The 57429-nt window shown below is 61.7% G+C and carries 52 protein-coding genes and 1 tRNA gene (1 of these 53 cut by a window edge); 21 read left to right on the top strand and 32 right to left on the bottom strand.

Annotated elements, in window-relative coordinates:
• Positions 1–57 precede the first annotated feature (57 nt).
• From LF599_RS12435 to LF599_RS12450, 4 genes are all read right to left on the bottom strand, one after another.
• Positions 58–1068, bottom strand: a complete 1011-nt coding sequence (locus LF599_RS12435) for an electron transfer flavoprotein subunit alpha/FixB family protein (protein WP_269942176.1) — start codon at positions 1066–1068, stop codon at positions 58–60.
• An 11-nt stretch (positions 1069–1079) separates the two neighbouring features.
• Positions 1080–1889, bottom strand: coding sequence for an electron transfer flavoprotein subunit beta/FixA family protein (locus tag LF599_RS12440; protein ID WP_279520999.1), 810 nt, complete (start codon positions 1887–1889; stop codon positions 1080–1082).
• 442 nt (positions 1890–2331) lie between these two features.
• The gene (locus tag LF599_RS12445; RefSeq protein WP_279521000.1) at positions 2332–4173 is read right to left on the bottom strand and encodes a 4Fe-4S ferredoxin; all 1842 of its coding nucleotides are present in this window, start codon (positions 4171–4173) and stop codon (positions 2332–2334) included.
• 357 nt (positions 4174–4530) lie between these two features.
• On the bottom strand, positions 4531–6687 hold the full coding sequence (locus LF599_RS12450; protein ID WP_279521001.1) for an acyl-CoA dehydrogenase family protein: 2157 nt from the start codon (positions 6685–6687) through the stop codon (positions 4531–4533).
• A gap of 274 nt (positions 6688–6961) precedes the next feature.
• Between LF599_RS12450 and LF599_RS12455 the strand changes: the two genes are divergently transcribed.
• From LF599_RS12455 to LF599_RS12465, 3 genes are all read left to right on the top strand, one after another.
• Positions 6962–10792, top strand: a complete 3831-nt coding sequence (locus tag LF599_RS12455; protein ID WP_279521002.1) for a class I adenylate cyclase — start codon at positions 6962–6964, stop codon at positions 10790–10792.
• Entirely contained in the window at positions 10768–11088 is a 321-nt protein-coding gene (locus LF599_RS12460) for an antibiotic biosynthesis monooxygenase family protein (RefSeq protein WP_279521003.1), read from the top strand. The genes LF599_RS12455 and LF599_RS12460 overlap by 25 nt, the downstream gene beginning before the upstream one ends.
• A gap of 176 nt (positions 11089–11264) precedes the next feature.
• The gene (locus LF599_RS12465) at positions 11265–12962 is read left to right on the top strand and encodes a Na+/H+ antiporter NhaC family protein (protein WP_279521004.1); all 1698 of its coding nucleotides are present in this window, start codon (positions 11265–11267) and stop codon (positions 12960–12962) included.
• Between the two features lie 77 nt (positions 12963–13039).
• On the opposite strand, the gene LF599_RS12470 is transcribed toward LF599_RS12465, so the two are convergent.
• The 4 genes from LF599_RS12470 to LF599_RS12485 form a co-directional block, all read right to left on the bottom strand.
• Positions 13040–13519 carry a GNAT family N-acetyltransferase gene (locus LF599_RS12470; protein ID WP_279521005.1) on the bottom strand — a complete coding sequence of 160 codons (480 nt, stop codon included), beginning with the start codon at positions 13517–13519 and terminating at the stop codon, positions 13040–13042.
• Positions 13520–13521: 2 nt separating this feature from the next.
• Entirely contained in the window at positions 13522–14361 is an 840-nt protein-coding gene (locus LF599_RS12475; RefSeq protein WP_279521006.1) for a DNA polymerase III subunit delta', read from the bottom strand.
• Positions 14362–14374: 13 nt separating this feature from the next.
• Entirely contained in the window at positions 14375–15637 is a 1263-nt protein-coding gene (locus LF599_RS12480; protein WP_279521007.1) for an adenylosuccinate synthase, read from the bottom strand.
• A gap of 111 nt (positions 15638–15748) precedes the next feature.
• Entirely contained in the window at positions 15749–16141 is a 393-nt protein-coding gene (locus tag LF599_RS12485) for a hypothetical protein (protein ID WP_279521008.1), read from the bottom strand.
• 242 nt (positions 16142–16383) lie between these two features.
• Here LF599_RS12485 and LF599_RS12490 point away from each other — a divergent pair, with 242 nt between their 5' ends.
• On the top strand, positions 16384–17658 hold the full coding sequence (locus tag LF599_RS12490) for an IMP cyclohydrolase (protein ID WP_279521009.1): 1275 nt from the start codon (positions 16384–16386) through the stop codon (positions 17656–17658).
• 57 nt (positions 17659–17715) lie between these two features.
• On the opposite strand, the gene LF599_RS12495 is transcribed toward LF599_RS12490, so the two are convergent.
• Positions 17716–18012: a SemiSWEET family sugar transporter gene (locus LF599_RS12495; protein ID WP_269942171.1), complete on the bottom strand. Its 297-nt coding sequence runs from the start codon at positions 18010–18012 to the stop codon at positions 17716–17718.
• Between the two features lie 90 nt (positions 18013–18102).
• Here LF599_RS12495 and LF599_RS12500 point away from each other — a divergent pair, with 90 nt between their 5' ends.
• From LF599_RS12500 to LF599_RS12510, 3 genes are all read left to right on the top strand, one after another.
• Positions 18103–20157: a ribonuclease catalytic domain-containing protein gene (locus LF599_RS12500; protein ID WP_279521010.1), complete on the top strand. Its 2055-nt coding sequence runs from the start codon at positions 18103–18105 to the stop codon at positions 20155–20157.
• Between the two features lie 70 nt (positions 20158–20227).
• A complete protein-coding gene (plsY, locus tag LF599_RS12505) occupies positions 20228–20815 on the top strand; it encodes a glycerol-3-phosphate 1-O-acyltransferase PlsY (protein ID WP_269942170.1) in 588 nt (195 codons plus the stop codon).
• A 4-nt stretch (positions 20816–20819) separates the two neighbouring features.
• Complete coding sequence (locus LF599_RS12510) at positions 20820–21782, top strand: cation diffusion facilitator family transporter (RefSeq protein ID WP_279521011.1); 963 nt, start codon at positions 20820–20822, stop codon at positions 21780–21782.
• Here the strand turns inward: LF599_RS12510 and hflX are convergent.
• The 3 genes from hflX to LF599_RS12525 form a co-directional block, all read right to left on the bottom strand.
• A complete protein-coding gene (gene hflX / locus LF599_RS12515) occupies positions 21779–23386 on the bottom strand; it encodes a GTPase HflX (protein ID WP_279521012.1) in 1608 nt (535 codons plus the stop codon). The genes LF599_RS12510 and hflX overlap by 4 nt on opposite strands.
• A gap of 235 nt (positions 23387–23621) precedes the next feature.
• Positions 23622–24218: an IMP cyclohydrolase gene (locus tag LF599_RS12520; protein ID WP_269942169.1), complete on the bottom strand. Its 597-nt coding sequence runs from the start codon at positions 24216–24218 to the stop codon at positions 23622–23624.
• Positions 24219–24682: 464 nt separating this feature from the next.
• Positions 24683–25246 (bottom strand): tetratricopeptide repeat protein, encoded by a 564-nt coding sequence (locus LF599_RS12525; RefSeq protein ID WP_279521013.1) that lies wholly within the window; start codon positions 25244–25246, stop codon positions 24683–24685.
• Positions 25247–25678: 432 nt separating this feature from the next.
• Here LF599_RS12525 and flgB point away from each other — a divergent pair, with 432 nt between their 5' ends.
• The 7 genes from flgB to LF599_RS12560 are packed head-to-tail and all read left to right on the top strand — an operon-like array spanning position 25679 to position 31683.
• Positions 25679–26089, top strand: coding sequence for a flagellar basal body rod protein FlgB (flgB, locus tag LF599_RS12530; RefSeq protein WP_269942168.1), 411 nt, complete (start codon positions 25679–25681; stop codon positions 26087–26089).
• On the top strand, positions 26090–26530 hold the full coding sequence (gene flgC / locus LF599_RS12535; RefSeq protein WP_269942167.1) for a flagellar basal body rod protein FlgC: 441 nt from the start codon (positions 26090–26092) through the stop codon (positions 26528–26530).
• Between the two features lie 17 nt (positions 26531–26547).
• The gene (fliE, locus tag LF599_RS12540; protein WP_269942166.1) at positions 26548–26877 is read left to right on the top strand and encodes a flagellar hook-basal body complex protein FliE; all 330 of its coding nucleotides are present in this window, start codon (positions 26548–26550) and stop codon (positions 26875–26877) included.
• Between the two features lie 51 nt (positions 26878–26928).
• Entirely contained in the window at positions 26929–28521 is a 1593-nt protein-coding gene (fliF, locus tag LF599_RS12545; protein ID WP_279521014.1) for a flagellar basal-body MS-ring/collar protein FliF, read from the top strand.
• 3 nt (positions 28522–28524) lie between these two features.
• Complete coding sequence (fliG, locus tag LF599_RS12550; protein ID WP_269942165.1) at positions 28525–29523, top strand: flagellar motor switch protein FliG; 999 nt, start codon at positions 28525–28527, stop codon at positions 29521–29523.
• On the top strand, positions 29510–30259 hold the full coding sequence (locus tag LF599_RS12555) for a FliH/SctL family protein (protein WP_279521015.1): 750 nt from the start codon (positions 29510–29512) through the stop codon (positions 30257–30259). The genes fliG and LF599_RS12555 overlap by 14 nt, the downstream gene beginning before the upstream one ends.
• Positions 30260–30261: 2 nt before the next feature.
• On the top strand, positions 30262–31683 hold the full coding sequence (locus LF599_RS12560; RefSeq protein WP_279521016.1) for a FliI/YscN family ATPase: 1422 nt from the start codon (positions 30262–30264) through the stop codon (positions 31681–31683).
• Here the strand turns inward: LF599_RS12560 and LF599_RS12565 are convergent.
• The 9 genes from LF599_RS12565 to LF599_RS12605 all read right to left on the bottom strand — a co-directional run bounded on the left by LF599_RS12565 (position 31680) and on the right by LF599_RS12605 (position 41638).
• A complete protein-coding gene (locus tag LF599_RS12565; protein WP_279521017.1) occupies positions 31680–33827 on the bottom strand; it encodes an AsmA family protein in 2148 nt (715 codons plus the stop codon). The genes LF599_RS12560 and LF599_RS12565 overlap by 4 nt on opposite strands.
• Before the next feature lie 31 nt (positions 33828–33858).
• Positions 33859–34167, bottom strand: coding sequence for a MerR family transcriptional regulator (locus LF599_RS12570; protein WP_279521018.1), 309 nt, complete (start codon positions 34165–34167; stop codon positions 33859–33861).
• Positions 34168–34410: 243 nt separating this feature from the next.
• A complete protein-coding gene (gene pheT, locus LF599_RS12575) occupies positions 34411–36813 on the bottom strand; it encodes a phenylalanine--tRNA ligase subunit beta (RefSeq protein WP_279521019.1) in 2403 nt (800 codons plus the stop codon).
• Between the two features lie 224 nt (positions 36814–37037).
• Entirely contained in the window at positions 37038–38090 is a 1053-nt protein-coding gene (gene pheS / locus LF599_RS12580) for a phenylalanine--tRNA ligase subunit alpha (protein WP_404823701.1), read from the bottom strand.
• A 3-nt stretch (positions 38091–38093) separates the two neighbouring features.
• Positions 38094–38447 (bottom strand): 50S ribosomal protein L20, encoded by a 354-nt coding sequence (gene rplT / locus LF599_RS12585; RefSeq protein WP_269942161.1) that lies wholly within the window; start codon positions 38445–38447, stop codon positions 38094–38096.
• A gap of 183 nt (positions 38448–38630) precedes the next feature.
• Complete coding sequence (gene rpmI / locus LF599_RS12590) at positions 38631–38828, bottom strand: 50S ribosomal protein L35 (protein WP_015416378.1); 198 nt, start codon at positions 38826–38828, stop codon at positions 38631–38633.
• A 41-nt stretch (positions 38829–38869) separates the two neighbouring features.
• Positions 38870–39400, bottom strand: coding sequence for a translation initiation factor IF-3 (gene infC / locus LF599_RS12595; protein WP_279523100.1), 531 nt, complete (start codon positions 39398–39400; stop codon positions 38870–38872).
• A 1-nt stretch (position 39401) separates the two neighbouring features.
• On the bottom strand, positions 39402–41339 hold the full coding sequence (thrS, locus tag LF599_RS12600; protein WP_279521020.1) for a threonine--tRNA ligase: 1938 nt from the start codon (positions 41337–41339) through the stop codon (positions 39402–39404).
• 224 nt (positions 41340–41563) lie between these two features.
• A tRNA-Val gene (locus LF599_RS12605) sits at positions 41564–41638 on the bottom strand.
• A 196-nt stretch (positions 41639–41834) separates the two neighbouring features.
• Between LF599_RS12605 and LF599_RS12610 the strand changes: the two genes are divergently transcribed.
• A complete protein-coding gene (locus LF599_RS12610; protein WP_279521021.1) occupies positions 41835–42236 on the top strand; it encodes a VOC family protein in 402 nt (133 codons plus the stop codon).
• Between the two features lie 67 nt (positions 42237–42303).
• On the opposite strand, the gene LF599_RS12615 is transcribed toward LF599_RS12610, so the two are convergent.
• The 5 genes from LF599_RS12615 to LF599_RS12635 form a co-directional block, all read right to left on the bottom strand.
• Positions 42304–42993 (bottom strand): DVU0298 family protein, encoded by a 690-nt coding sequence (locus tag LF599_RS12615; protein WP_279521022.1) that lies wholly within the window; start codon positions 42991–42993, stop codon positions 42304–42306.
• 85 nt (positions 42994–43078) lie between these two features.
• A complete protein-coding gene (locus LF599_RS12620; protein ID WP_269942157.1) occupies positions 43079–43705 on the bottom strand; it encodes a tetratricopeptide repeat protein in 627 nt (208 codons plus the stop codon).
• Positions 43706–43720: 15 nt separating this feature from the next.
• Positions 43721–44086, bottom strand: coding sequence for a hypothetical protein (locus LF599_RS12625; RefSeq protein WP_269942156.1), 366 nt, complete (start codon positions 44084–44086; stop codon positions 43721–43723).
• Positions 44087–44089: 3 nt separating this feature from the next.
• Entirely contained in the window at positions 44090–44908 is an 819-nt protein-coding gene (locus tag LF599_RS12630) for a YkgJ family cysteine cluster protein (protein WP_279521023.1), read from the bottom strand.
• Positions 44909–45198: 290 nt separating this feature from the next.
• Positions 45199–45387: a ferredoxin gene (locus LF599_RS12635; RefSeq protein ID WP_066802455.1), complete on the bottom strand. Its 189-nt coding sequence runs from the start codon at positions 45385–45387 to the stop codon at positions 45199–45201.
• Between the two features lie 289 nt (positions 45388–45676).
• Here LF599_RS12635 and LF599_RS12640 point away from each other — a divergent pair, with 289 nt between their 5' ends.
• Together LF599_RS12640 and LF599_RS12645 are read left to right on the top strand one after the other, a co-directional pair.
• Positions 45677–46879, top strand: coding sequence for an aminopeptidase (locus LF599_RS12640; protein WP_279521024.1), 1203 nt, complete (start codon positions 45677–45679; stop codon positions 46877–46879).
• 271 nt (positions 46880–47150) lie between these two features.
• Positions 47151–49112, top strand: coding sequence for a molybdopterin biosynthesis protein (locus tag LF599_RS12645; RefSeq protein ID WP_279521025.1), 1962 nt, complete (start codon positions 47151–47153; stop codon positions 49110–49112).
• On the opposite strand, the gene LF599_RS12650 is transcribed toward LF599_RS12645, so the two are convergent.
• The 4 genes from LF599_RS12650 to LF599_RS12665 all read right to left on the bottom strand — a co-directional run bounded on the left by LF599_RS12650 (position 49109) and on the right by LF599_RS12665 (position 51701).
• A complete protein-coding gene (locus tag LF599_RS12650) occupies positions 49109–49339 on the bottom strand; it encodes a cold-shock protein (RefSeq protein ID WP_269942154.1) in 231 nt (76 codons plus the stop codon). The genes LF599_RS12645 and LF599_RS12650 overlap by 4 nt on opposite strands.
• Positions 49340–49433: 94 nt before the next feature.
• Entirely contained in the window at positions 49434–49592 is a 159-nt protein-coding gene (locus tag LF599_RS12655; protein WP_279521026.1) for a hypothetical protein, read from the bottom strand.
• 100 nt (positions 49593–49692) lie between these two features.
• Positions 49693–49959 (bottom strand): RNA recognition motif domain-containing protein, encoded by a 267-nt coding sequence (locus LF599_RS12660; protein ID WP_071544271.1) that lies wholly within the window; start codon positions 49957–49959, stop codon positions 49693–49695.
• A gap of 245 nt (positions 49960–50204) precedes the next feature.
• Entirely contained in the window at positions 50205–51701 is a 1497-nt protein-coding gene (locus LF599_RS12665) for an ABC transporter ATP-binding protein (protein WP_269942153.1), read from the bottom strand.
• 79 nt (positions 51702–51780) lie between these two features.
• Between LF599_RS12665 and LF599_RS12670 the strand changes: the two genes are divergently transcribed.
• The 4 genes from LF599_RS12670 (at position 51781) to LF599_RS12685 (ending at position 56009) form a co-directional block, all read left to right on the top strand.
• Positions 51781–52704 (top strand): DUF362 domain-containing protein, encoded by a 924-nt coding sequence (locus tag LF599_RS12670; RefSeq protein WP_279521027.1) that lies wholly within the window; start codon positions 51781–51783, stop codon positions 52702–52704.
• A gap of 40 nt (positions 52705–52744) precedes the next feature.
• Positions 52745–55075 carry a carbamoyltransferase HypF gene (gene hypF / locus LF599_RS12675; RefSeq protein ID WP_279521028.1) on the top strand — a complete coding sequence of 777 codons (2331 nt, stop codon included), beginning with the start codon at positions 52745–52747 and terminating at the stop codon, positions 55073–55075.
• Positions 55072–55782 carry a DUF3298 and DUF4163 domain-containing protein gene (locus tag LF599_RS12680; protein WP_279521029.1) on the top strand — a complete coding sequence of 237 codons (711 nt, stop codon included), beginning with the start codon at positions 55072–55074 and terminating at the stop codon, positions 55780–55782. The genes hypF and LF599_RS12680 overlap by 4 nt, the downstream gene beginning before the upstream one ends.
• A gap of 68 nt (positions 55783–55850) precedes the next feature.
• Positions 55851–56009: a YqaE/Pmp3 family membrane protein gene (locus tag LF599_RS12685; RefSeq protein ID WP_269942148.1), complete on the top strand. Its 159-nt coding sequence runs from the start codon at positions 55851–55853 to the stop codon at positions 56007–56009.
• A gap of 167 nt (positions 56010–56176) precedes the next feature.
• Here LF599_RS12685 and LF599_RS12690 read toward each other — a convergent pair whose 3' ends face one another.
• Together LF599_RS12690 and LF599_RS12695 are read right to left on the bottom strand one after the other, a co-directional pair.
• Complete coding sequence (locus tag LF599_RS12690; protein WP_279521030.1) at positions 56177–57361, bottom strand: phosphoglycerate dehydrogenase; 1185 nt, start codon at positions 57359–57361, stop codon at positions 56177–56179.
• Between the two features lie 34 nt (positions 57362–57395).
• Positions 57396–57429: the 3' end of a pyridoxal-phosphate-dependent aminotransferase family protein gene (locus LF599_RS12695; protein ID WP_279521031.1), read on the bottom strand. The gene runs 1109 nt beyond the window's last position; the window shows 34 of its 1143 coding nt (coding positions 1110–1143); the start codon falls outside the window, past its right edge; its stop codon occupies positions 57396–57398.

Raw genomic sequence — 57429 nt, forward strand, 5'->3', positions numbered from 1 at the left:
AAAAAGGCCGCACCCGAAAAACGGGCGCGGCCTGCATAATCATTGTCTCCGGCCGGATCAGCCGAGCAGCTCGTTGACCTTCGCCATGATGGCAAAGGCGTCGCCGACGTAGAGCACATCGCACTTGCCCTGGGCCCAGCCGCAACCGGCGTCCAGGTTGATGGCGCGGCGTTCCTTGATGAAACGCCAGCCGACCACGTGCGGCTCCTCGCCGTGGCAGCAGGAGGACAATCCCTTGGGATGGCGTGGGGTCGCGCCGGTCTGCCCGACCTGATGCATGTGCGTCAAGAACGAGATGACCTTGCCGCCCTCGCCCGAAATGTCCACCAGGGACTTGGACGAGCCAAGGGAGGACTTGGTGGTGTCCAGGAAGGACAGGATGGCCTTCTCGGCTTCCTCCACATGCGTGGCGCCGTCGGCCTGCTTCTTCGTCCAACCCGCGCCCGCCACGAAAAGCAGGTCGGCGTCCGGACGGATGGTCTGGGCATCCTCGGAGGCGCACTCCATGCCCGCCACCTTGGTTCGCACGGCGGAGACGTCCACGTCGAGCATCTCCACGCTCGCCGCGCCCGCGCCCTCGAAAGGCTCGGCGCAGCCGGAATCCAGCGTCACGATCCACGGCCGCTCTTCACGGGTGAGGACGCCTTCCATGCGCTGACGGTAGAACCACCGCTTGGCCACGGGCTTGCCGTCCACGGCCTCGAAGCCGGACAGGTGGGTGTCCACGCGGCCGTCGAGCCGGATGGCCAGACCAGGCAACGCGCGGCTGAAACGGGATGTGGCCGGAGCCACCACCACTTCGGGCGTGCACGCCTTGGCAATGGCCTCGGCGGCGGCAACGTCCGAGGCATAGCGGCCGTCGGCGAAATCGGAACCGGACACTCCATAGAATTTCGCGCCGCAACCGCCAATGGAATCGGCGGCGGCAGCGATATCCCCGCCGATAAGCCCCACGATCAGTTCGCAACCAAGGCCCTCGGCCGCGGTCTTGGCCGCGTTCAGAGCCTCAAGGGCGGACTTGTGCAGGGAATTGTCGCATTCGGTGTGAGCAAGATACAAAACAGTCATGGCTTTTCCCCCTAACCCTTGATCCATTCGACGATTTCCCTGGCCATCTCCTCCACCGGCACGTCCTTGACGATGCGGGTCTCGCGGCGCTGCTGCGGCAGTTCCACCGAGGAGAACTTGAGGGTCGTGCCGGAAAGGTCGGCGGGCTTGGCCTGCATCAGGGCGGGCATGTTCCGCTGCATGTTCTGCATACCGACCTGCGGATTGTTCGGGGGCTCGGGCAGTTCGCCGGTGGCCCAGCCGAACGCGGCGGGCGCGCCGTCCACGACAGACTTCTGGTATGCGCCGCCCTCCACGCGCTCAAGCACCTCCAGGGAGCCGTCGCCGCCCACGGTGAGCTTGTCCACACCCTGGAACTGCTCAGTCACGCCGAGCCTCTCGCCGACCATCTGGATGACCGCGCCAGAGCCGCGCGAAGCGGACTGCCAGCCGCCGAAGAGCAGCAGCTTGGACTTGTCCAGTCCGGCGATGCCCTCAATGGTTCCGGCCAGGGCCTTGGCGGTCTCGTACGCATCAGCGAAACCCGAAGCCGAACCGTCGGCCACGACCAGTTGGAACGGGACCTTCTGGGCCACGGACATCATGACCTGTTGCAGCTTGGCCTTGGGGCCGAGGCTGACCAGCCAGACCTGGCTGCCCGGATTGGCCGCCGCCAGATGCGCGGCTTCAAACAAAGCGTGCCCGGCCCACGGATCGAGCACGGCGGGAAGCATCATTTCATTCTTCAGGGACGGCCCGGCAGGTCCGTCCTGGGGCGCGAGGGTCTGGAGCGGGTCCGGAACGATGGAACCACAGACCACGATGTGGAATTCACTACCCATTCATTGTTCTCCTTAGATTAGCGGCGGCAATCGCATTTCTCATGCCGTCCATTTTCCGCTTTCGGCGATTTTTGCCTCCGGCGGCCAGAGAACCTTTTGAAAAAGGTTCTCTGGACTCTCCAAAACTTTTTTAGCGCCGCTTCGCGGAATGCGTCCGCGAGGAGGCGGCTTATCGACAAATCATTTCGCCAAAGGAGGCGGCGGAGTTCCAAAGGCCGCGGGCAGAATGCCTCCGGCGGCCAAAGAACCTTTTGAAAAAGGTTCTCTGGACTCTCCAAAACTTTTGGTGCCGCTTCGCGGAATACGTTCGCGAGAAGACGGCCTCATCAATGAACCAATTCGACGGAGGCGCCTACGGGGTTCCCAGGGGGCATAGCCCCTTGGACATCGAAAGCGAAATCACCCGACCAGTCCGCCAAAGGCGATCCATTCATTTCCTATCCTAATTCTCCACGGAATGCAGCCCGCCGGAACCGGCCATGAACTTGACGTTGGTCCGTTCACGGTCCTGGGGATCGGACTTGCTGCAATTCCACATGCACGCACCGCAGTGTATGCACTTTTCCCGATCGAAAAGCGGCGCGCCGCCCTCGGGATTGGTGTAAATGGCCTGGCCGGAACACGCTTCCACGCAGACCTGTTCGCGGCAGGCGGCGCAGATGACCGGATCGGCGAAGCGCACGTGGTCGCCGTAGCCGGGGTTGGCCTGAACCTTGCCGCCCATGAGCAAGGCGTCCTGGTGGGAAACCAGAAGCTGCCCGTCCAGCGGAATCTCGGGCCAGCCCGCGCGATTCATGAGCGCGTCGTGCAGGCTCGCGCCCTTTTTGGCGCATTCGGCGCGGATGTCGGAGATCTCGCCCGCCGGGATCACGTCCCGGTAGTAATCCTCGATGCTCGGGATGCGTTCCTGGGGCTTGAGCGCCTGGCCCGGCATGTTCAAAAGCCCGTTGGTAAGGCCGCTCAGTCCCATGCCGAGGAACCCGGACAACACGGATTTGGTGAAGCCGTCGCGCGATTTCTTGGCCACCTCGGCCTCCTTCTCGACCCAGGAAGCGCGGCGGCGGGAAACATAGGTGTTCTCCAGGTTTTCCTTGGTGAACTCGCGGCCGCTCTTGAGCAGCTCCAGCACGGCCTCGCCGAGCTGAACGCCCGTGGCCCACGCCTCGTCGACGCCCGCGCCGATGAGCACGTTGGTGGAGCCGGAGCCTTCGCCGATGCGTGCAAAACCGTCGCCGCAGAGAATAGGCTCGCCGCGCTTGCCCGACTCGTTCAGGGATTTGGCTCCCCAGGAACGCAAGGTGCCGCCCTGAAGCCGCTTCCACAGATACGGGTGCAGCATCCAGTGCTGCATGTAGCGGTAGGCCGTGCGCACGGGGTTGTCGAACCAGGACGGCACGAAGATGCCGAGGCTGGCCACATTGTCGGGGTAAACGTACAGGAAACCGAAAATTTCAGGTTCGGGGTAGCCGATGGTGTGCAGCACGGTGCCGGGTTGCCAGTCGCAGCCCTCGGGCAGGTCCACCACACACTTCATGCCCACGGCCCACTCGCGCTGGTGGTTGTCGCCGGGCATTCCGAGCTTGCGGTTGAGCGCCTGTCCCACCGCGCCCACCGGGCCGTCGGCAACCACGGTCAGGGCGGCCTTCATGTCCATGCCGGGCATGTAGCCCGCGCCCGGAGCGCCGTCCTTGTCCACGCCCTGATCTGCCATGCGCACGCCCTTGACGGCCTGTCCCTCCACGAGGGGCTCGGCCACGGGGCTGGACGGCCATATCTGGGCCATTCCCGTGCCCATCAGGTTCGCGCCCACCCACTGGTTGAACTGGCCGATGGAAAAGGCCAGCCCCGGATGCTTCTCCAGAAATGCGGGAATGTACGGCAGCTCATATGCGCCGTCCTTCATCCACCGGCCGAGCGCCTTGTCCGCCAGCTCGAACAGCTTCGGCCTGCGGCTCGCGCCAACGGGATCTCCGAGGTACAGAATTTTCTCTTCCCTGACCTCGCAGGCCATGGGAATCTGAGACAAATCAAGATCGGGGAAGCTCGCCTTGATGGCGCGGCCCTTGGTCACCACGCCCGAAACGCCGAAGCCGATGTCGTCGGCACGCTCGTAGCAGATGACCTGCGGCGGCATTCCCGGCATGACCTTGCTCTCGGCCGCGGGCGTGCCGTCCTCGTTCATCAGGCCGCGCGTCAGGGTTGTCAGAAACCCGCCCGCGGCAGGGCCGAAGCCCACACATACAATGTCCGTTTCCATCTCGACACGCGGCGTCTCGTCGCTCATTGGGTGCCTCCGGCGGCCGGGAGAAGGGGAAAGGGAACCCTTGAAAAAGGCTTCGCTCTCCCCTTGCCCCGGCCTCCCATCCCCTTTTTTCTCCCTGAACTTTTTGGGCCGCCATGCGGGATATGTCGGGAGGTGAGTCAGGCGTGCCCCTTCCCGGCGCGCCTGTGGGGTGGGTTTGGGTTGAAGTTTGAATCGTTCCGGGTGCGGGAATCAGCTCCGCGCTCCCCGCGCCGCCGTTATCATATATGACTGTCCTCTTCTCTTCCAGGCGGCGCACCGAAAAATATATATTGAAAGAAAGAACGCGAGAGGGAAACCTTTTTTAGAAGGCTTCCCTCTCGCTTTTTGCTATTTTGCTTACCCCTGCGGGTAATCGAGGGCTTCAGGAATCATCACTTCGGTCAGGGCGTTGCCCGCGCGGTCCTTGGCCAGACGGGAGCCGGCCAGGCACATGTCCACGGTCGCCTTGAGTTCGCGGAAGCGGACGAGGTCCGGACGAGCGCACTTGGACTGATCGCCCAGGGTGCCGTCCTCGGCGCATTCGCCCTTGGGCTCGCACTTCTCGGCGATACCGCCGTCCGGGGTCGGGCAATGGTTCCAGTTGAAACCGTAAACCAGCTCGGAACAGATGCGGGCGACCTCTCCGGCGGCGCGCGCCGCCTGGACGTGGCACAGGTCCTTGTAGAACCCGGTCAGATCGTCGAGGCCATCGGCCAGAATCGGGGACATGGGGCCTTTCTCGATAAGCTCCATGACGTCGCGGGCCAGGAAGTAGGGGCCAAGAATCCAGCCCAACGCATCGGCCATGGCGAAAGTAACGCCCTGCCGCTTGTTGTGATACAGCTTCCTGCCGTTCTCGTCCTTGCTCTCCTGCAGGTGGGCCAGGGTCCACTGCCACAGCTCCATGGCCGAAGCCAGCACGTAGCCGCCCAGACCGGGAACGTCCCTGCCCGCGCGGCGCATTTGCGCGATCCAGTTTTCCATGATGCAGCCGAAGATGTCGGAGGTCATGGTCATGGTCAGGTGGCGGCGCTGCACGGCCTCGGGGCCTTCGTAGGTGGCTTCGAGCTGGCAGTCGGTCCACTTCTGCATGAGGAAGCCGGGGCAGTCCTCGGTGATGCCGTAACCGCCGACCAACGCCACGGCCTCGCGCATCTTGTTGGCGCCTTCGCCAGTGTTCCAGAGCTTCACGCCGGGATTGAGGATGCCGGCCAGGGCCTCCATGTAGGCGTACTGGACCAGAGTGTCGTTCGAAAGCTCGTTGTAGCGGGCTTCGTCGCGCTCTTCGGCCGGGCCGTATTCCATGGCGATGAATTCTCGGACCTGATCGTGGAGCTGGCGCAGGGCGGACATCTGCTTGCGGATGCTCGTCACGCCTTCGGCCTCGAAATGGGCCTCCTTGGCCTTCTCGATGGGGTCGAAGCGATCGGCCAGCCGCGCGGCGGCAAAGGCCAGGGAGCAGCCCGCTTCGCCGGAAGCCCAGACATCGACGAGCCGCTGCAGGGCGTCCTCGTTGTTCTGGATGCCCTTGTCGAAGCGCGGGGAGCCTTCATGGCAGGCGTCACCGCCCCGGAACCGGTTGCGATGATAGCGGATGACCGGCTCGATGGCGGAAAGGAGCTTGGCCGAGGTCATCAGGCCCACGGGAATGCGGGTGCGGTGGAAGACCGCGCCGATGATCTCGGAGTGGTTGTACTTGGGCACGATCACGCCGTCGACCACGTCGTAGCCGCCAATGATGCGGGAGGCGGGAACCTTGAGGTTCAAAACGGGGTCGCGGGTGGAGGAAAGCTGATGGACCATCTTGAGGGTCGGCGCGCCGCGATCGAACACGCCTTCGTCGCCCTCTTCGAGGATGACCATGAAGGAGCCCTTGATTCGCTCGTCCTTGGACTCCACGGCAGCGGTGACGAAGTTGGCGAAGTCCATGTTGGTGATGAACCGGCCGCGCTTGTCGATCCGGAGCATGGGCTCCTCGCCGTCATTCCACTCTTCAACGGAAGCCTTGCCGCAAAGCACGCCGGTATCCACGCCCACGTAGGGAAGCGGCTCGGTCAAAGCAAACGCGCCGCGCCAGATTTCCCGGTCCTCGCCCGGCTGGGGCGGAACACAGGCGGACATGTACTTGTCGCGCTGTTCGGGGGTGCCCTTCTCGTGAATGGGAGCCAAAGCCAGGCAGGAGGCCAGCGAAGAGGTGGCCGCGCCCGCGTCGACCCAGGCCAGCTCGTAGGCGACCAGAGCGAGCGCGAGGTTCTTGGGACCTTCGATGTATCCGCCCTGATGGGGGTCCATGAACAGAGAGGTCAGACCGGATTGGTCGAAGGCGGTCAGGAGCTCGCCCTTCTGCTCGGTCCACTCATGGGTGTTGCGCGCCCCCTCGGCGACCAGCTTGGCCACGGTGGAGCGGGCGATGGACCGGGCGCTCTGCACGGACATCTGGATATCGAACCGCTCGGCGAAACGCCACATAATCTGACGGACGTCGTCTCCCGGAAGGGTACGAAGTGTATACATAGGTGTCATCCCTGAAATGTTGATTTGTACCGGATTTTTCAGAATCAATAATAGGTGGGGACGATAGGCCATTGTCATGGGTGAGTCAAAATGTTTTTATTCCTTAAACAAGTGTTTCAGCGGCTTCCCGAGCTTTTCAGGCCGTGTTTTCAACCCCTTGAAACACCCCGCTCCGCTCCCCCGTAAATCCGATGCGAAAAGGGGCCAACTGGGCTTTGACTTCGCCCCGGTTTCCCTGCACTATCGCGCCATCTTACCCAGGCAGCAAATGGTGATGAGCCACGACAATCCGAACATACGCACCCTGGCCTCGGCCATAGGCGTCCTGGCCGACGGCCCATCCTTGAATGACGGCCCCGGCATAGGACGGCTGGCCGAATCGTTCATGAGGTGGTGCGACCTGACCCCCCGTCCGTCACAGGCCGAAGCCGTGCCCCTTGGCGAGGCTGTTCTGGCCCTCTATCGACTGGCCTCGGGCTCCAGCGACATCCACACGATCCAGACTTGCCTCCGCGCCATGACGCGGTCAGGACGGTTCGGGCGGACTCTCTGCTCGCGCTTCATCGAGGGCCGCGACGCGCCGCTGCCCCAGCTCGCGCCCAAGGTCGCGTCCTGGCCCGCCACCGAGCGGCTGGCCTTGGCGCACGAGATGCTCAAGGACTTTCCCGGCAGAAAAAACAGGGACACCCTGACCTGGCTGGAAGAGCTGCTCAAGCCGCTCATGGGCACCGATCCCGAGGAGCTGGCCCCGTTCGTGGCCCGGCTCGGCGAACAGGGCGACACCCTGGCCTTCCCCGTCAAGCAGGCCATCATGAGCGGGCTGTTCGGCCGCTGGATCAACTCCCGGCTGACCAACGGCGTCGAGGGTCGGGAGCTGGAACAATTGTGCCTGGTCATCCGGGGAATGGGCGATGCGGCTTACGCCGAAGCCCTGGCCAAGGCCGTGGACCTGGGCCGCATCAAGGCGAACGTCGCGGCCCTGCGGACCATCGCGGCCGTGGCCGAAGCGGGCAACAAGACCATTCTCGGCGCACTCCTCAAAATTCTGCCCGCCGCCGACGTCCCCCTGGCCGGAGCCTGCCTCGACGCGCTCATAGCTCAGGACCATCCGGGAATCGGCAAGTTGCTGGCCTCGGTCCGCACCCGTATGCCGGGCATCCGCGCGGCTGCCGTCTCCCGCGCCCCGCTGCTCGGCGACATCGGTTTCTTCCAGTATATCGCCTCACTGTCCGAGGACAAGCGGACCAATGCGCAGCTCGAAATGCTCGGCGCGCTCAAGGCCATCGCCCCGGACTTTGTCCGCAGCGTCTCGGATGACTGTCCGCCCAAGGGTATTTTTTCCCCGGACAGGGCCGGGGCCGGACCGCCCGCCGCGCCGCGCCGCGACGCCTTCGAACCTCCCAAGACCGGCCTTCTCAAACGACTCTTCCAGCCCAAGCCCAAAACCCTCCAAGCCCTTCTGGCCCGATCGCGCAACGTCCGAGACATGGAGCTCGATCCTTCAACCGTGGACGGCGAACGGCTGGAGAATCGCGAACTGACCGGGCTTGGACTCGCCGGCTCGGCCTTTGTCCGCGCCGGTTTCTCCAACATCAGGGTGGAGCGCGTCGACCTGGCGGACGGGCTGTTCCGAGGTTGCGACATCGTAGGCGCCAAATTCCGGGAAGTCCGCTTCACGGGAACCGAATTCGCCGACACCCGGTTCGAGGACTGCGTGTTCATGGACTGCGTCTTCTCGGACGCCTTCTTCTCGAACTGCACCTTCGAACGATGCCGCTTCCGGGCCTCCATCTTCAGCGAAACAGTCTTCCGCGACACCCGGATGACCCGCGCCGACTTCACCCTGTGCGGCCTGGCCGGAAGCGCCCTGCACGGCTGTACCCTGCACACGTCCAGATTCGAGGCGTGCGACTTTTCCTTCACCGAGCTTGTGGGCGACGATTTCCAGGGCGTTGAGTTGAGCCGATGCTGCCTGCACGCCATGTATGTCCGGGACTGCATCCTGGCGTCCATGGAACTGCCCGGCTCGCCGGTCACCAGGTCCATCATCAAGAACTCGGACGCTGGCCATCCCCAATTCCTGGCCAACCGCATCCGCCAAATGACCCTGTTCGCCCGCGAAGTGGAACGAAACGGCACCCCCTCGGCCGGTGAAACCGATCCGTTCGCGGTCCAGAGGGTGCTGATCGCCTGGTCCAGAGAGCTGACCTTCATGCGCCGGGAGCGGCGTATGCTCGACAACAACCGCCAGCGTATGCACAGGGCGATAGGGACCCTGTCTCACGATCAGCAGACGTTCCTGCGGATGCTCCCGTTGCTCCTCGACAGCGACGTCTTCGAACGGCGCTACAACTTCGGCAAGATTCCCTCCTGCCGCGTGTGGGGCTACCATCCCGGCCTGACCGACCTGGAGGTGGTCCGCGAACGGCTGGGCGTCGTCCCGGGACGCCGCACCGGACCGGAAATCCGCATCCAGGCCGTCTACGCCATGGGCAGCCTGGGCACCGTGGCCCAGACCTCGCGCTCCGATCTGGACTGTTGGATCTGCTACGACGGCGACGTGACCATGGCCATGGAACACGGACTTAAACGCAAGCTCGACGCCATGGCCCTGTGGGCCCACAGCGAATACGACCTGGAGGTCCACTTCTACCCCATGCGCATGGACGATGTGCGCGAAAACCGCTTCCTCTCCGGCGACGAGGAAAGCTCGGGCTCGGCCCAGGTCCTGTTGCTGAAGGAGGAGTTCTACCGCACCGCGCTCAAATTGGCGGGCAAGAACATCGCCTGGTGGGTCACCCCGGCGGGAGCGAGCCGCAAGACCTATGAAGCCTGTATCCGCGCGGCCCGGCGCTACCCCCTGTGCGGCAAGCCCCGGTTGGAGGACTTCGGCTACCTTGCCGAAGTGCCGCCGGACGAATATTTCGGCGGTTCCCTCTGGCAGATGGTCAAGGCCGTGCACTCGCCCTTCAAGTCCGTGCTCAAGCTCGGCCTGCTCGAAACCTATTCCTCGCCCGGCGCGTCCGGCCTGCCCCTGTGCGACCGCATCAAGCGCAACCTCATCCGCAACCGCCAGGGCAAGATGGACACCGACCCGTACACCGCCCTTTTCTCCACCCTGCACGCCTACTACTCGGAACGCGGCGAGAACAACGCGGCCGCCCTGCTCAAGGAATCCTTTCGGCTCAAGGCCAACCTCCCGGACATCCCTCTGTTCATGAACCTGCCTGCCCGGCCCGAGGACGAAAGCCTCATCTCGGTCCTGTTCGGCTCGGGCTACGTGGAACCCGGCAGGCTGGCCGAGTCGCACCGGGCCTGGCCCTTCGAAAAATCCTTGCGCATGGGCTCGCACGTGCGCCGGTACATGGTCGACACCTACCGCCGAATCCAAGAAGGTCTCTCGCCCAAGGGACGGCCCAAAGCTCTGGTCAGCCCCGAAGATCTGACCCGCATGGGCCGCCGCATCGCGGCCAACTTCGCGAACAAAAGCAACAAGATCATGCGCGTTCCGTTCATGGACGTCAGGGAAAACGGCTTCTCCATCCTGCACTTCGCGGCAGGCAAGGCCCAAGGCAAGCCGACCGAATGGACCGTGCGCGGCGGCGAGCGGATGGACGCCAAGCAGTCCGCCGAAAATCTTCAGATTCTGCACCGCAACCAGGACCCGATCCATCTGCTGGCCTGGCTTCTGGCCAACCGGATCTACCATCCCGACAGCCTGTTGCAGGCCGACCGCTCCATCGCGCCCATGGCGTTGACGGACCTCCAGCACCTCATGGCCGCCCTGCATGAGTTCTTCCCCTTCGCCGAGACTTTCGAACCGGACATCAACGAGGGACTGCGCTCCGAAGAGGTGAACCGGGCCTTCTTCATCCTCAACCTGACCGACCCGCCCGAAACCGGACGCATCGAACATGTGGCGGTGATCTATGCCACCAACTGGGGCGAAATGTTCTGCCGCACTTTCCCCCGGCCGGGTCAGCTCCTGGAACACAATCCGACCGTATTCCTGTCCGAAAAGATCGACCAGCCCATCGCCCTGTCGCCTAAACTGGAAATTTTCACACCCAAGGGGGCTCAATGCAAACGAATCAGCCTGGCCTGACGAGCCCCTGCTACGCGGTGATCTTCACTTCCACGCGCACCGACACGGACGACGGCTACGCCGAAACCGCCGCGCTGATGCTCGAACTGGCACGGTCCATGCCCGGCTTCCTAGGGGTTGATTCCGCCCGCGAAGAGATCGGCCTGACCGTTTCCTATTGGGAAAGCCTGGAGGCCATCCGCGCCTGGAAGGAACACCCGAAGCATCGCGCCGCCCAAGAGCACGGGCGGCGGAAGTGGTATTCGTCGTTCACGACCCGCGTCTGCCGGGTGGAACGGGTTGAAATGTTCCCCTGATACCTCCCCCATATTCAATTTTTCTACAATTCATCCGGTTGTCGATACGTTAACCCATCGACAAAACCTGGTGAATGATATATGCCTCCACACCGTCGTCACCGCATAGTATTTTGTTTTTTGTACCAATTTTGGTTTTTTTCGCACTTCAATGAGCTATTTTCAAAGGGAAGTTCATGCGCACACCACTCACTCTCGCGGCCGTCTGCATGGCGGCCGCATTCATGCCGGACCAGGCTTTGGCCGCCGATGCCGCCACAGCCGCTGACAACGCCCTCCAATGGGGCGCACTGACCCTTATTCCGCCCCTGTTGGCCATTATCCTGGCTTTCGCGAGTAAGAACGTCGTCCTGTCGCTGTTCATCGGCGTGTTCTCGGGCTGCTTCATGCTGGAACTGAAAGGCTTCGACGTCTACCACGCCACTATCGGCGGCTTCCTGCACCTTTCCGGCCAGGTCCTGTCCTCCCTGGCCGACCCGTGGGACGCAGGCATCGTGCTCCAGGTCCTGGCCATCGGCGGACTCATCGCGCTCATCTCCAAAATGGGCGGAGCGCAGGCCATCGCCGAAGCCATCTCCAAGTGGGCCAGGACGCCCCGCTCCTCCCAGTTGGCCGCCTGGTTCATGGGACTTTTCATCTTTTTCGACGACTACGCGAACTCCCTGACCGTCGGCCCGATCATGCGCCCCGTCACGGACCGCCTGCGCATCTCCCGCGAAAAACTGGCCTTCATCATCGACGCCACCGCCGCCCCTATCGCGGGCATCGCGCTGATCTCCACCTGGGTGGCCTACGAAGTCGGCCTGATCCGGGACGGCTACCAGGCCATCGGCCTCGGCGGCAACGCCTACGGCATCTTCGTCCAGACCATCCCCTACCGCTTCTACAACATCTACATCCTGCTTTTCATTCTCCTGGCCGTATGGCTCAAACGCGACTTCGGCCCCATGTACAAGGCTGAAATCCGCGCCAGGAAGGAAGGCAAGGTCATCGCCGACAACTCCGTGCCCATGGCTTCCGACGAAGCCACCACTCTTGAACCGGCCTCCCACGTGAAGCCGTCCGTCTGGAGCGCCATCCTGCCCATCGGCACCCTCATGGTCGCCGCGTTCCTCGGCTTCTACTTCAACGGCTACAACGCCATCGACGATCCTGCCGTTCTGGCCACGGTGAACGCCTCGCCCCTGAGCTTCACGGCCATGCGCACCTGCTTCGGCGCGTCCGACGCCTCGGTGGTTCTGTTCCAGGCCGCTCTGCTCGCCTCCCTGGTGGCCATCGCCATGGCCATAAGCAAAAAGATCATGCCGCTGAAGGACGCCATCGAAACCTTCGTCACCGGCATCAAGTCCATGAACATCACGGCCGTCATCCTGCTCCTGGCCTGGTCCCTGTCCGGCGTCATGAAAGAGTTGGGCACCGCCACCTATCTGGTCGGCGCACTGTCCGACACCCTGCCCGCCTTCATGCTGCCGTCCATCATCTTCATCCTGGGGTCGATCATCTCGTTCGCCACGGGCACGTCCTACGGAACCATGGGCATTCTCATGCCCCTGACCATTCCCCTGGCCTTCGCCCTGAACCCGTCCCCGGAATTCGTGATCCTTTCCGTGGGTTCGGTCCTGACCGGAGCCATCTTCGGCGACCACTGCTCGCCCATCTCGGACACCACCATCCTGTCCTCCATGGGAGCGGGCTGCGATCACATCGACCACGTGCGGACCCAGTTGACCTACGCCGTGACCGTGGCCACCCTGGCCATCCTCACCGGCTATCTCCCTGCCGGTCTCGGCCTGCCCGTCACCCTGACCCTGCCGCTGGGCATCCTAGCCACGGCTCTGGTCATTCGCTTCGTGGGACGCAAGGTGGACGCCTAGTCCCCATCATAAACACAAACAAAAACGCCCGGATCGGTTCACCGATCCGGGCGTTTTCCGTTGCGCAACCAAACGCGCTAAAAACGATGGCGATAGTATTTCACATCCACATCCATGAGCGGGACCGAATCCGGCACATCCTCCCTGGAGACCTCGGTAAAGCCGGACTTTTCGTAGAAACGATGGGCCGCATGGTACACGTCCACGGTGCCGAGATATATCTCGCGAACGCCCTTCTCCCGCGCATGGTCGAGCAGGGTCCGCATGAGCGCCGCGGCAATGCCGCGCTCCCGGCCCCTATAGGCCTGCTTCACGAACATCTTCCGCAGGGCGCAAACGCCGTCCCCCACATCCTTGAGGGCAAGGGTCCCGACAAGCTCGTCGTCTTCGAAGGCGAGCCAGAAATTTCCCGCGCCGCACTGGTAGTATTCAGGGATGCGCCGTAAATCCGGCTGACATTCAGCCGAAGTGGCCACGCCGAACTCGGCTATCTGGATGGTGGTGATAAGCTCGATGATCTCGTCGGCGTCGTGCCCGTGAAAAGGAACGATGCGCACAGCTACACCATACGGGTCGCGACCCAGTCCAAAACCATGGTTGGATTGACCGGAACCTGAGTGTTCAGGGCATCCTGGGCCTGCTCCAGAACCAGCCCGATACGCCGCAGGTCCGCCGGACCATATGCCCGGGCCATGCCCGCCGAGAGCGGCGTGCCGCATGAGCCGGACAGCGCCTCGCGCAGCTCGCGCTGCATTCCGAGCACCACGGCCATGGCCAGCCTGCGGTCAACCGCGCCGCGCACCTGCGTCCGTTCGAACCAGCCCCGGCGCGTCTGCCAGAAATTCACCAGTGCGGTGGTCCACTCCGTCACTTCGGGTGTATTCTCGCGCACATCGGGCCAAGCCAGGGTAACCACCCAGGAACGGGAAACCAGAGTTTCCAGGAGCCGCTCGCGCTGGGGCGCGGCCAGGACGAACACGTTGCCCGGCCTGGGCTCCTCCAACGACTTGAGCAGGGCGTTGGCCGCCTCGGTCATGAACATCTGGGCTTCGGCAAAAATGCTCACGCGGTAGCCGTCGCCGTTTGGCGGCTGGCCCCAGGTGGAACGCTTCTCGCGCACGGACTCCACTTTGATGAGCCCTTCGCGACCGTCGAAAAAAAGGAGATCGTTGAAGGCCAGGTCGGCGATCTGCCGACACGCGGCGCACCGGCCGCACGGCTCCGCCCCGGACTCGCAATTGAGCCGCATGGCCCAATACAGGGCGAGGGCGACGCGGGATTCCGCGTCGCCCCCCTCGATAACTATGGATTGGGGCGGATCATGAGCAATGGCGTTAAGCCGCCTGACCGCGTGCTCCTGCCCCTCAAGGCGGGCCAGCAGGTCGTCGCACAGCGTCATGCCCTGCGCCCTCCTAGAAGGTCTGAACTCTGTCCGGGCCGACCGAAACGATGCCGATCTTGACGCCGGTGATTTCCTCGATCCGCCGCAGATACTTGACCGCGTTCTCCGGCAGGTCGTCCCAGCCGCGCGCGCCCGAGATATCCTCGTCCCAGCCGGGCAGGGTCTCGAAGACAGGAGTGACGTGCGCCATGCCGTTCTGCTCCTGGGGCGGATAGGCGATGGTCTCGCCGTTATACTCGTAGGCCACGCAGAGCTTGACTTCCTTCATGCCGGACAGGACGTCCAGCTTGGTGATGGCCAGCTCGGTGGGACCGTTCAGGCGGGCGGATTCCTTGAGCACGACCAGGTCGAGCCAGCCGCAGCGGCGCTTGCGCCCGGTGGTGGCCCCGAACTCGTGGCCATTGGTCTGCAGGTACTCGCCGTCGGCGTCGAGCAGTTCCGTGGGGAACGGGCCGCTGCCAACGCGGGTGGTGTACGCCTTGACGATGGCGATGATCCGGTCCAGCTCGCGCGGCGAACAGCCGGAGCCCGAAGCCGCATTGGCGGTGACCGTGTTGGACGAAGTAACGAAAGGATAGGTGCCGTGGTCGATATCCAGATGCGTGCCCTGCGCGCCTTCGAACAGGACGCAGTCCGCCTCCTGAATGACCGTGGACACGTCGCCGAGATACGGCACAAGCCGCTCGGCCACGGGCATGACTTCGTCGAAGACCGCCTGGGCGTCCATGGGTTCGGCGCCGTACAGGTGCTTGAAGAGCACGTTCTTCTCTTCCAGCGCGATGACGATCTTCTCCTTGAGCAGATCGGGATCGGCGAAATCGCCTGCCCGGATGCCGCACCGGTGCATCTTGTCCTCGTAGCACGGGCCAATGCCCCGGCCGGTGGTGCCGATCCTGCCGTCATCGGAACGGGAGGACTCGCGAGCCGAGTCCATGAGCCGATGGTAAGGCATGATGATATGGGTTTTCTTGCTTATCATCACCCGGCCGGCGGACACGTCCACGCCCTTGGCGGCGAGCTTGTCCAGCTCCTCGCAGAACACGAACGGGTCCAGGACCACGCCGTTGCCGATAAGGCACTTCTTGCCGGGGTGCAGGATGCCGGAAGGAATAAGGTGCAGAATGCACTGCTCGCCGTCGACCACCAGGGTATGCCCGGCGTTGTTGCCGCCCTGGAAACGGACGATGGCGTCCGCCTTCTCGGCCAGCATATCGACGACCTTGCCTTTACCTTCGTCTCCCCACTGGGAACCGAAAACCACCATATTGGACATTGTTAGCTCCTTGAAATACCGGAATTCCGAACCCCGGCTTGGAATGCGCGCACAAACGGTTATATTCCGTAAATATAAATGAGGGCCCGTGTCAACCGGCCAGTGCGTCGTTTACTTGTTGTTCTTGGGCGTGAGGGTGAGCAGCTTGCCGCGCCGATCCTTTTTTTTCGGCCCGTTCTTGCACGCGGCCTTTTCTTCGGCGAGCTCGCCTTCCACCGGCCCTGCGGACTGTTCGGGCGCGGTAAGGGCCGCCAGGTCGATCTCCACCGGCCCGTCTCCGGGCTGGCGGGACTGGGCCCAATTGTAATTGAAAAGCTGATTCTTCAGACGGGTGGACTGGATGAGGTTGAACACCAGAACCGATTCCTCCCATCGCTTGGTGGGCTCGAAATTGCGGACCTTCTCCGCATATTTTTCCCACAGGCTCATGAGCGAAGCCTCGTCGTATGCATTGATCTGACGGGCGAGCTTCAAGAGCGCCTTTTCCATGTAGCTTTCTGACATCGATGTTCCTTGATTGGTGAAAAAACGCACGCCGGGATGTTCTGCATAGCAAATATCGGCACGACCCGCCAAGGCAAAATCGCCCCCATTCCCGACAAAAAAACGCACCGTCGGCCCAAGCGGCAAACGGCATTCGGGGCGGCCGCCCGGCAACCGGGACGGGGCTTCCCGCAATCGTTGCCCGCCTGTGGAAGGTATGTTATGACCGCCCCCTCACACGGCAACAACAGGGAGTCCAACCGATGAGCGATTTGAAAAAGATGTACCATACTTTGCAGCAGGATCCGTTCCCCGCAGACATGAAGCTGACCCTGGGCGACCAGGAGCTGGTCTTCAGGAAGCGGACCTGGGAGATCGACGGCGAGACCAAGGGATTGCGCTACGGCGAAAACCCGGATCAGCCCGCCGCGCTCTACGAACTGGCCGAGGGGCAGCTTGAGGTCGGCGGCGTCAAATTCATCGGCGCGGGCCAAGGGCTGGTTTCCGCCCTGACCGAGGAGCACATGCTCCAGGCTGGCAAACACCCCGGCAAGACGAACCTGACCGACGTGGACAACGCCCTGAACATCCTTCAATACCTGTCCGCCAAGCCTGCCGCGCTCATCCTCAAACACAACAACCCCTGCGGCGCGGCATGGACCGAGGACGGTGTATCCGTCGCCCTGAAGCGCGCCTTCGAGGCCGACCGCATCGCCGCCTTCGGCGGAGCCGTCGTGGTCAACCGCAAGCTCGACCTGGCCACCGCCGAGCTGATTAACTCCGTATATTTCGAAGTCGTTGCCGCGCCCGAATTCGACGCCGACGCGCTCGCAGTGCTCAAGAAGAAAAAGAACCTGCGGATTCTCGAAATCCCGGGCATCTACGAACTGGAGAAGCTGTCCAAGACGCCTTTCCTGGACATCAAGTCCCTTTCCGACGGCGGCATGGTCCTGCAATTCTCCTTCCGCAACGCGATCCTGACCGCCAACGACTTCCTTTCGGCCGAGGCCGAGAAGGACGGCAACAGGTTCGTGGCCCGCGCCCCCTCCAGCCAGGAAGCGGACGACCTGCTCTTCGCCTGGGCCGTCGAGGCGGGCGTGACCTCCAACTCGGTGATCTTCGCCCGCGACGGCGTGACCACCGCCATCGGCACCGGCGAACAGGACCGTGTGGGCTGCGTGCTGCTGGCCGTGACCAAGGCGTACATTAAATATGCGGACCTGCTGTCCTCCAAGGAACTCGGCAAGTCTTTGTTCGAGCTCAAGCTCGCGGCCATCAAGGACCCGGAGATGAAAGCCAAGTTGGACGACATCGAAAAGCGCACCGAAGAGGCGCGCGGCGGCCTGCCCGGCTCCGTGGTCGTGTCGGACGGTTTCTTCCCGTTCCGCGACGGCGTGGACCTGTGCATCGACCAGGGCGTGACCGCCATCGCGCAGCCCGGCGGCTCCATCCGCGATCACGAGGTCATCACCGCCGTGAACGAGGCGACGCCGCAAGTGGCCATGGTCTTCACCGGACAGCGCTCCTTCAAGCACTAAAACGCCGGACGAAAACGATTGAATGGGCTTCGCCGGGCAGGAATTCGGCGAAGCCTTTTATTTGGAGCGGCTGTCGAACTCCCTGCGTGACGGCCTGCCGAAAACGAGTTTCATGACCAGGATGGACACGGCCAGGACCAAAGTGACGACATTGGCCAGGATAACGGCCAACGAACCGATCAGGACACCGTAGACCACCCACAGGGAAACCCCCAGGGTAAGCAGCAGGTACATGCGCAGTGAAATATCCGCCACGGAGCGAGTCCTCCAAGTGTGCAGAACCTGAGGGAAAAAGGCCAAAGTGGTGCAACAACCGGCCAGTATGCCGAGGAATTCGACGAAGTCCATGCGCATATGCCCCCATTACCTGCTCGGCCTTACCCTGACAACCGTTTCATGATAAATGGACCGGTAACGCAAACAAAGCAAAGAACCGATTTACATATGGCTAAAACAACCCCGCTCAGCCCCTCGGTCCGCCCCGGCACGGTGGTGGAATTCATGCATGGCGACCAACCCCAGCTCGCCTGGGTGCTGGAGGAGTCCTCCGGCAAGCTCCGTCTGTTGACCATCAACAAGCGTGAAATAAAACTGCCCACCCCCCGCCTGCTGCCCTGGCAGGGGCCCCTGCTGTCCGCCGACGCATCGCGCCAGGACATCCAGAACATCCTCAACGAACGCCAGGAGGCGCGCGGCGAGATTCAGGCGGGACTCGACGTCATGGAGATATGGGATCTGGCTCAGGGCGAGCTGGAATCCGCCCCCCTGACCTGGTTCGCCGACCTCGTATGGGAAGAATGGGACGCGGACCGGCTGGCCGCGCTTGGCAGGGCCATGCTCCAGGCCAAGACGCACTTCAAGTTCCGTCCGCCCGTTTTCGAGATATGGCCCGCCGAGAAAGTGGAGCAGAAGCTCAAGCTTCAGGCCGAGGAAAAGGAACGGGAGGCCATCACCGCCGCGGGCCAGACCATGCTCGGCGAGCTCTGGGCCGCCTATAGCCAGGGACGCAAGCCCCGTTTGCCGGAAATCACCCCGGACCTGACCAAGGGGCTGACCCGCATCCTCAGGGGCAAGGTGGGCGAGACCCTGGACGAGAACGACCGAAAAATCTGGACGGCCATATCCAAGGGATTGCCCGACACCCCGCATCTGGCGCTGCTCCTGGCTCAGACCTGGTCCATCCTGCCAGCCCACCACAACTACCACCTGGACGAGGCGGAATACGACTGGGGAAACGATTGGTCTGAATCCTTTTTGAGTGATATCAACGAGATAAAAAGTCGCTTTTCCAATCAAACCGAACTTCCCGAGATTGAGGATCTGGTCTCCATCGACGCCAGCACCACCCGGGACATTGATGACGCCTTCCGCATAGAAAAACACGGCGCCGGATACCGGCTGACCCTTGCTCTGGCCCGGCCGGAAGCCCATTGGGACTTCGGCTCGCCGCTCGACAAGGCGGTCCTGCACCGGGCAAGCAGTCTGTATCTGCCCGAAGGCACCAGCCACATGATGCCCGAGCAGTTGGGCACCAGCCAGTATTCCCTGCTGGAAGGCGAAGCGCGCCCTGCCCTGGTTACCGATTTCTTCCTTGCGGCCGACGGCACCCTGGAAAAGGTGGAGCCGCGAACGGCGTGGGTCCGGCTGGCAAAAAACACCACCTACGAAATAACGGACGCAGCCATCCGGGACCGGACGGACGAATCCCTGATGCTGGCCCACGACCTGGCGACCCGGCTCCTGGAACGGCGGCTGACTTCCGGCGCGTGCGTCATCCGCAGGCCCGAACCCATTGTCACCCTGGAGGGGAGCGGTGCGCAGACCTCGGTGCAAATCGAGATCAAGACGCCCAGCCCTCGCTCCGAGCTGGTCATCAGCGAATTCATGATCCTGGCCAACGCGGGCCTTGCCCGATGGGCGGCCGAACACGATGTGCCCCTGCTTCACCGGACGCAGGACATCGCCCTTCCGCCGGAAGCCGCTGGAATTTTTTCGGAACCGGCGGAAATACTGCGCTCGGTGAAACTGCTCCTGCCGCCGACCCTGGAAACCGCGCCCAAACGGCACGCGGCCCTGGGTGTCCCAGCCTATGCGCCCATCACCTCGCCCCTGCGCCGATACACCGATTTCGTGAACATGGCCCAGGTCTGCGCTTTTCTGAATTCCGGCCAGCCGAGACTCGACCGCGACGAACTGAACCAGCTCATCCCCCATCTGAACATGCGCATCCAGGCCGTGGGCGCGGTGCAGCGGTTCCGGCCCCGATACTGGAAGCTGGTCTACCTAGCCAAACGCCGCCGCGAATTTCAGCCCGCCGTGCTTGTGGACGAGACCGGGCCCATGGCCACGCTGGCCATGCCGCATCTCCAGGTCAACGTGCGCGCGCCGAAAAAGATGCTCGGAGACAAGCTCTACCCGGGGCAGAAATTCCTCATCAACTTCTCGCGCATCGACCCGCTGAACAACGAAATCAGACTGAGCGAAGCCCTGGAAGAGTAGACGCGGCTTCCATTATACCTGCAAAAACGCTACAACACGCAAAACTTGAGATCATAGCTGGAGAAATCACATGACGTTCATCTTCTGGATCCTGTTGGCCTATGTCCTCGGTTCCATCCCCTTTGGGCTGGTCATCGCCAAATCGGTGTGCAGCACCGACCCGAGGGAGAACGGCAGCAGAAACACCGGCGCCACCAACGTCGCCCGGCTGTGCGGCATGAAATACGGCATCGCGACCCTGGCCTGCGACGTGCTCAAGGGCCTCCTGCCCGTGGTCTTCGCGGCCTCCTGGATAGAATCGCCCTTCGCCTTGTCGCTGGTCGGCCTGGCGGCCATTCTGGGCCATGTCTTTTCCTGCTTCATGCACTTCAAGGGCGGCAAGGCCGTGGCCACCACCGTGGGCGTTTTCCTAGGGCTGGCCTTCTGGCCCGCGCTCATCGCCATCGCGCTGTGCCTGCTCATGGTCTGGCTCACCGGACACGTCTCCATGGGCTCCCTGACCTTCGCCCTGTCCCTGCCGGTGCTCATGCTCCTGTCCGGCAACCTTTCCTATATCCCGGTGGCCCTCGTCGTCATGCTCATCCTGTTCTGGCGGCACAAGGACAACATCCGGCGGTTGGCCCGGGGCGAGGAAAACCCCTGGCTGAAAAAGGAATAGCTTCGTGCGCCGAGCCTCCCCCAAACGGTACGCCGTCTACTCCATCGTGGCCTCCATCCTGACCCTGGTGCTGAAATTCGGCGCCTGGGGGATGACAGGTTCCGTCGGCCTGCTCTCGGATGCCACCGAGTCGCTGGTCAACCTGACCGCCGGAGTGCTCGCCCTGACAGCCATCACCATCGCCCTGCGACCGGCCGACGCGGACCATGCCTACGGCCACGGCAAGGCCGAATACTTCTCCAGCGGCATAGAGGGAGTGCTCATCATTGTTGCCGCCATCGGCATCGCCTATGCGGCCGTCATGCGCTTCCTCTCGCCGCAACCGCTGAACAACCTCGGCATTGGCCTGCTCCTGGCCCTGGTCTCCTCCCTCATCAATTTTCTCACAGCCCGGATCATGCTCCGGGCAGCCAAACGATTCGATTCCATCACCCTAGAGGCGGACGCCAAACATCTTCTCACCGACGTCTGGACCTCGGTGGGACTGGTGGCCGGGCTGGCCGTAATCATCGTCATGCCGGAATGGAAACTCCTGGACCCGATCATCGCCATAATCATGGCCGTGAACATCGTCTTCACGGGCGTAAACCTGCTCAAACGGTCCGTGGGCGGACTCATGGACGATTCCCTGCCCGACGAGGAACTCCAGCTCATCGCCAAGGCCATCCACAGCTACGCGGGCGACGAGTCCACCTTTCACGGGCTGCGCACGCGCAAATCCGGCCCCAGACGATTCATCGACTTCCATCTGGTTGTGCCCGGCTCCATGAGCGTGCACGATTCCCACGAGCTATGCGAGTTGATTGAGGAGCTGATCCACTCCAAATTGCCCAAAGCCGAAGTGACCATCCATGTGGAGCCGCTGGAAAGCGAAACCTCCTACGACGGCCATCAGGTGGGCGGCGAATGCGCGGCTTCCCTCGGCGGCCCGTGCATGGGTGTCGAGCGCGCCAAGAAAAAAGACTAGTTCACCTGCTTATCCCAGGGAAGATTGTCGAGAATGGCCTCGACCACCGGTTCCAGCGTGGGCCGGTCCACAGCCACCGCGGGAATGCCTTCGGGGTAGATGTTGCGCATGGTTTCCCGTCCTTCCTCGTCCAGCTTGTCCCACTTGTTCAGGACCAGGATGGACGGAATGGAGGAAAGGTCCATCTCGTCGAGAATGGCGCGAACCGCCTCGACCTGCTCTTCCACCTCGGGATGGGAGGCATCGCACACCTGCACCAGCAGATCGGCGGAATCCAACTCCTCCAAGGTGGCCTGGAACGCTTCCTTGAGGTCCGGCGGCAACCGGCGGATGAACCCGACGGTATCGGTCAGGACCACCTCGCGCTCCTCGGGAAAACGGATGCGGCGGCTTGTCGGGTCCAGGGTGGCGAAGAGCTTGTCCTCGGCCAGGACCTTGGACTGGGTCAAGGTGTTGAGCAGGGTCGACTTGCCCGCGTTGGTGTAGCCCACCAGGGAAACGATGGGCAGCCCGGCCTTGGCACGCCGTTCACGAGTCTGTGAACGATGCCTGCGGACCTGCTTCAGTTCGGCCTTGAGCCGGGTGAGCCGGTCGTTGGCCCTGCGGCGGTCGATCTCAAGCTTGGTTTCACCGGGCCCGCGCCCGCCGATGCCGCCCATGAGCCGGGACATGGCCCGGTTCTTACCCACCAGTCGCGGCAGGGTGTACTTGAGCTGGGCCATCTCCACCTGGAGCTTGCCCGACTTGGACGTGGCGTGCTGGGCGAAAATATCAAGAATAAGCTGAGTGCGGTCCAGGATCTTGCGCTCTGTGATCTCGGCCAGGTTGCGCATCTGGGTGGGCGAAAGCTCCTGATCGAAAATGATGATGGAGGCATTGGCCTGCAAGGCGCGGACTTCGAGCTCGGCCAGTTTGCCCTTGCCCATGATGAACTTGGGATTGCGCTTGCGCACCCGCTGGATCATGGTCCCGGCGGACACGATCCCGGCGGTGTCGGCCAGCTCGGCCAACTCGTCCAGGGAAAGCTCCTGCATCGGACGCGGGGTCTCGTCCACGCTGACCAGCAGAGCGCGATTCTCGTCCGTCCCGGTGCCCCGTCCGTCCGCCTGGCGGCCGAACTCGTCCTCAAGGGCGGTTGTGACGGCTCCGAGATCGTGTTCAAAGCGGTCCCAGCGCACGGGCGACAGCAGCTCGTAACTCTTCTCGTCGGGATTGGGCGGCAGCAGATGGGCGGCCTCCACGGAAACAGGCGCTCCCTCGCGCACGGTCAACACGGCCACGGAATCAAGCCGCAGGAAGACCATGTCCATGAGGTCCTCCTGGCTCAGGCTTTCGCCGGCCAGATGGGTATGCAGCAGCCGCAGGCCGCGCAGACGGCCGGAGCTCATACGGGCGCGCGGGAGTTCCGGAATGAAGATGGCGCGGTTGTCGCCCACCAGGACCATCTCGACTTTGCCCTGCCGGTCGATGAGCAATCCGATCTGACGGCCCGTTTCGCTCGACAGCTCGGCCAGTTCGCGGCCCTGCTCGGTGGTGTAGATCCCGGAAGTCGGGAACTGACGCTGATACAGCCGTGACAGCCGTTTGATATGGTTGGGCTTCAACCCTTGCAGGTTGCCCTTCGGTTTCTGGGCGATGACTACGCTCCCTGTTTGGCGGAATACTCGACTTCGGCCGAACGCCGAAGCTCTTCCCTTTTTACGATTAAGGGAGCGGAAGCCGGATAGCCGGCAAACTGCGCCGGTCCGGCCTCCGCCCCCTGAACCGCGGGTTGATTATGCACCCTCTTCCGCCGCGCGGCAATCCCCCTGACGCCGCGCGGCGGGGCGAAAACAACGTCTAGGCGTCGTTCTCGCTCAGGTACTTCGTAATCATGGCGTCGTACTCGCTGGTAAGCCTGAAGGTCAGGGTGGCCATCTCCTTACGGAAGGCGAGTGTCAGGCCGCCGTGCTCCTCGATCTCTTTCCGTACAGTCTCGTAGTACTTGGGATCGGGGACCACGCAGATGGAGTGGAAGTTCTTGGCGGTGGCCCGAAGCATGGTGGGACCGCCGATGTCGATCTGCTCAACCGCGGCCTTGAGGTCCAGGCCCTTGGCCACGGCGTCGGCGAAATTGTACAGATTGACGCAAACCAGATCGAACGGCTCGATGCCGAAGTCGCGCAGGGTTTCCATATGCGCCTCGTCATCCTTGTCGGCAAGGATGCCGCCGTGGATGTGCGGGTGCAGGGTCTTGACCCGGCCGCCCAGGATCTCGGGGAAATCGGTGACGTCGGACACCGAGGTGACGGGCAGACCGGCACCCTGCAGCATCTTCTTGGTGCCGCCGGTGGACACCAGCTCGCACCCCTGCTCAACCAGGAACTCGCCGAATTCGGCAAGACCGGTCTTGTCGGTCACTGAAAGGATAGCTCTCTTAACAGGCAACAGATTCATCGCAAACCTCACTTGATGTTTTGTGAGCCTGTGCCAGATTTGTTGCCCAAAGGCAAGGCGCGGAAGGCCACGGTTTCCGGCGAAAAACGGCCCATTACGCCGGTGTTTTTCCACAGGTGTTCAAAAAACATTGGTCCGCGATACCGAAAACTGCAAAAAAACCGAAAAACAACAGCTCGCGTCACAAGAAGATGAAAGACCGTTAAACATTCAACGGCCTGTCATTCCAGGAAAACGGAAAATAGCCGCAAGCAGGCAGCTTCAAAATGTGGGAAACAGGGCAACGGACCGATCTCGGAGAGAGCGGCCGCCAAACACGAAAAGACAAAAAGACCGATGCGGACACCCCGGGCGGAAAAATGTCCGTCATGCGGCCGACGGAGGCCTCAACGACAGAAAGGCTGACCCCCCGCCCCGCGGCAACAGGCTGCGGGGCGGGAAATCAACGGGAGGGGAGACCGTTGTCAGGACCGGATCTGTTCGAGCATTTCCTTGGCGGCATTGTGCTCGGGATCCTTTTCGAGGATGATCTCAAGCTGCTTGGCGGCCGCTTCGGTCTGCCCGGCGCAGACAAGGCATCCGGCCAGGGAGTAGCGCACTTCATGCTTGGCCGGGTCGATTTCAAGATAATTTTCGAGATGCGGGATGATCTCGCCGAGGCGGTTCAGCTCATGTCCGAGCCGGATCAGGCTGAACAGAGCGACCATGTTCTCGGGATTCATGCCGATGGCCTCGACAAACAGAGTGAAGGCTTCTTCCTTGTCGCCGTTCTCCATGCGAATGAGGCCGATCCCGGAAAGACTCTTATCCGAAGGCTCGATCTTGTGGGCCTTCCTGTACATGATCTCGGCATCGTTCAGATCGCCGCGCTGGACAGCGACGGTAGCCAGGCCGAGATACGGGTCGGGATGGACGCCGTTGGAGCCGACGGCCTTCTTGTAATACTCCTCGGCTTTGTCCAGCTCACCCATGAACAGGTAGCATTCGCCGAGTTCCTTGTTGATTTCGTAATCCAGATGACCACTCATAGTTCCCCTCCATTTCTCCTTTTCCCGGAGGGCCGGGCTGAAAAAAAATCCTTGGCCGATTCGGCCGAAATCGATCTAGCAATCAATGTGCCAAGAACCGGCAATCCAGTTCACGCCCATCGTAACAAAGGCAGCGTAACAATCTGTATTTATTTATATTCCAAGCAAACATCCAGGCATCCTGCGTAGCCTGGCACCTCCCTCGCGACGGACCAAAGGGAAGAATCTACCCGTGTTGCCGCCTAAAAAACGCGCCAAATTCCGACCCCCTGTCCGCAACTCTGACGCGCCGTCTTCCTTTTTTTAGCAATATCCAATAATCCCTGTTCCTTATCTGTTTGGAACGGGAGTTGCTTAGTCTTATGCGTTCCCGCCGGAAAATCATGCCTCCGCGGGACCGCAACGCCTACGCGAATGCAGGAGGATCAAGAAATGCGAGGACTTTTCGAGCACCAGCTCAACTTGACGGCGAAGGTCATGGACCTGCGCCTGGAACGTCAAAATATCGTCACGGGCAACATCGCCAACGTGAACACACCGGGCTACCGGGCCCGCCGCCTCGAATTCGAAGGCCGCCTGCAGGCCGCACTGAACCAGAACGCCCTGGGAAAACTCACCCGCACAGAGCAGTCGCATCTTCCCGCGACCTTTGATCCCGACGGCTTCAAGGGCGAGGGGTTGGACGATTTCCGGGCGCGCGAGGTCCACGGCATGGACCACGTGAATCTGGATAAGGAGATGGCCACGAACGCCAAGAACACCATGATGTACAACGCCTTGGCCTCGGTCATCAAAAAGAGTTTCGACGGCATGAACAAGGTCATTCAGGAAGGGAGCAAGTAAATGGATATCATGACAGCCCTGGACATAGGCGCATCCGGCCTCACGGCCCAGCGGGCGCAGCTCAACGTCATTTCCATGAACATGGCGAACATTCGGACCACCAAGACGGCCGAAGGCGGGCCGTACCAGCGTAAATCGGTCTCCTTCGAGGCCACCCCGGTATACTCGCCCTTCGACCAGGCCATGCAGGACCAACTCAACCGCAACCTGGAAGGCGTCAAGGTTCTGGGAGTGACCGCCGACCAGCGGCCCTTCAAGCAGGTCTACGAGCCCGATCACCCCGACGCCAACGACCAGGGCTACGTGTTCTACCCGGACATCAACGTGGTCGAGGAAATGGCCAACATGATGCAGGCCATGCGCGGATACGAGGCAAACGTCCAGACGATCCAGGCGGCCAAACAAATGTTTCAAAAAGCCCTCGTCATCGGACAGGGCTAGGGAAAAGGAGATAGCAAATGGTCGTCAAGAGCGTCGCCATCAACGCATACCAGAACGCCATGGACATCCGCCGCCGCACGGTGGACTCCACGGTCTCCGAAAGTCTCAAAAAGCCCCAGGAACCAGTCCGGAGCTTCAACGACACCCTCAAGACCTCTCTCGTCAAGGTCAACGACCTGCAAAGCGAGAAGAAGGTCATGATCGAGGAATTCGCGTCCGGCAAGAGCCAGAACGTGCATGAGCTGATGATCGCCATGCAGAAGGCGGGCATGGCCATGCAGATGACCGGTGCCGTCCGCAGCAAGGTCATGTCGGCGTACAAGGAAATCATGCAGATGCCGTTCTAGGCGTCGCCGCAACCCGTAGCAACACAGCCAACGCAAGCTGGAGAATAGAAGATGCCTCCGTTCGTCGCCGAATACTGGTCCAAAGCACAGGGTCTCTGGGCAGACCGCACCGCGTCACAACGAATCCTCATCGGCGGATTGGCCGCCGCAGTGATCGTTTCCTTCGCGCTGATGATCTACTGGATGAACAAACCCGACTACAGGGTCCTGATGACCAACCTCTACCCCGAGGACGCGTCCAGGATCGTGGCCATGCTCCAGGGCCAGAAGGAAAGCTACAAGCTTGAGGACAACGGCCGGACCATCAAGGTCCCGGCGGACAGGGTGTACGAGCTCAGGCTCAAGGTGGCGGGCGAAGGCAACCTGCACGGCCAGGGCATCGGCTTCGAAATCTTCGACGAGGTGCAGATCGGCCAGACCGACTTCGTCCAGCACGTCAACTACCAGCGCGCTCTACAAGGCGAGCTGGCCCGCACCATCACGGAATTTCCCCTCGTCGACAAGGCCAGGGTGCACCTGGTCATCCCGCAGAAGTCCCTGTTCATCGAGGACCAGATAGCGCCCTCGGCGTCCATCGTCCTGCAACTCAAGGGCGACGGCAAGCTCGAACCCGACGAGGTCACGGGCATCGTTAATCTGGTGTCCATGGCCGTGGAAGGCCTTGAGCCCAAGAACATCACGGTCACGGACATGAAGGGCCATCCCCTGTATACCCCGGAGGACGAGACCTCCGGCCTGGCCATGTCCAACGCCCAGCTCCTGTACAAGGCGGATGTGGAAGGCAAGCTGCAACGCCGCATTCTCGAACTTCTCGGCCCCGCCGTCGGTCCCGACAAGGTCATCGCCCGCGTCAACGCCGACCTTGATTTCAGCCAGCGCACCGTGCGCAAGGAGACCTACGACCCTGACGGCTCCGTGGTCCGCTCCGAGACCCGCAACGAGGAAACCACCCAGGGCGCGGCCTCGCTGGCCGGCGGCGAACCCGACGTCAACTTCCGGGGCGACGGCTTCACCGGGACCCAGACCACCCAGGACTCCACCCGCGAGTCCAGGACCACCAACTTCGAGATAAACAGGCAGGAAGAAAATATTATTACCCCGGTCGGGGAATTGAAACGTCTGACCGTTGCGGTTATCGTCGACGGGACGTGGGAGACGGACGCCGACGGCAACGCCGTCTACGCGCCCCGCTCCGCCGAGGAAATCAATCGCATCCGCACCCTGATCGAGAACGCGGTGGGCTTCGACTCCCAGCGCGGCGACACCATCGAGGTGAGCAACATCTCCTTCGGCGAACCGCAGTTGGCCGACGGCGACTCCCTCATGCGGACCATGCTGGAATACGCCCAGCGGCTGGGCAAGCCGTTCCTCAACGGCCTGCTGATCTTCCTCTTCCTCATCCTGGTCGTGCGGCCGGTGGTCATGGCCCTGATCCGGCCCCGCGTCGCCGAACAGGAAATCGAGGAAATGGCCGGACTGCCCGGCACCGAGCGCCTCGCCCTCGAAGAGGAAGAAATGGACGAGGAAGCCCTGGACACGTCCAGACGGCTCGAAAATGCCAAGAACCACGCGATTCAACTGTCCGACGAGAATATCGATCAGGCGGTCCACCTGCTCAAGACCTGGCTCACCCAGGAGGCATAAGAAATGGCAGATTTTACCGGCCCCCAGAAAACGGCCATCGTGCTCCTCGCCCTGGGCGAGAAGTTCACGGCGGAGGTATTCAAGCGCATGGAGCGTAACGAAATCGCCGCCGTATCGAAGGCCATGCTCGAAACCGACTCCGTGCCGAAGGAGGAAGTCCTGGAAGTCCTCAAGGAGTACAACGAGGCCCTGGCCTACGGCGCGGAACTTCTGGTGGGCGGTCCGGAACAGGTCAAGCGGCTGCTGACCCAGTCCCTGGACTCGGAAACGGCCAAGTACATCATGGATTCCCTGGACCTGGATACCGGCCCCACGCCGTTCCAGGAATTGGAAAACGTCAGCCCGCGCATCCTGGCGCAGATTCTCCGGAACGAGCATCCGCAGACCCTGGCTCTCATCCTGGGGCACCTGCACCCGGATCAGGCCGCCGAGCTTATCCAGAACCTCCCCGCGGGCGTACGCGCCGAAGTGCTCATGCGCCTCGCCAAGCTCGAAGCCGTGGCCGAGGAAATGCTTATGGAAGTCGACAAGGTCCTGCAAAGCCAGCTCATCGCCATGGGCGGCAAGGAAGGCAAGAAGGTCGGCGGTGTCAATTCCGTGGCGGAGATTCTCAACGCCGTGGACCGCAACACCGAGGAAGAGGTCCTCTCCGAGATCGAGGAGGAGTCCACCCAGATGGCCGAGGACATCCGCAACCTCATGTTCGTGTTCGAGGACGTCAAGAGCATCGACGACATCGCCATCCGCGAACTGCTCAAGGAGGTATCCAACGAGGACCTCACGGTCGCGCTCAAGGGCGCGAGCGAGGAACTGCGCGAGAAGTTCTTCAAGAACCTGTCCGAGCGCGCTTCGGCCATGATAAAGGAAGACCTGGAAATCATGCCGCCCAAGAAGCTCAGCGAGGTGGAGGCCGCGCAGCAGGCCATCGTCAAGACCGTCCGCCGTTTGGAGGACGAAGGCAAGATCGTCATCAGCCGAGGTGGCAGCGATGTCTTTATCTAAGCACCAGACACACCGCCCGCGCATGACGGGCAAGGTCGTGGTCGGCATGAATACGCCCGGCCCGGATGAAATGAGCATCCAGGAGCTGGAGGGCAAGCGCCAGCTCGTATGGGACGAGTCCACCAACGAGGAATATCTGGCCCGGGTGCGGGAAAAGGCCCGCGACGCGGCCAAGGAAATCAAGATGCTGGCCGAGCTCGAAGCCGAGGCGTTGCGCGCCACGGCCAGGCACGAAGGATTTGCGGCGGGCATGGCCGAGGCGCAGGAATTCGTGGACCAGCACATCAAGGATATCTCGGCCAAGGCCGAAGCCCTCTTCTCCCAGCTCGGAGCCCAGGGCGGCAACATTTACGAAGCCCGGCGAAAGGACATATCCCGGCTCATCCGGCTCGCCCTGCGCAAAACCCTCAAGGTCGAGCTGGACGAAAAACGCTCGGAGGCCCTGCGGGCGCTCATGACCCAGGCCCTGGAACGCATCGAGTCCCAGCGCCGCATCGAGATTCGCTGCAACCCGGAGGAAACCGCCGAGCTTGACGAGTTCGTCAAGACCATCCAGGACCGCAACCCCTCTCTTCAATACTGGAGCGTCAAGGGCGACCCCTCCATTCAAATGGGCGGCGTGGTCATCGAGGCCGACGAAGGCAAGGTGGACAACACCGTGGACACCCGCTGGAAGAGCGTGGAACCCCTCTTCGACCAGTTGGCCGAGCAGATCACGTCCGGAACCGGGGAGTAGCCATGGACGCGGACTCGAAGCTCACCCTTCTCGAAGAGCTCGATCCCTGCCAGACCTTCGGCAAGGTCACCAAGGTGGTCGGCCTCATCGCGGAGGGCCGTGGCATCAAGGCCCCCCTCGGCTCGGTCTGCTATCTTCTGCCGTCCGGGCACGACCCCATCCCCGCCGAGGTGGTCGGATTCCGCGACGGCGCGTGCCTGTTCATGCCCTACTCGGACATGCGCGGCATCGGCCCGGGCTCCCTGATCCAGAACGCGGCCACCCCGCCGCACATTCCGGTGGGTACGGCCATGCTGGGCCGCGCCGTGGACGCCTTTGGAAAGCCGCTCGACGGCAAGGGACCATTCCACGCCGAGGCTTTCGCCCCCCTGCATCGCGAACCGCCCAACCCGTTGGAGCGTCCGCGCATCGACAAACCCCTTGATGTGGGCATCCGCTCGGTGAACGCGCTTCTGACGCTCGGCAAGGGCCAGCGCGTCGGCATCATGGCCGGTTCCGGCGTTGGCAAATCCACCACCATGGGCATGATGGCCCGGTACACCAAGGCGGACATCAACGTCATCGCCCTGGTTGGCGAGCGCGGTCGTGAGGTGGTGGAATTCATGGAGCGCGACCTTGGTCCCGAAGGCATGGCCCGCAGCGTGCTCGTGGTGGCCACCTCGGACAAAAGCCCGCTCATCCGAATGCGCGCGGCCTACGCCGCAACGGCCATCGCCGAATTTTTCCGGGACCAGGGCAAGGACGTCCTGTTGATGATGGACTCGGTCACGCGTTTCGCCATGGCGGGACGCGAGGTCGGCCTGGCCGCGGGCGAACCGCCCACTCGCGGCGGCTATACCCCGTCCGTCTTCGCCCACCTGCCCCAGCTTCTGGAGCGCGCGGGCAAAAACCGCAAAGGGTCCATCACCGGAATCTATACGGTCCTGGTGGACGGCGACGACTTCACCGAGCCCATCGCGGACTCCACCCGCTCCATTCTGGACGGGCACATCGTCCTGACCCGCGAGTTGGCCGACATGGGCCACTACCCGGCCATCGACGTGCTCAAGTCCATCAGCCGTCTGCGAAGCGACATCACCACCAAACAGGCCCAAGCCGACGGCCGCACCCTGCTTCGGCATATGGCCACCTTCAAGCGCGTGGAGGATATGGTCAATATCGGAGCGTACCAGAAGGGAGCCAACGCCGAGGTGGACAAGGCCATCGCCATGGTCGGCCCCATCAACAATTTTCTGCGCCAACTCGTCGATGAACAGGAGACCCTGGACGGGGCCTTCAAGGCCATGCATGAGCTGGTGGCCGATGAGACGAATCCCGCTCAGCAGTCGGCTTCGCAGGGCAAGGCCAATTCAAGGCAACAGCTCAAGAAGGTCAACCGCAAGAACGGTCAGAACCCGGCCAACATCAAGATGAAAGTCCGCTAGAATATCCCGAGAAATTTCTTCCGCTCCGGCTTGCCGGACTCCGGCTCGTCGTCACAGCACGATTTGTCCAGAGCGGAGCCCACGCCCTTGACCACATTCTTCATGCCGCCCAGAACCGTGCCCACGGTATCGACCACCACCCCGCCGAGGGACTTCACATACTCCGAAATCGAAACCCAATACCGGGGCTTGTCGATGGTTCCGGTCACGCGGATGGGAACCATGACACCGAAAAGCTCATGGGAGGACTTGCCGCCCTGGCCAGAGGCCGTGGGCACCAGCTTGGCCTTGACTATGTAGTCGATCTGGCGCGTAACCAGAGAAAGGGCCCCGTGCCCGTCGGCGCGGAGGCCCGGAGCCTTGACCTCCAGGTCCCGGTTATTGACCACGCCGTTGGCAACCGTGCCGGTGCCGGTGATGGAACCGAATCTGGTGGAGTCGGTCTGCTCGGCTTCCACCGTGCCCTGCTTGTTCTTGGAAGACACTGTGGTCCGGGTCATGCGCGTCAAATCAACGCCGGGGAACACGCCGTCCGACAGGCTGAAGGAAAATTTACCGCCCAAGGTGGCGAGCAGGTCGCGCATCCGCTCGCCCTGCGCGCTCAAAGTCGATTCATAATCGGCAATCCCGGCGTATTCGGCCGTGCCGGTCACATCCTTGGACAACCCGGCCACATCGAGCCGCTCCACGTGGATGCCGGTTTCAACCACAGGCGCACCCTTGCTTGCGTCAGCAGTGAAAGTCGCCTTGAGAGTTCCCCCATAGGCCGAAGCCGAAAGGGGGCCTACGGTCAGCACACCGTTCCCGCCCTTTGCCGCCGCCGACACTTCGCTGAAATTCGCACCACCGACCTTGAGCCGGGCCACCTTGACGTCCATATCGAAATCCAGCCGTCGAAGGACATCCGCAGGCAGAACCATATCATCCAACTGGCCGGACTTGGCCCGTTCCTGGGACACGGCCCCCTTTTCCGCGTGATCGGACGGCAAATAGCGGTCCAGATCAATGTCGCCCGCGTCCACCTGCGCCTCCCAGCGGGGCCACTTGCCGCCCCGCTTCACCATCGCGCGTCCCACTATGCGGGTTCCATCCACCGAAAGCTCCATGTCCTCCAATGCCAGGCGTCCGGTCTCTAAATCCACCCGGCACGTGCCGCCCACCTTGGTCAAGGCCTTGGGATCGGCCGTGTTGAGCGCATCCCCACCCAACGCGGTCATCACCGTTCGCAGGTTCGCCGGTTTCAACGTAAGGTTGGCCGTAACCGCCGATAACTTATCCGTAATCCCCTTGATGGTGCCGTCGGCAAGCAAGGTGGCCCCGTAGGCCGAGCATTCGAGCCCCGTCACCTGAGCGGTCTCCTTGTTGAAATCGAGGGCCAGGAACTGAAAGGACAGCAAGCCGTCCACGCTTCCGCCCGGTATGGCGTCGCCCACGGCCTTGACCGCCACGCGCATGTCCATATGGCCGTATTCACGATTGGCGAGATCAAAGGAAGACTGTCCCTCAAGACTCATGGACCCTTTGGCGTCGGGATTCCGGCAGTCGAAGTCGACGTTCACCTTCACCGGAAACAGACCGCCCCGGCTGATACGGCCGGTGGTCACATCCATGCCCCGCAGGATAAACCAGGTTTTCGCCTTCCGGTCGTCCCAGGTAAGGCCGCCCCCGGTTACGGTCACGCCCGCCACATCCAGATCGAAGGCGTCTTTTCCGGCGCTCTGCACAGCATCAGCCTGTTTGCGTCCCACGAGATCATCCCAATTGGACCTGCCCTGCTCATCGCGGCCGAGATTCAGGACCGGGCCGTCGAGCACGAGCTGACCGAACCGAATCTTTCCCATGAACAAAGGCAGGATGCGCACAGTCACACGGGCCGCACGCACCGAAGCCATGGGCTCGGGACCGAACCCTTGGGCGTTGCTCAGAGAAAGCCCGCCCAAGGTGACGCCCAGCCCAGGAAAAAACGTCAGGCCGATGTCGCCATCGAACGTCAGCACCCGGCCGGTCTCCTTGAGCACGGCCTCGCTAATGCGTTCCTTGTAGTCGTTGGGATTGAAGACAGCCACGAAAACCAGGGCGGAAACGACGAATAGCGCCAGGCATACGCCCAGGCCGATCAGTCCGAATTTCAGGAAGTTGCCCATGGTCCGCCCCCTCGCGGGATGGCCCCGCAGCCTAGCGTCTCAGGAGATTGCGAATAGCCAGCAAATCGTCCCGAACTTCCGCCAGAATATGGGCTTGTTCGCGACTGCGCAATTTTTTCTTGGCCCCGTCTATGGTCAGGCCCTCGTCGTAAAGAAGCCGTTTTATTTCACGAATGATTTCCAGGTGCTCTTCGGTGTACAAACGCTGACCGCTCTCGGTCCGAATGGGATCGATCTCGTCGAACTCCCCTTCCCAAAAGCGGAGCACGTAGGTCTTGACCCCAATCTCCTTGGCGGCCTGCCCGATCTTGTACCGCTTGAAGTCCTGCAAATCTTCCATTTCTTATTTCTACCAAATACCCACGCCGCATTCAACCGTGTTCCGGAGAAGATACGAGCCTTCTTTCGCTTTCCAAATTTACTTCCGATTCGTTTAGATGGGAAAGGGAAATCGTCTCTCGAACAAGCGCCGCCACGACGCAAGCATTCCTCCCATGACACACTGAAACGCCCCCCGGCTCTCCCATGAAAAAAAGGCCCCGTTCCTTTGGGAGCGGGGCCTTTGACAGCATATTCGTTGCTTCTAGAACCGAATGGGCAGGCTCTTTTCGAGGGCCGCCAGAATCTTCTGGTGTTCCTTGTCGACCTGCTTGTCCTTGAGGGTCTTGGTGGGCGAGCGGTACGTCAGCCGGAAGGAGAGGTTGCGTTCCTCCTCCTGTCCCTCAGGAACGAACTCGGCCACCAGCTCGACGGATTCGAGAATGCTCACGCCCGCGCCAAGGATGGTCTCGCGGATGGCGTCGGCACCCAGCGTCACCGGGCCGATGACGGTCACGTCACGGCGGCTGGGCGGGAAGACCGGCAGCGGCTGGAAGTTGATCTTGTGAGCGTCGGCCATGTCGCGCAGGCCGTCCAGATTGAAGTCGGCCATCCAGACGTCCTTGCGGGCGTGATAGTAGTCGGCCATTTCCTCACGAACCCGTCCGACAAGGCCCACGGCCTGACCGGACACGCTCACCTGCACGCAGGGTTCGAGATAGGGATGTCCGCCTTCAGCCAGGGTGAAAACCGGGGCTTCGAGCTTGAAGGTGTCGGCGAGCAGATGCTCCACCAAGCCCTTGATATCCAGATAATCCACGTCGCCCTGGGTCCAGGGCCATTCCTGGGCATGGCGGGGTCCATAGAGCAGGATGCCCAGCCGGGACTGCTCGCGGGTCTCGGTCTCGGAGGTCTCGTCGTGCACAAACTGCTTGGCGACTTCGAACAGGCGGATATGATGGTTGCCTTGGGCCAGATTGTTCTTGAGCGCATTCAGCAGCCCGGGGGCCAGCTCGGTACGCATGACGTTCTGTTCCTCGGACAGGGGGTTGGCGATGAAGACCCGCCCCTCTTCGGAAAGATTGAGCCGGTCGAGATCGTCGGAGCCCGTGAAGCTGTAGTTGATCGCCTCGTTCAGCCCCACGCCGCGTCCCCAGAATTTGACGCGCTTGATAAAGTCGTACACCGGGGTGCCTTCCGCGCTCTCCAGGGACTTTGCCACCTTGGGCAGCACTGCCGGGATGCGGTCCAGCCCGTAGACGCGGCCCACTTCCTCGTACAGGTCCACCTCGCGCTCAAGGTCGAGGCGATGGGACGGGGAGGACACGGTCCAGTTTTCCGGGTCGGTGTCGTCGACCGCGCACCCTTCAAGCACAAAGACCTTTTTGGCGAAATCCGGCTCCAGGTCGAGGCCGAGCAGGGACATGCACCGCTTGTGACGATAGCCGTGGGAGCGATCCTGCCACGGACACGGCTCGGCTGTGGCCACGCCGGAAACAACCGTGCCGCCGGAGGTCTCCGCCATGAGCTGGGCCGCGCGGTCCTGGGCGAACCGGGTCATGACCTGGTCAACGCCGCGTTCGAACCGGTAGGAGGCTTCGGAGGGCAGGGACAGCCTGCGGGCGGTCTTGCGAACGGTGCCGGGACGGAACACGGCGGCTTCGAGCAAGACGTTGCTCGATCCGGCTCCCATCTCGGAATTCAGGCCGCCCATGACGCCTGCCAGGGCGATGGGCTTGACGCCGTCCCAGACGAGCAGATCTTTGGCGGTGAGCGTACGCTCGACGTTATCCAGAGTAGTGAACTTCATGCCGTCCGTGGCCGGGGCGACGCGGACGGTCGCCTTCTCGATCAGGTCGAAGTCGAAGGAATGCAGGGGCTGGCCCAGCTCGAACATGATGAAGTTGGTCACGTCGACGATATTGGAAATGGGACGCTGGCCCAAGGCGAGGAGCTTGAAACGCATCCAGTCGGGTGCCTTCCGAGTCTGCACGCCCTTGATGAGCCGCGCGTGGTAGGCCGGGCACAGCTCGGGGTCGTCAATGACGATCCGGACATCGTCGACGGCATTGCCGCCCCCTTCCACCAGATTGAGCTCGGGCAGGGTCAGGGGAAGATCGAACGCAAGCGCGGTCTCGCGGGCGAAGCCGAGAATGGAAAGGCAGTCGGCGCGGTTCGGAGTGATGTCGAAGTCAAAAACAACCCTTTCGAGGTTCAGGGCGTCCACAAGCTTGTCGCCCGCCTTGAACGAGTCGTCGAGCACCCAGATGCCTTCATGATCCTCGGAGAGGCCCAACTCGCGCTCGGAGCAGATCATGCCCATGGACTTGACGCCCCGGAGCTTGGCCTTCTTGATCTTCATGCCGTCGGGCATGGTCGTGCCCACCATGGCCACGGGCACCTTCTGGCCCTTGCCCACGTTGGGAGCGCCGCACACGATGGTCAGGGTCTCGGGACCACCGACATCCACGGTACAGACCGACAAATGGTCCGACTCGGGATGGGATTCGCGCTCGACGACATGGCCGACCACGATATCCTGGATAGATTCAAAGGGATCAATGATGCCGTCCAGCTCCAGTCCGAGCATGGTCAGCTTGTCCCCGAGAACCTGGATGTCTCCCTCGTAGGGAACAAATTCACGCAACCAATTCAAGCTAACTAACATGAGTGCCTCCGGCAGCCGAATCAAGGAAGAGACGCCCTTTTCGCAAAGGGTTTGCCCCCTGTCCCCCGGCCCGCCATCCCCTTCCCTTTCCGGGCTGCCCGCGCACGCGGACACACAGTCGGAGGGAGGTGGAAAAGTTGTCTTCGTAGGGTGCGAGCTTCGTGAAGCTCAATATGTCAATGGGGCGCACGAAAAGCTTCAGCTCTTCGTGCGCCACGCAAAATCTAGGCGAACTGTTCCAGGAAGCGGACGTCGTTCTCGAAGAACATGCGCAGGTCGTTGATACCGTACTTCAGCATGGCCACGCGCTCGACGCCGAGCCCGAAGGCGAAGCCCGTGTAGACTTCGGGGTCGTACCCCACGGACTTGAACACGTTGGGATCAACCATGCCGCAGCCCAGAATCTCGACCCAGCCCGTGCCCTTGCACACCCGGCAGGTCTTGCCGTCGGTCTCGCCCTTGCCGCCGCACATGACGCAGGAAATATCCACCTCGGCCGAAGGCTCGGTGAACGGGAAGAAACTCGGACGGAAGCGAACTTCGGTCCGGGGACCGAAAACCTTGCGCACGAACACGGTCAGGGTGCCGCGGAGGTCGCCCATGGAAACATTGCGGTCGACCAGCAGCCCCTCGATCTGGTGGAACATGGGGGTGTGGGTCAGGTCCGAGTCGCGGCGGTAGACCTTGCCCGGCGCGATAACGGCCACGGGGGGCTTGCGCTTGAGCATACTGCGGATCTGCATTCCCGAGGTATGGGTCCGCAGGACGATCTTGTCCGACACGTACAAGGTGTCCTGCATGTCACGGGCCGGATGGTCCGGCGGCATGTTCAGGGCCTCGAAATTGTGCCAGTCGTTTTCCACCTCGGGACCGGCCGCGTGCTCGAAGCCGAGCCCGACCAGGATGGAGGCGATTTCGTCCATGACCAAAGTCACGGGATGCAGGGAACCGGCCCACGGCTTGCGGCCCGGCATGGAAGGATCAAAGCGCGACAGAGCCTGGCCGGACTCTGCCACATGCAGCTCGGCCTCCCAGGCGTCCATCATGCCGGTGACGGCCTGCTTGACCTCGTTGGCCTTCTTGCCCGCGACGGGTTTGTCGGCGACGTCGAGCTTGCCGAGGCGGCCCATGATCTGGGCGAGCTTCCCCTTCCGGCCCAGGAACTCTATGCGGAGTTCCTCCAGTTCCTTTAACGAACAAGCCTGGCCCTTGCGCGAAGCGCAATCCTGGGCCAGGCTGTCGAGTCCTTCCAGGAAGGACTTCAATTCATTACTCACTTTTTAGCTCACTTTGGCCTTGGCTGCCTCTGCGATCTTGGCGAACACCTGCGGGTCGCGCACTGCCATATCCGCCAGAACCTTGCGGTTCAGTTCGATGCCGGCCTTCTTGAGGCCATCCATCAAGCGGCTGTAGGACATGCCGTTGATGCGGGCGGCGGCGTTGATGCGCATGATCCACAGCTTCCGGAACTCGCGCTTCTTGCGCTTCCGGTCCTTGTAGGAATGGCACAGAGCCTTTTCCACGCGCTCACGAGCGGTGCGGTACAGGCGGGAACCTGCGCCGCGATAACCCTTGGCCATTTTCAGATATTTGTTGTGACGCCGCTTGGCGGCAACTCCACGCTTTACTCTCATGGTAAAACCTCCATCGCTTCTGCTACCTCCCGGGCCGGACGGACTCCCCCGGCGAGGTGGATTGCTTTATAGGTTGAAAGAAATCAACGGGCATCTCGTCTGGGTCGAATCTGCGAACGTGCGAGCCGGGGCCTTTCCCCGCCTCTCTTTATACGCCGCCGACAGACCTAATCAGGCGGATTGCTAGCCGTTGGGCAACTGACGACGAACAGCCTTCATGTTGGTAGAGTCCACGGTGGTGGACTGGCCCAGGCGACGCTTTCTCTTGGCATTCTTCTTAGTCAGAATGTGCCGGAGATTCTTACGGCGGCGCTTGAACTTACCGGTAGCGGTCTTGGAAAACCGCTTGGCGGCTGCACGGCGGGTTTTGATCTTAGGCATAGTATCCTCCTAGAAAGGGACAGGTGGTCCCTCGCGAGTATCTATTTTTTCACCGGAGCGAGCATCATTGTCATGGTCCGTCCTTCCGACATGGGCTTGCTCTCGACTTTGGCTAAATCTTGCGTGTCCACTACTACCCGTTCGAGCATGGCAAGCCCGCGGTCCTTGTGGACTATTTCACGTCCCCGGAAGAAAATGGTAACCTTGCAACGGTCGCCGCCCTCCAGAAACTTGACGATTTTCTTGAGCTTGGTCTGGTAATCGTGCTCATCGGTCTTGGGCCGGAACTTGACTTCCTTGATCTTGATTACGGTCTGTTTCTTTTTGGCTTCCTGCAACTTTTTCTGCTGCTGGTACTTGAACTTGCCATAATCCATGATCTTGCAGACCGGCGGGTCGGCGTTGGGCGCGACCTCCACGAGATCAAGACCCTTTTCCCGTGCGCGATCAAGCGCGTCGCGGGTTGCCATTACACCAAGCTGCTCACCGTCATCATCCACGACCCGCACCTTGGGGATGCGAATCCTTTCGTTGCGCCTAACCAGGTCTTCCCTCTTCTGGTCCCGGCGGATATTACCCCGAAAAGCTATAACTCATTCCTCCTGCTTTGAAGGGCGCCGTTGCAGCATCAAGAATCAACTGCGCAGCTTCCTCCAGTGTCACCATCCCGGGGTCCTCTCCGTCTCTTGAACGGATGTTGACGCACCCGGCCTCAACCTCTTTGTCACCGATTACCAACATGTACGGGATCTTCTCAACCTGAGCTTCCCGTATCTTGTAGCCGAGCTTCTCGTTGCGGGTGTCCGCTTCGACGCGGATGCCCTTGGAGACAAAGAACGCTTCGGCTTTCTTAACAAAATCAAGTTGCGAGTCAGTCACGTTCAACAAACGCGCCTGAACCGGAGCCAGCCACACAGGATACGCGCCCGCACAATGCTCCGTGAGCACGCCGATGAAGCGTTCGATGGAGCCGAGCATGGCGCGATGGATCATCACAGGCCGGTGCCTCTCGCCGTCCTCGCCGACATATACTATGTCAAAGCGCTCTGGCAAGGTGAAATCCACTTGAATCGTGCCGCACTGCCAACTCCGTCCGATGGAGTCGCGCAGATGGAAATCGATCTTCGGGCCGTAAAACGCGCCGTCGCCCTCGTTGATGGCATACGGCATACCCGATTTGTCCAGCGCCTGACGCAGTCCCTCGGTGGCCAGCTCCCAATCCGAATCCGAACCGATGGACTTCTCCGGTCGGGTGGACAGCTCCACATCGAACTCGTAATTGAACAGTGCGTAGATGTCCTGGTAGAACTTTATCAGATTGAGGATTTCCTCCTCCACCTGATCCGGGCGGCAGATGAGATGCGCGTCGTCCTGGGTGAAGGTGCGCACGCGCATCAGACCGTGGAGCACGCCGGACTTCTCGTGACGATGAACCACGCCCAGTTCGAAGTAGCGCTGGGGGAGATCGCGGTAGCTCATGATTTTCCGTTTGTAGATAATCATGTGCGCCAGGCAGTTCATGGGCTTGATGCCGTAAGCCTGCTCGTCGATCTCCGTGAAATACATGTTTTCGCGGTAGTTGTCGTAGTGGCCGGACTTCTCCCACAGCTCCCGCTTGAGGATGATCGGTCCTTGGACAAGCTCATAACCGCGCTTGAGGTGCTCCTTGCGTTCGAAGTCCTCAAGAATGGTCCGCAGCAACATGCCGCGCGGATGCCACAGGGACATCCCCGGACCGACCTCATCGCTGAAGGAGAACAGGTCGAGCTGCTTGCCGAGCTTGCGGTGATCGCGCTTCTTGGCCTCCTCCAACCGGGTCAGATACTGCTTGAGCGCCTTGGGGTTCTCCCAGGCGGTGCCGTAAATGCGCTGGAGTTGCTTGTTCTTCTCGTCGCCGCGCCAGTAGGCTCCGGCCACGGAAAGCAGCTTGAACGCCTTGATCTGGCCAGTGCGGGCGACATGCGGGCCGCGGCACAGGTCGGCGAAGTCGCCGTGAGTGTAGATGGAAAATTCGTCGCCGCCCAGGTCGTCCATGATCTCGGACTTGTAGGTCTCGCCCTTGGCCTCGAACATCTTCTTGGCATCGGCCTTGGACATGACCGTCCGCGAGAACTCCTTGTTCGCGCCCACCGAAGAGAGCATCTCCTTCTCGATGGCTTCCAGATCCTCGGGAGTGAACGGACGTTCGTAGTCGAAGTCGTAGTAGAATCCGTCGGCGATGGAGGGGCCGATGGTCACCTTGGCGGTGGGAAACAGCTTCTTGACGGCTTCAGCCATAACATGAGCTGCGGAATGGCGAATGATGTTGAGCCCTTCCTCGCTATCGGCGAAGACGGGCTCGATGGTAGTGCAGGTACCGGCAACGGGAGTGGTCAGGTCGACGGTCGCATCACCGCACTTGGCGGCCACGACGTTCTTGAACTGTTTTTTGGACAACCCTTCCTGAAGGGCGTCGGCGCAGATGGCGCCGTCTGCCAATTCAACCTGTTTACCGGAGATATCAACCAACACTTCGTTTCTCCCTTGTCCGGCGGGGCCGCCGGAACATTATGGCGCGCCAAATTGCGACGCCGTGAAATACCTGACCCGATCCGCAGGCTGCGGTTCACATCCGCCAAGGGGAATAGGTAGGGATGGAACCCGGGGCCGTCAAGGGCGACGGCACAGTTCGGCGTTCTTGCCTGCTTCCTCAAAAAATGAAAGGGAGGCACTAGGCCTCCCTTTCGGGGATGTTCTGGTAGGCGCGGAGGGATTTGAACCCACGACCCTTTGCACGTCAAGCAAATGCTCTCCCCCTGAGCTACGCGCCTTCACGTCGAAGCGGAGTGGAAAGTATATGGAGGGCGGTCAGTTGTCAAGCACGATGTGTAATTTTTTTCGTTTTCTCTGACCATCTTTTCGCCCTTTCCCCGCAAACCCTTTACTGCCGCCATTTCCTCGGTGTCGAAAGTGGCGCAACCTTCTCATTTCACGTATTTAAAAAGGAACCGCAACCAAAGGAAAAGCATGAAGCCGATAGAAATTTCTCCGACAATCACGGTCAAGGATCTGGCCCCTGCCCGTTCGTTTTACACTACCCACCTGAACGGCCGCCTGGTTTTCGACTGCGGCTGGTACATCGGGCTCGCGTTCGGCGAGAACGGCCCCACTCTGCATTTCATGCAGCCGCAGTCCCCGGAACACCAGCCGTACAGTGGCGGCCTGACCTGCAATCTCAAGCTGGGGAGCGCGTCCGAGGTCGATAAGGCGCACGACCGCCTGGCCCGGGCCGGGTTGCCCATCGTCATGCCGCTGGAGGACCATCCCTGGGGCGACAGGGGGTTCTGCACCCTCGACCCCTACGGCGTGGCCCTCTATGTCTATGTGGATATCGAGCCGAGCGAGGAATTCAGGAAATATCATTTATAAGTAATACACCAAACAAAAGGGCCACCCTCAAGGGCGGCCCGCTGTTTTCAAGATCATTCGGCGACGGCTACTTGAGATCCTCAAGGGCGTTGCGCACCAGTTCGCCCACGGTGGTATCGACGAGCTCGCGATGAAGGAACGTGCGAATCTCGACGGGATCGTTCGCGAGGGCTTCCATCTTGGCTCTGGCCCCTTCGGCCTTGATGAGCCCAAGGACGCTGGCGGCATAGGCGCGGTTGTAGGGATCGAGATCGTCCAAGGCGGCCACGAGATACTTTTCGCCGTGGGCCACCAACTCGGGACGGGTCGCGGCCAGACGGGCCAGCCCCCAGTAGACGTCCCGCCTCAGCTCCGGGTGGTCCAGGAAATTACCGTCGCACTCTTCGTCGCAGAATATGTAGGAAGCCAGGATTTTATGGAACTCCTTGGCGATACGCTCGCTGTTGACCATGGCCTCGCCCATGAAATGGGGAATTCCCCAGCCGAGGTTGCCCGACTCCTCATTCATGTACCACATGAGCGTACGCATGAGGATACGGGCCTTCTCCATGGACGCCTCGGCCATACGCGCGGCGGTCAGACCGAAGGCCGTGGCGGAACGCCAGCGCACGGTCTCCAGCCGATCCAAACGCAGGCTCAGAAGCGGCGGGACAAGGTCCACGGGACGGAAATCATCAAGCTCGACAAGCCGGGCCTGCCAATCGTCGTCTGCCAGGATATCGTGAACGGCCTTTTTGATGCTGCGGAATCTGGACATGCAATCCTCCAAGAAAAAAGGGAGCCGTCAATGGACAGCTCCCTTGATATAATCATCTTTTCGGCTTGGGCAACAGGAACGGTTCTTATTTCGCGACCTGATCCTGTACTTCCTTCTTGAAATCCGCCGGGACTTCGAAACCGGACTCCTCGGCCCGCTCGATACAGGTGGCCGCCTCGGCCCAGTTGCCGCGCTCGGCCTCGATGATAGCCTTGTTGTTCCAGCCGGGGCCGAAATGGCTGTGTTTTTCGAGGAGCGTCTTGAGGACCTGGTCCGCCTCCTCGAAGTCGCCCATGGCGATGAGCACGCTGGACATGGTCGCCCGGGCCTGGGCGAACTCGGGATCGAGCTTCAGGGCCTTCTTCAGGGACTTGTGCGCCTTGTCGTTGTCGCCCTGCTGCATGTAGACGAAGCCGATGTTGCCCCAGGGCACGGCGAAGAACGGCCGCTGCTGGGTGGCCTGAACATTGTAGCTCAGGCAGGAATCCATGTCGCCGCGCTGCAGGGCGATGCCGCCGAGCTGGACATAAGCTTCCGCCATGCGCGGAGAATGGGCCACGGCGTCCAGGAACTCGCGCTCGGCCTCCACAAAGTCGCGGCGGGAAAGATAGGCCACGCCCAGATTGTAGTGGGTGTTGCCGCAACTGGGGTTGTCGCGCAGCTTGGACTTGAGATCGGCAATGTAATCATCGATATTGTCGAATTGTTCCATGTAAATATCCTCGCTTTATGGCTCGACGCCGTGTTTCTTGCAGTGCTCAGCGTACCAGAGACAGAATTCGTAAACGGGCCGAACCTTCTCGAAGTTCATGACCAGCATGACGTTGAACTCGTTGACCTGGTCGATGTATTCCTGATTCAAATTCCTGCCGGACTGCAGGATGAAAAGCTGGGTCAACTGCGCCTGGGTCAGGCCGGTCTTCTCCACGCGGATGTCGATGGGATCGAACGGAGCCGCGAACGGGTCCCAGTTCTCGTAGCCAAGGCGGTCAACGAACTTGCGCCGCCGGGGCGACATCTTCTCGTACATATGCCGCTTGCGGGTCTCGATCTCGTGATCCGGCATTTCCTCAAAATTGACGGTCTTGGTCATAGGCTATTCCTTGCCGCCAAGCACGATGGACTCGCCGCAGGTCTCGCAGGAGGACTTGGATTCGGTGCAGGAGGCGCAGGCTGCGGATTTGCCAGGGCCCTTGGCGGCCGCCGGAGCGATGATTTCGCGCGGCTTATCCTCTTCCTCCGGGCTCGTCTCACGCAGATTGGTCTTCTCGCCCACTCCGAGATACGTCTCGTCGTACTCCGTGACGATGGCCATGGACACGGGCAGCAGCATCTCGCCCAGCTCGCGGAACCGGGAGCCTACGCCGGTCTGGATTTCCTTGCCGATGGCCAGGAGCCTGTCCAGAATGATGTCCATATTCACGGTGGGGTACTTTTCACCGCCCTTGAACCCGGTCTTGTTGCAGGTGTGGGCCTCGCCGCCGATGGAGGTGGGCACGCCGTACAGCCGGCATGTGATGGGCCGGCTCTCGTAAATGGAGCAGAGATCGTTGTCGTCCAGCATGGGACAGCGCACCCGGGCCTTGGCCACTTCGAGAAGGATGTCGTTGACCGGACGTCCTTCCTGGCTCGCCTTGAAGACCTTGCGCTTGAGCTTGTGGATCTGGCGGTCGGCCTTGTCGGCCCGGTCCAGAATCGCCGAACGCTCCATGCCGGAAAATTTCTCGTTGAACTTTGCGTTGATGTACATGGCCTCGACCAGCGTCACATCAAACAGGGCGTAGCAACAGTCGCTGCACCCCTTGCCGCATTTGACCAGGTCCGGCATCTCGGTTTCAAATTTCTTGAAGACCGCATCGACCTCGGCCACGATGGCTTCGTATTTTTCGAAATACTCGGTAAAATCAAGGGCCATTCTGTCTGCTCCTGGACCGGCCCGGCGGAGACGCCGGCCATGGGTGTGGTTGCTCAGACCAATTAAGTCTTGAATCGACGCCGTCAACCGGCGGCCCGTAAAAAAAGGGCCGGGGTTGCCGGAAGGGAAGATGAGACTATCCCCGACAACGGCTCCGGCGCCGAAAAGGCCGAACCCGGAACGTTTTCCCGCGACCGCGACCCTCTGCGCGGCCACTCTTCCGGCGGCCTCAAAATGGAACGGGAGCGTCGGATACCCGCCGCTCCCGTAACCATATCAAATCGTGAAGACTAGTTTTCTTCGACGGTGATGGCGTCGTTCTCACAGACCTCGACGCAGGACTCACAACCGAGACATTCGTCTTCGTTGACCGCAACGGCCTTGCCGTCCTGAAGTTCGTAAACTTCAACGGGGCAAACGTCCACGCATTCGCCGTCGCCGGTGCACTTGTCGGTGTCGATAGTGATAGTGTAGCCCATTTTTCCCTCCAGAAAATAATTTGGGATGCCCGCCGTATGCGGGGACTGTTTCGCGCGCTGCCCTTTTGGCCTGCGACCGGGGCGAGACACGACATTTCTAAGTACGTTTCCGACCAAGCAGGCCGGACACGAACTTGCTGATATATTCATGCCAGCCCTGTGTCAAGACATGAAAGCGCTTTTCAAAAGTCCTACAAAATCGTGTTTTCCCCGACCGCTTGTAGTGCGGCCCGGAGTCGTTTACTCTGGCTGCCTCAAATACCGTTCGTAACCAATAAGAGGTACCCATATGTTCACCGAAAACGAATTGAAAAAATATGCCGAGACCCTGTGGTGGGGTCTGTCCACCGCACGCACCGAGCCATACGCGCCCGGCGACTTCGTGCTGCTGCGCTTCGACACCGACGCCATGCCTCTGGCCGACGCCATGTACGACCTGCTCATAGAGAAAGGGATCAACCCCATCCCCCGCCAAAACCTGACCCCGCACATGGAGCTTTCCTTCTATGGAAAGAGCGACGAAAACCAGCTCACGGCCATCGCGGCGGGCGAAAAGGAATTCGTCGGCGGACTCAACGGGCTCATCTCCCTTATCGCGCCAGCCTCCCTGACGCATCTTCAGGACGTCGACTCCAAGCGCATCGGACAGGCAGCCGTGGCCCGCAAATTCATGCGCGACATCATGGAAAAACGCGAACAGTCCGGCGACTTCGGCTGGACCCTTTGCATCTACCCCACCCCGGCACTGGCCAAGGCGGCGGGATTGTCCATGGACGAATTCAAGGCCCAGGTCGTCAAGGCGTGCTATCTTGACGACGACAACCCGCCCGCCCGCTGGAACGAGATTTTCGAGAAGAGCCAGAAAGTCAAGGCATGGCTCAACGCGCTGGACATCGAGCACCTGCGCATCCAGTCCGAAGGCACCGACCTCATCGTCACTCCCGGCGAACAGCGGCGCTGGCTCGGCGTTTCCGGCCACAACATCCCGTCCTTCGAGATATTCCTCTCCCCGGATTGGCGCGGCACCGAAGGCGTCTACTACGCCGACCAGCCCTCCTTCCGCTCGGGCAACTTCGTCGAAGGTGTGCGCCTGACCTTCGAAAAGGGCGTGGCCGTCAAGACCGAGGCCAAATCCGGCGGCGAGTTCGTGGCCAAGCAACTGACCCTGGACGAGGGCGCGAACCGGCTGGGCGAATTTTCCCTGACCGACCGCCGCTTCTCCAAGATCAACGCCTTCATGGCCAACACCCTGTTCGACGAGAACTTCGGCGGCCCCCAGGGCAACTGCCACGTGGCCGTGGGCGCGTCCTATGCCGACACCTTCGCCGGAGACCAGTCCACCCTGGACAAGGCGAGGAAGGAAGAGCTCGGATTCAACGATTCCGCCCTGCACTGGGACCTGGTCAACACCCGGCAAAAGACCGTCACCGCCACCCTCAGGGGCGGTGAGGAGCTCGTCATCTACAAAAACGGCGAATTCCAACACGAATAAACCACTCGAAAACAGAAGGGCCCTCGCGGAGGGCCCTTCTGTTTTTCCCTTTCCTTTCACGCGTTCACCGCCGCCCTTCTCCGCTCCTGGGCGCGGCTTCGCGACCGCTGCTTTTTCCCGGGAATTTCGGGAAAAAATTTGCTATACTCGCTGCCGAAACGTTACATCAACGCCTGTTCACCCGTGCCGTGAAACGCGAAAACAACTCAGCAAGAAGGATCAAGGCGCAGACTCCCCGCAGGGGTTCCCTTGGCCGCCGGAGGCACCCGACATGACCAAACGCAATATCTACCTGAAGACGGTTTCCCCCGAAGAAGCCGTGGCTCTGGCCAAGGCTCACCTCGACCGCGAGGCCCTGCTCGGCACCGAGACGGTGCCCACCCACGAGGCTGCGGGAAGGGTCACGGCCGGACCGATATACGCAAAATATTCCTCGCCCACTTTCCACGCGGCAGCCATGGATGGCGTGGCCGTGGCGGCGGAGTCAACCTTCCTGGCCCGCGAGGACGCGCCCGTGGCCCTTGCGCACGGTGATGAATTCGAATTCGTCAACACGGGCAATCCCCTGCCCCAAGGCAAGAACGCCGTGGTCATGATCGAAAACGTGGTCCAGAAGGACGAGACCACCGTGCTCATCGACGCGCCCGCCTTCCCGTGGCAGCACGTGCGCCGCATCGGCGAAGACATCGTGGCCACCGAACTGCTTATCCCCCAGAACCGTGAGCTGACGCCGTCCGATATCGGCGCGCTCATCTCGGCTGGCATCTACGAGGTGGAAGTCCGCGACCGGGTCAAGACCATTTTTCTGCCCACGGGCGACGAGGTGCTGAATTTCCTCGATAAGCCGGAACCGAGCGCCGGACAAGTCATCGAATCCAACTCCCAGGTTTTCCGGGCCTATGCAAACGGTTGGGGCATCGACGCGGACTGGTCCGCGCCCGTGCCGGACAATGAGGACGCACTGCGCAACGCGGTTCTGGACGGGCTGGCAAAGGGGTGCCACATGGTGGTGGTCGGCGCGGGATCGAGCGCGGGCAGCAAGGACTATTCGAAAAAGGTGTTCGAATCCATCGGCAAGGTGCTGGTCCACGGCATCTCGGTGATGCCGGGCAAACCCACGCTGCTGGCGGTGACGGACGAACGCAGCGGACATCCGGGCAGGCTCCTGGTCGGCGCGCCGGGCTATCCTGTGTCGGCGGTGGTCTGCCACGAAAAGATTCTCGCGCCCGTGGTCCACTGGCTCATGGGCAAATCCGTGCCCGAGCGCGAGCGGACAGACATCGTCCTGGCCCGGAAGACGCCCTCCAGGCCGGGAATGCGCGAGGCCATCCGGCTGGCCGCCGGGCGCATCGGGGATAACATAGTGGGGGCTCCGCTGGCGCGGGGCGCGGGCATGATAACGACCATGACCAAAGCCCAGGCCGTGGCTTACATTCCCGAGGACGTCGAAGGCGTGGAGCAGGGAGAAACCGTCCGCGCCGAGCTGACGGTCCACAAGGGCGACCTCGACAGGGTGCTGGTCCACGTGGGCAGCCACGACAACACCCTGGACCTGCTCGCCAACGAGCTTATGGGACTGCCGGAACCCTTGCGGCTGGTGTCGAGCCACGCGGGGTCCATGGGCGGCCTGACCGCGCTCAAGGCGGGCTCTGCCCTGTTCGCCGGAGCGCACCTGTTCGACCCCGAAACCGGGGACTTCAACTTCCCGTTCATTGAGCGGTACCTTGGCGAACTCCCGGTAACGGTGGTCAACCTGGCCATCCGCCACCAAGGGCTTATCGTGCCCAAGGGAAACCCGCTGGCCATCCGAGGCGTCGACGACCTGCCCCGCGAGGACGTGGTCTTCATCAACCGCCAGCGGGGGGCCGGAACGCGCATCCTCCTGGATCACCACCTGAAAACAGCGGGCATCAGCCCCCGCGACGTGACCGGATACGAAAACGAGGAGTTCACCCACATGGCCGTGGCCGTGAACATACTCACCGGCGCTGCCTCCTGCGGGCTGGGCATCTATGCGGCGGCCAAGGCGCTGGGCCTGGACTTCGTGCCCCTGGCCCACGAGCGGTATGATCTGATTATCCCCGAAAAATACATCGACGACGAGCGCATCCGCACCCTCATCGAGGTCATAGGGAAAAAGGACGTCCAGGCCAGGATCAAGGCACAGGGCGGATATGAAACGGATATGACCGGCCGGATCATGAAGCCGGGCATGGGGCTGGGACAGGATTAAATCAGGCTTGCGGCCCCGGCCTCCTCGGCCAGGCGGACTTCCACGGCCTTGGGTCCGGCCTCCTCGTCCACAAGGCCAAAGGAGACTTTTTCACCAGGCTCCAAGGTCTGGAAGCCGTCGCGGACGATTTCCGTGTAATGGACAAAGACGTCGCGGCCATCGTCGCCAAGGATGAAACCGAACCCCTTCTGCTCGTTGAACCAGGTTACTTCGCCCGTGTGTCGCACTATAGCCTCCGCAACAAATCGAATGATTTTTGCCTGACATTACCCATTGGCCGGGGTCTTGGCAATGCGCGGTCGGCCCCGGCCTGCTTCGGAATCAGGAACCGCCGTCCATGTCCCCGGACTCTTCCTCATCCTGGGCAGGCTCCTGGCCTTCCTGTTTCTTCAGCAGCTTGCGCTGTTGTTTTTCTTCTTTTTTCTTTTTCTTAGCCAACTCTTTCTGCCGTTTCGCGAACTTGTAATTTGGCTTGGCCAAAACAACTCCCTGTTATTGATGAACGGCCAAAGGCCGCAAAAAAAAAGCCCGTCCCTCCTCGCGAGAGACGGGCATCGATGCCTTTATCAGGCGGGCTGGGCTACCAGCGGGGACGCTCGGCGCGAGGCTTGGCTTCGTTGACCTTCAGGTTGCGGCCACCGAAGTCCTTGCCGTCCAGAGCTTCAATGGCATCCAGAGCGGCGGAATCGTCGTCCATTTCAACAAAACCGAAACCGCGGGGACGGCCGGTCTCACGATCTTCGATCAGTTTAACGGAGGAAACCTGGCCGTGAGCCTCGAAAGCCGCGCGGACTTCGTCTTCGGTTGCGGACCAGGGCAGATTGCCGACATAGATATTCTTAGACATGGTTATTCACTCCCGTGAATGCGGTATGATGCTTATGCATCGATCTAAATAAAAAAGAAGCAGTGTACACGATGCGCACTCTGCTTCTCGATATACCTGTTTCCTTTCCCCAGTCAGCGTCGGCCGGAAATAGACCGTCCCTACAGGGGTACGCTGACACACTGATGGGCACATTTGGACAAAAAGAGAAACAAGTCAAGGGGTTTTTCAAAATTTAAAAGGAATAATCCCGACCAGTTCCGAGTTCATCCTCTTCCTAACACCCTATTACCCTTTGCGATATCCCGACAAAGGCGCTTTCGACCGCCCTCAATTTCCATAATCCGATTGATCGCGGGGATGCGGTCTTCGGGGTAATGAGAGACCATTATCAGCGGTGTTCCGGCCTCTGCGAGACGCTGAACAAGCTCGATCATACGCGCCCGCGAAGCAGGGTCCAGGCCGGAAAGGGGCTCGTCCAGAAGGAGCAGTTTCGGGCCGGGGGCCATGGCCCTGGCCAGAAAGACGCGACGCTGCTGACCGTATGACATGTGCCGGAGCCGCCGGGAGCCCAATCCCTTGAGGCCGACAATTTCCAGCCATTGCTCGGCCCCGAGCCGCTCCAGGCTGGTGGGTTCGTCGAGCATCCCGACGGAACCGCGGAACCCGGACATGATCGTCTCCTCGGCGGTCACTTCCCAGCCCAGTTCGCGGGCGTAGCTCGCCTGGAGCGCGGGCGAGACCACGCCGATGAGCGGCCGGGCCTCGTCCATGGTCATGCCGCCGAGCCGCTCCACCGTGCCCGTGCCCCGGTCCCCGTCGGCATAGGGCGCGATCTCGCTGGTGATGAGCTTGAGAAGCGTGGACTTGCCCGCGCCGTTCTCTCCGAGCACGAGCCAGTTCTCGCCGGGCAGCACCTCCCAGTCGATGTCGTCGAGGATGCGGACGCCGTCGGCCACTACGGACACATTCTTCATGCGTAAGAGAAAATCGAAGCTGTCCGTAGCGGGCGCAGGCGGCAGATCGCAGGAGACCACATCGGGCACGGCCTCTCTCAGGGCCCGCATGGCCTGATCCCGAACGCCCTCGGCAAGCACCTGCCCGTTGTCCAGGGCCAAGGCCCGGGCCACGCATTCGGGCAGGTCTCCGGCGCGATGGGCGGCGCAGACCAGCGTGGTCCGCTCACCGGCCAGGTTGAGCAGTTCGATGACTCCGACGCGCGCCTTTGCGTCCAGCCCGTCCAGGCTCTCGTCCAGAAGCAGGATGTCCGGCTCCGGGGCAAGGGCTCTGGCCACCAGAAGCTTGCGCACCTGCCCTGTGGAAAGTGTGCGCAACTCGCTCTCGGCCAGGTCGCGGATGTCCAGCAGGTCGATGACCGCGTCGGCCGCGCTCTCCTGCTCCGGAGACGCGGGCTGGTACAGAATGGGCGTGTCGAAAAATCCGGCCAACACCACGTCGCGCCCCTTCACCCTGGGGGTGTGCAGGAAATAGAAGTCCTGCATGTCGGCCGAAACCAGGCCGATGCGTTGCCGCAGCCCCAGCACTGACCGCTGCGGGCCTTCGCCGAAGTCATAGACCCGCTCCCCGCCGGGGTCGGGTGTAATCTCGCCGCGCAAGAGCTTCAACAACGTCGTCTTGCCCGAGCCGTTGCGCCCGGTCACGGCCGTATGGCCGCCGCGTTCCAACCGCCAGTCGAGCGGCCCGAGCAGCCGCCTGCCGTTTCGGGTCACGCTCACGTCTTTCAAGGAAACAAGTGGATTCATGCGGCCACTCTCTCCTTTCACGGCCCGACTGGCAACCCCCGACTTGTCATCCTCGACGGCCGGGCCTATGCTGCCCGTCATGCCCGAAACCGTCGCCATCCTCCGGGTTCCGGAACACCGCCCCGAGCTGCTCGAACCGGCCGTGGCCGAGCTTCTCGAAAGCATCGGCTTCGCTCTCGCTCCCGGCGACCGCGTTCTGGTCAAGCCCAACCTGGTCAACGGAAGCAACGCGGTCCACTGCACCACCCACCCGCTGGCGGTCCGGGCGGCCTGCGCCTGGCTGCTGGACCACAATGCAAAAGTGACCGTGGCCGACTCCCCGGCCTTCGGATCGGCTGCCTCCGTGGCCCGCGCCTCCGGGCTTGAAAAAGCCCTGGCCGAACTCGGTCTCGAAGTGCGAAGCCTGGCCCGGCCCGCACCCCTTCCGCTCACGCTTGGCGGTTCCATCGGCCTGTCGCGGGACGCCATGGAGGCGGATCGCATACTCAACCTCCCCAAACTCAAGGTTCATTGCCAGATGACCTTGTCCGGCGCGGTCAAAAACATGTTCGGCTGCGTCGTGGGCTTTCGCAAGGCCCTGGCCCACAACCGGCTTGGGCACAGCCACGCGATTTTCCGGTCCATGCTCATGGATGTGTACCGCGCCCTGCCTCAGACCACGCACCTCATGGACGGAATCCGTCCCATGCACCGGGACGGCCCCATAAAGGGAGAACCGTTCCCCCTCGGCCTCATGGCGGCATCCCGAAACGGCGTGGCCCTGGACACGATGGCCGCCGCGCTGCTCGGGCTGACTCCCGAACAGGTCCCCCTGTGGGAAGAGGCACGCATGAGAGGAATGGAAGGCGCCGCCCCGTCCAGACTGATGTTCCCCCTGGATACACCCGACAATTTCGACGCCGCCGATTTTGTCCTCTCCGAGGAACGCGAGCTTTCCTTCGCCCCCATGCGGCTGCTGCGGGGAAGGATTCGCAGTTTCTTGAGACACCTTGCAAGAAGCTGATTCCCCTTGCGAAAAATAATATTGAACGGTAAGGACAACCATGCATAGACGCCAAAAATTCACCATCACCGGGCAGGTGCAGGGCGTGGGCTTTCGGCCCTTCGTCTACCGCATCGCCCTCGATCACGGCGTCACCGGCTCGGTGAACAACTCGTCGGACGGGGTGCTCATCGAAGTCCAGGGAGACGCCGGACAGGTAGCCGGCTTTTCCGAGGACCTGACGGGCAAGCTGCCGCCCCTGGCGCGCATCGTCACCTTTGATTCGGAATGCATGGAGCCCATCGAAGGCGAAGACGCGTTCATCATCCTCGAATCCACCCGCAAGTCCGGCAACTCCGTGCTCATCTCCCCGGACGTGGCCACCTGCCCCGACTGTCTGAACGACATGAGCGACCCGGGCAACCGGCGCTACCGCTACCCGTTCACCAACTGCACCAACTGCGGGCCGCGCTACACCATCACCCGGTCCATCCCCTACGACCGGCCCCAGACCTCCATGGCCACTTTTCCTCTCTGCCCGGAGTGCGAAACCGAGTACATGGACCCGCTGGACCGACGCTTCCATGCCCAGCCCAACGCCTGTCCGCGCTGCGGCCCGGCCACATGGCTGGCCCGCCCCGACGGCACGGTCATCTCCCAGGGCGACGAATCCCTGCGGGGGCTGGCCCGTGAACTGGCCCAAGGCAAAATCGTTGCGGTCAAGGGCCTCGGCGGTTTTCATCTGGTCTGCGACGCGGCCTCCGAAAAAGCCATGGCCGAACTCAGGCTGCGCAAACATCGGCCGGACAAGCCGCTGGCCGTGATGGTCGCGGACATGGACACCGCCCGGCGGCTGGCCCACATATCCCAGGCCGAAGAGGAATGGCTGACCGGCATTCAACGCCCCATCGTACTGGCGGCCAAGAAACGGCCCTTCCCCCTGGCCCGGTCCGTGGCCCCGGACACGAATTTCATCGGCATGATGCTCCCGTACACCCCGCTCCACCACATCCTTCTCCACGACTACGCGGAACTGATGGGACCGGAAGCGGCCCTCATCATGACCTCCGGCAACATGAACTCGGAGCCCATCTGCCTGGACAACGACGAGGCTCTGGAGCGGCTGGCGCCCATCGCCGACATCTTTCTCTTCCACAACCGGGACATCCTCATCCGCACGGACGATTCCGTGGTTCGGGTCAACCCCGGTACGGGCGAGCCGATCTTCATGCGCCGGGCGCGCGGCTTCGTGCCCTCCCCGGTGTTCCTGCCGGTCAAGGGCGACACGGTCCTCGGCGTGGGCCCGGAGCTCAAGTGCACCCTGACCCTGACCAAAGGCGACCAGGCCTTCACCAGCCAGCACATCGGCAACATGTCCAACCTGGAAACCATGCGGTTCCACAACGAAATTCGCGCCCACCTCGAAGACATCCTCCAGGTCGAGCCGAAGCTCATCGTCCGCGACCTGCATCCGGACTACCTGACGTCCTCCCTGGCCGAGGAACTGGGAAGCAGGCGCGGCATGCCCGTGGCCGCGCTCCAGCACCACTACGCCCACATCCACGCGGTCCTGGCCGAAAACAAGTTCGACGGCCCGGCCATAGGCCTGGCCCTGGACGGTACGGGATACGGCGAGGACGGAACCATCTGGGGCGGGGAATGTCTGCTGGTGGACCCGTCCACCCTGGATCACCAAAGGCTCGCCCGCTTCGCCCACATCCGGCTGCCCGGCGGCGAGACCGCGGTGAAGGAGCCGTGGCGCATCGCCCAGGCGGCCCTGTGGGAACTCGGCATCCGGGAACCGGGCCGCTACGAGTGGCCATGGCTCAAACATTTCGAGGCCGCGAGCCGTTTCCTTCCGCAACTGCTCGAAAAGGATATCAACGCGCCCCAAACCTCCAGTTGCGGAAGACTGTTCGACGGCGTGGCCGCCCTCTGCGGACTTGCCGAGACCATCACCTACGAGGGTCAGGCGGCCATTCTACTGGAAAAAGTCCAGGACATGGACGAAACCAAGGCCTACCCTTGTCCGCTCCGGTCCGCGGATCCGGTGGCTCTGGACACCCTCTCCCTGGTGGCGGCGGTCCTGGAGGACCTGGAACGGGGCGTTCCCGTAGGGAAAATCGCCCGCCGCTTCCATCTCGGCCTCATGGGCGGACTGACCGAACTGGCCTTCTCGTTTTCCATGCTCCTCGACATCCACCATGTGGCACTGTCCGGCGGGGTGATGCAGAACCTTACCCTTGCAGGCGAATTGCCCCTGGCGCTGCAAGGCGCAGGTCTGATACCCTTGATGCATACCCAACTGCCGCCCAATGACGGCTGCATCTCCCTTGGACAGGCGGCCTGGGGGATGCGGAAATTGCTGCTCAATACACAGGAGTCTTCATGAACCGTACAATGACGCTGCTCTTCACGCTTTTCATGCTTCTCGTCCCGGCAACCATCCAGGCGGCTCCGCTCTGCGCCCCGCCCGTGCTGACCTCGGTGTCCATCCAGGAGAACACGCCGGGATTCAAGGTGGACGCCGAATACCCCGTGCTCTGCCAAAGCGAGGCCAGCAAAACCATCCGGGACTACGTTGCCGCCTCCATCCTCGACTTCAAGATGACCGACCCCGAGCACGACCTGAGCTTCTTCCCCCACCAGTACGAAATGATGACCCGGTACGCGGTCTGGCCCACGCCTGGCGGCCGCTACGTCTCGGTCAAGCTCAACGTCATGTTCTACACCGGCGGAGCGCACCCCAACCACTGGCCCAAAACCTGGGTATTCGACATGACCGACGGCAGCCCGCTCACCCTGGGCAAGCTCTTCCCCAACCGCGTGGCCGCGCTGGACAAGATTTCAGGTATCTGCCGCGAAGTGCTCACCAAGTCTCTTGGGGATATGTATCTGCCCGAAATGCTCAATTACGGCATCGAGCCCGTCGGAAAAAACTTCGACAATTTCATCCTGACATCGGAGGGCGTGGCCTTCTATTTCGCCCCGTACCAGGTGGCCCCCTATGCGGCCGGCGAACAGGTGGTTACCATTCCCTATGACCACCTTGAAGGATATATCTCTCAAGATATCGCAAAGATCGCGATCGGAGATTAACGGACGTTGCCTCCATGCCGGAAAAACGATAAAAATAACCATCTTGATAATCATATAAAGGAGCCCGCATGGAAATCATCCGCATCATCATCTCCGTTCTCATCCCGCCGCTGGGCGCATTTCTCAAGGTCGGCCTTGGCCTTCAGTTCTGGGTCAACCTGCTCTTGACCCTCCTGGGCTACTTCCCCGGCCTGGTCCATGTGATCTGGCTGCTGTCCAGACGCTAAACCAGACAACAAAAAGGCCCGGCGAATGCCGGGCCTTTTTCGTTCCGAATTTTGTGGGAAGAGGGAGACAGATATGGAGCCGCCTTCGGCGGGCTGGACGGATGATTTCACCTGACAAATCCGCCAGAGGCGGCATCCCTTTTCTTCCCGAGCCTCAGCACGAAAAGCTAGATGGTCACGCGCCTGACGCCTTCGATACAACTTAGCGCTTCACACACCTCTTCGGTAGGCTTGGCGTGGACCATATACACGGTCTGAACCTGCTCGCCGAGCTTGCGGGAATTATTCTCGCGAATATTCACGCCCATCTCGCCCATGAGGGTGCCGAACTTGCCGAACATGCCGGGCTTATCTTCATGGGTGATGAAGATGGTGTAGATGTCGGCCCCTTCTTCCTCCACGGTCTCGCCCACGTTCACGGAATTGCCGTACTCGCCGCGCTTGAGGTATCCGGCGACCACTTCGGCGATTTCAAGGCCGGTGCGGATACCCGCATTGTTGGTTGAGGCTCCCAGGTGAGCGGACATGACGATGTTGTCCAGTTCCTGAAGCTTGTTCCGGAAAGGCAATCCCTCGCGCTTGGGCTCGGACTCGTAGCAGTCCAAGGCCGCTCCCGCGATACCGCCGGTCTTGAGCGCCTCGTACAAGGCGTCCTCGGACACGTTCTTGCCGCGGGAAGCGTTTATCAGGTAGGCGGATTCCTTCATCAAAGCCAGCTCTTCGGCCTTGATGACCGGCTCCGTACCGCCGCAGTGCAGGGAAACGAAGTCAGACTGCCGGAGCAGTTCGGGGATGGAGTCCACGTAAGTCAGGGGCGCGTCGATGGAACGGTAGAGATCGTAACCCAGGACTTTCATGCCGATGGCTCCGGCCTTGGCGGCCAGGGATTGGCCGATGCGGCCGCAGCCTATGATGCCGAGCGTCTTGCCAAAGAGTTCCACGCCCTTGAACCGCTTCTTGTGCCAGGTCCCGTCCATGAGTGTGCGGTGGGCGAACGGGACCTTGCGCGCGATGGCGAGCATGAGCCCCAGGGCGTGCTCGGCCGTGGCGTTGGTGTTGCCGTTGGGGGCGAACTTGACGATGACGCCCAATTCCTTGGCCGCCTCCAGGTCGATGTTGTCCGTGCCCACGCCGCCCCGCCCGACGATCTTGAGCTTGCCGCCGTTCTTCACCCCGGCTTCGAGCAAAGTCCGGGTGACTTTGGTGGCGGATCGCACAAGCAGGGCATCGAAGGAGCCGATCTCGGTCATGAGATCGTCTTCGTCGCGTTTCTCGGTTTCAACGGTGAATCCCTGCTGCCTCAAGTACTTCCGCGCCTCTTCCACAAGGCCGTCGTTGGCAAGTATCCGCATATCCACCTCCCCATGACATGTTTATGTCGTAGAATTATCGGAGCTTATCGAGTTCCCCTTCCAATTTG

It is taken from the genome of Pseudodesulfovibrio thermohalotolerans (assembly GCF_021353295.2).
GTDB lineage: Bacteria > Desulfobacterota > Desulfovibrionia > Desulfovibrionales > Desulfovibrionaceae > Pseudodesulfovibrio > Pseudodesulfovibrio thermohalotolerans.

Excerpts from the sequence above, each read along its gene's own strand:
- LF599_RS12435 (WP_269942176.1), bottom strand. The coding sequence starts at position 1,068 with ATGACTGTTTTGTATCTTGCTCACACCGAATGCGACAATTCCCTGCAC.
- LF599_RS12440 (WP_279520999.1), bottom strand. The coding sequence starts at position 1,889 with ATGGGTAGTGAATTCCACATCGTGGTCTGTGGTTCCATCGTTCCGGAC.
- LF599_RS12445 (WP_279521000.1), bottom strand. The coding sequence starts at position 4,173 with ATGAGCGACGAGACGCCGCGTGTCGAGATGGAAACGGACATTGTATGT.
- LF599_RS12450 (WP_279521001.1), bottom strand. The coding sequence starts at position 6,687 with ATGTATACACTTCGTACCCTTCCGGGAGACGACGTCCGTCAGATTATG.
- LF599_RS12455 (WP_279521002.1), top strand. The coding sequence starts at position 6,962 with ATGAGCCACGACAATCCGAACATACGCACCCTGGCCTCGGCCATAGGC.
- LF599_RS12460 (WP_279521003.1), top strand. The coding sequence starts at position 10,768 with ATGCAAACGAATCAGCCTGGCCTGACGAGCCCCTGCTACGCGGTGATC.
- LF599_RS12465 (WP_279521004.1), top strand. The coding sequence starts at position 11,265 with ATGCGCACACCACTCACTCTCGCGGCCGTCTGCATGGCGGCCGCATTC.
- LF599_RS12475 (WP_279521006.1), bottom strand. The coding sequence starts at position 14,361 with ATGACGCTGTGCGACGACCTGCTGGCCCGCCTTGAGGGGCAGGAGCAC.
- LF599_RS12480 (WP_279521007.1), bottom strand. The coding sequence starts at position 15,637 with ATGTCCAATATGGTGGTTTTCGGTTCCCAGTGGGGAGACGAAGGTAAA.
- LF599_RS12485 (WP_279521008.1), bottom strand. The coding sequence starts at position 16,141 with ATGTCAGAAAGCTACATGGAAAAGGCGCTCTTGAAGCTCGCCCGTCAG.
- LF599_RS12490 (WP_279521009.1), top strand. The coding sequence starts at position 16,384 with ATGAGCGATTTGAAAAAGATGTACCATACTTTGCAGCAGGATCCGTTC.
- LF599_RS12495 (WP_269942171.1), bottom strand. The coding sequence starts at position 18,012 with ATGCGCATGGACTTCGTCGAATTCCTCGGCATACTGGCCGGTTGTTGC.
- LF599_RS12500 (WP_279521010.1), top strand. The coding sequence starts at position 18,103 with ATGGCTAAAACAACCCCGCTCAGCCCCTCGGTCCGCCCCGGCACGGTG.
- plsY (WP_269942170.1), top strand. The coding sequence starts at position 20,228 with ATGACGTTCATCTTCTGGATCCTGTTGGCCTATGTCCTCGGTTCCATC.
- LF599_RS12520 (WP_269942169.1), bottom strand. The coding sequence starts at position 24,218 with ATGAATCTGTTGCCTGTTAAGAGAGCTATCCTTTCAGTGACCGACAAG.
- LF599_RS12525 (WP_279521013.1), bottom strand. The coding sequence starts at position 25,246 with ATGAGTGGTCATCTGGATTACGAAATCAACAAGGAACTCGGCGAATGC.
- flgB (WP_269942168.1), top strand. The coding sequence starts at position 25,679 with ATGCGAGGACTTTTCGAGCACCAGCTCAACTTGACGGCGAAGGTCATG.
- flgC (WP_269942167.1), top strand. The coding sequence starts at position 26,090 with ATGGATATCATGACAGCCCTGGACATAGGCGCATCCGGCCTCACGGCC.
- fliE (WP_269942166.1), top strand. The coding sequence starts at position 26,548 with ATGGTCGTCAAGAGCGTCGCCATCAACGCATACCAGAACGCCATGGAC.
- fliF (WP_279521014.1), top strand. The coding sequence starts at position 26,929 with ATGCCTCCGTTCGTCGCCGAATACTGGTCCAAAGCACAGGGTCTCTGG.
- fliG (WP_269942165.1), top strand. The coding sequence starts at position 28,525 with ATGGCAGATTTTACCGGCCCCCAGAAAACGGCCATCGTGCTCCTCGCC.
- LF599_RS12555 (WP_279521015.1), top strand. The coding sequence starts at position 29,510 with ATGTCTTTATCTAAGCACCAGACACACCGCCCGCGCATGACGGGCAAG.
- LF599_RS12560 (WP_279521016.1), top strand. The coding sequence starts at position 30,262 with ATGGACGCGGACTCGAAGCTCACCCTTCTCGAAGAGCTCGATCCCTGC.
- LF599_RS12565 (WP_279521017.1), bottom strand. The coding sequence starts at position 33,827 with ATGGGCAACTTCCTGAAATTCGGACTGATCGGCCTGGGCGTATGCCTG.
- LF599_RS12570 (WP_279521018.1), bottom strand. The coding sequence starts at position 34,167 with ATGGAAGATTTGCAGGACTTCAAGCGGTACAAGATCGGGCAGGCCGCC.
- pheT (WP_279521019.1), bottom strand. The coding sequence starts at position 36,813 with ATGTTAGTTAGCTTGAATTGGTTGCGTGAATTTGTTCCCTACGAGGGA.
- rplT (WP_269942161.1), bottom strand. The coding sequence starts at position 38,447 with ATGAGAGTAAAGCGTGGAGTTGCCGCCAAGCGGCGTCACAACAAATAT.
- rpmI (WP_015416378.1), bottom strand. The coding sequence starts at position 38,828 with ATGCCTAAGATCAAAACCCGCCGTGCAGCCGCCAAGCGGTTTTCCAAG.
- LF599_RS12610 (WP_279521021.1), top strand. The coding sequence starts at position 41,835 with ATGAAGCCGATAGAAATTTCTCCGACAATCACGGTCAAGGATCTGGCC.
- LF599_RS12615 (WP_279521022.1), bottom strand. The coding sequence starts at position 42,993 with ATGTCCAGATTCCGCAGCATCAAAAAGGCCGTTCACGATATCCTGGCA.
- LF599_RS12620 (WP_269942157.1), bottom strand. The coding sequence starts at position 43,705 with ATGGAACAATTCGACAATATCGATGATTACATTGCCGATCTCAAGTCC.
- LF599_RS12625 (WP_269942156.1), bottom strand. The coding sequence starts at position 44,086 with ATGACCAAGACCGTCAATTTTGAGGAAATGCCGGATCACGAGATCGAG.
- LF599_RS12630 (WP_279521023.1), bottom strand. The coding sequence starts at position 44,908 with ATGGCCCTTGATTTTACCGAGTATTTCGAAAAATACGAAGCCATCGTG.
- LF599_RS12635 (WP_066802455.1), bottom strand. The coding sequence starts at position 45,387 with ATGGGCTACACTATCACTATCGACACCGACAAGTGCACCGGCGACGGC.
- LF599_RS12640 (WP_279521024.1), top strand. The coding sequence starts at position 45,677 with ATGTTCACCGAAAACGAATTGAAAAAATATGCCGAGACCCTGTGGTGG.
- LF599_RS12645 (WP_279521025.1), top strand. The coding sequence starts at position 47,151 with ATGACCAAACGCAATATCTACCTGAAGACGGTTTCCCCCGAAGAAGCC.
- LF599_RS12660 (WP_071544271.1), bottom strand. The coding sequence starts at position 49,959 with ATGTCTAAGAATATCTATGTCGGCAATCTGCCCTGGTCCGCAACCGAA.
- LF599_RS12665 (WP_269942153.1), bottom strand. The coding sequence starts at position 51,701 with ATGAATCCACTTGTTTCCTTGAAAGACGTGAGCGTGACCCGAAACGGC.
- LF599_RS12670 (WP_279521027.1), top strand. The coding sequence starts at position 51,781 with ATGCCCGAAACCGTCGCCATCCTCCGGGTTCCGGAACACCGCCCCGAG.
- hypF (WP_279521028.1), top strand. The coding sequence starts at position 52,745 with ATGCATAGACGCCAAAAATTCACCATCACCGGGCAGGTGCAGGGCGTG.
- LF599_RS12680 (WP_279521029.1), top strand. The coding sequence starts at position 55,072 with ATGAACCGTACAATGACGCTGCTCTTCACGCTTTTCATGCTTCTCGTC.
- LF599_RS12685 (WP_269942148.1), top strand. The coding sequence starts at position 55,851 with ATGGAAATCATCCGCATCATCATCTCCGTTCTCATCCCGCCGCTGGGC.
- LF599_RS12690 (WP_279521030.1), bottom strand. The coding sequence starts at position 57,361 with ATGCGGATACTTGCCAACGACGGCCTTGTGGAAGAGGCGCGGAAGTAC.